Genomic DNA, 41,718 nt, shown 5'->3' with positions numbered 1-41,718 from the left:
TGGGAGCGTCAGTCCCCAAGACAGACGAGGGTGTTGTATACGCCTATGGACATCGTCCAGCTTCTGATGTCTTGGAGATCGACAAGAAACCCCTACCTCAAGAGCGAAGCAATAGGTGGGGGAGGTTCATCGAGGAGAATCTGTATATTTTTCACAAATTAACATAATGGTAAACTAAAAAGGAGTCCATCTTCGTTCGTGTAAGATAGGCTCCTTTTCTATGAATGAACAATAATTATTTAACAAGTCCATTTTGGAAGGCATAAATAACCGCTTGAGTTCGATCTTGAACTTCTAGCTTTGATAAAATGTTGCTGACATGTGTTTTTACTGTTTTCAAGGAAATAAACAGTTCATCTGCAATATCTTGATTGGCTTTGCCTTGAGCAACGAGCAATAGTACTTCTCGCTCCCGTTCTGTTAATTCTTCATGAAGAGCAACCTTGTGCCCCTGACGCATCCTCTTCATCATTTTCCCTGTCACTTCAGGTTCCAATACGGGCTCTCCTTCATACGTTTTGCGAATGGCTTCAGCAATGACGCCCGCTTTCGATGTCTTTAACAGATAGCTGATCGCCCCTGCTTCTAGGGCAGGATATACTTTTTCATCATCCAAAAAGCTTGTCACAATAATAATTTTTGCTTCTGGCCATTGTGTCATTATTTGCTTCGTTGCTTCAATGCCATCTAACTTTGGCATGACAAGATCCATTAAAATAATGTCTGGCTTGAATTGAAGAGCCTTCTCTACTGCTATTTCGCCATCTTCTGCTTCCGCTACTACTTCAATATCAGGCTGTGCCATTAAATAAGCAGACACACCGATACGTACCATTTCGTGATCATCTACAAGCAGTACCTTAATCATTTCTTCCTTCCCCCTCTATTCGCTTGAGTGGGACTTTTACTTCTAGTTTTGTCCCTTGAGCCGGCAGTGAAATAATTTTCAATGTTCCGCCTATTTCAATCGCTCGTTCGTACATATTTTGTAATCCATAAGAACCGACTTTGTTCGTTTCTACGTCGAAACCTACTCCGTCATCACTAATCCTTAAAATCACCACGCCATCTCGCCATACATTTAGTACATCCAGGCGGCTTGCTTTTGCATGACGCAACGTATTGGAGATAGACTCTTGAATAATTCGAAATAAGTGATCTTCCATGCCGCGGTCCATTGGGATTTCTTCCGTTGTCCAATGAATCGAGAGAGGGACCTTTTGGGACAATTCGAGCAATAGGCTATCGATCCCTTCTTTTAACGATTTCCCGTCTAAAGGAACTGGCCGCAAGTGTAAAAGTAAAGCCCTCATCTCTAGCTGTGATTGCTGAATCATTTCTTCCACCATCGCCAATTGCTTTGTCTCCATCGCATCATCAGCTTGACGGTTCTCATTCACAGCGGACATCATCATTGAAGCAGCAAATAACTGCTGGGAAACAGAGTCGTGCAATTCGCGAGCAAGCCGATGTCTTTCTTGAGAAACCATTTCTTCAATTAGACTCTCCTGGCTCTCTGTTTTCTCTCGAACGAGGCGTCTGGCCGCCTGCTTTTGCTCCGCTACTGCCTGCTCTAGCTGTTGAAACTTTTGTTCAATTGCCGCAAAATCTGCTGTTAGTTTTTTCTCTTCAGGTAAGTCTTCCTTTCCTGATACTAACCAATCGAGTCGTTCTTCTAACCTTTTCAACGAAGACCATTGTAGCCAACCATATAACATCCCGAAGAAAAAAGAGGTACTCACTGCCGCAGCCGCAACAAAAAAGATAAATGGTAAATCAAATAATTTTTTTTCAAGATACACTTCCCAGTTTGACTGAGGAAAACTAATCATGAAAGCAGAAATCACAATAGAAGTGATGACCAAGACGGCAAGAAACATTTGCCTAAACTGTTTGGCAAACACGCTCATACTCGGTTCACCTCCAGATCTCCCAATAAAGTGGAGACAAAAATGACAACGGCAGGATCGCCCCCTTCTTGATCTGCCAGTTGGTGGTCTTCGTAGTAAAACGTATCATTCCAAATCGTAACTGGAACGCGTTGAAACATATAGGCATTTCCAGCTAAAGCGGTATATCGAATACGCACTGGCGTTTCATAAGGAATATCAATTTTCACCTTTCCCATTACCTGCCGGATCGAAATAACAGCTGGCCCTTTCGGTAAAACCGTATTGCTCAAATTCACCGTAATGTCGCCAAGCCCTCCTTGAATATGGATATCTTTCCATTCGTAAGGCTGATCAGGTGTAGATTGAACAGAAAATAAACGGTTTTTCATAAAGGGATGCTGAATAGACTGACCAGATTCAATTTCGACCATAGGGATCTTTTCCGGCGTCAACGAAAATCCAGTCGGCTGTTTTTTTGATTGAATGACGCGATATAGCAAATAAACAACGCCAGCAATCACAAGCATTCGCAAACTATTCATGCTTAAAATTAACACGACAATCATAAAGCCCCCGAACCAAAACAGCAGGCGCCCAAACCAATTTCTTTTCCACTTCCGACCAAAATACATCATCGCCATTCCGAAGAAGAGAGGAAAAACAAAATCCGTTTGAAAAAACGTTGCCTCAATAAAAAAAATCAATAAACCAGTAAGTAGAAATATAGTGAGCAAATCTGTACGCTTAAGTGGTGACATCGCTCTTCCCCCTTCCTCGAAACACGAGTTATTTTAAGAATGAAACAAACCCGTCTATGCGGGTTTGTTTCATCTTCTTCAATTTTCAATCATAGCACATTTTATTATGACTGTGCGCTCTTTTCTGTTTGTCTTGCTTGACGTTCAAGATCAGCTAAGCGAGCATCCATTAAGGATGTTTCATAACGGCGATTCACTTTATTCTCTAAATTATCAATGTAAATCTCTAACTCTTCGAAACGACCAAATGGACGAGATGCTTCGTTCGTATCATCAATTAGTTTGTTCATGCTATATTGTGCTCGTGCCACGTTTTCACGCCCCATTAATTCTAGACGACGAACATTCATATCTTTCAATTTATGCTTCATCTCTTCCGCCTTACTTTCAAGCGTAATCAGCTGTTCATTCACAATATCAATCGACTCTTGCAGGCGTTCTGCACGTTCTTTATATACATCAGCTTCTCGTCTAGCAAATGCCGCCAGTTCCGTTTCCCCTGCTTCGGCCGCTACAGCAGCTTGTCTATTACGCTTTTCTTCCAAACGACGCGCTTCTCGCAATTCACGCTCAAATTCCTGTTTTAATAATTGCTGGCGTTCTAACAGTTTGACAGCCTTCTCTGTTTCTTTCTTCGCCTCGCGTAAGTATTGATTTAACATCGCAATTGGATTCTTTTTTTCCTTTTCCTCCACATACTCAAACAATCCGGCTTCCACTGTTCTGATCATTCTTTTAAAAATATTTTCCATTTTACTCTCTCCTTAACTATTCATTTATTTCATTAATTGCTTCCATTCTCTTTCAAAGTTCACAAATGGATCAGTCTCTTTCTCTACTTCTACTAACTCCTCTTCATTCCACTTTTTATAGACCATGTACAGCACAACTAGTGCTCCAACTCCTAGAAGTGCAGGAACATTCCCTACTGCCACAAAAAATGCGATGAGTCCAGCCATGCCCCAAAATGCTTTCGTCATTTTTGATGGAGACTTTTGAAACTGCGTCCATGCCACATACATAATTCCTGCACAGATCACTAGAGCAATGACAGGACCTAAACTGGCCGCAGCGATGATGGCAGCTAGTCCACCTATACAAAACAGCATCACCTTTTTCATTTTCTATCCTCTCTCCTTTCGTTATCTTGTTTATATCTTACCGTTGATTTCTTTATTTCATAACGAGCCTGGGATGGAACTTTCACTCGGACCTGAGACTGAGAAAAACAAAAGAGCTTGTTTAGTGGCGTATAGACTGGAATGATCCACACGGGATAGGAGCACCTTACACGAATTCCTTTCATACAAATAAAAAACCCCCTATCAAGATAGAGGAATAACTAATGCTCGATTTATTAAGTTTTTAGAATAATTCCCCTGTGTATTTCCCTTTAAATCCCTGTAGCTCCCCAAAAAGCTATAGTAATCCAAAACATTTTCACTATATTAGAGGACGGCTTCTGAAATTGTTCCCATGCGACATAAATGACAATGGCGGATACAATTAAACTAAGGATTGCTCCGAGGCTTGAAATTATCATTAATAAGGCTATTGTAAAGATATGAAACAACATCGCCGTATTCATTATTTCCTCTCCCCCTCTTCTGATCATTATCTATTTATTACGTTACTCTCATAAACCCATCACCATAACAATCCATAGATGGAACTTTCCCTCAGACTTGAGACCGAGAACACGCATTAGTAGTAACATCAGACAGGAAAGAGGAAAAATTAGGAATAAAAACAAAACTAGCAGTCGTCCGCTCCATATCCTCACAAAAAAAGTGCCCCAAATGAGGGACACTTCTGTTACTTTCTATGCATTTTAAATTCTAGAAACAATTCATTGTAATAAGCCAACATTTTGGGACCAAGATTTTCGTATACTTCAAGTCTTTCGGTCAATTCTGCCTCAGGATAAAAGCGTTGATCATTCACTACATCCTCCGGCATAAATTCCAACGCCTTTTTATTCGGTGTGGAGTAGCCAACATAATCCGCATTTTGTGCAGCGTTTTTCGGATCAAGCATAAAGTTGATAAATTGATGAGCCGCCTCAACGTTTTTCGACGTTTTCGGAATCACCATATTATCAAACCACAAATTTGACCCTTCTTCTGGTACAACATATTCCAAACTCTCATTTTCAGACATTACATCCGCAGCGGTACCAGACCAAACGACACCAATTTTTGCTTCATTATTTATCATGAGTAATTGGATTTCATCGCCAACAATTGCTTTCACGTTTGGTGTCAGTTCATCCAGCTTTTCCTTTGCTTCTATTAAATGTTCTTTATTCGTATCATTCAACGAATAGCCTAATGTATTTAAGCCCATACCGATGACTTCACGAGCGCCATCTACTAAAAATACATCATTTTTATAGCTTTCATCCCATAAATCATTCCAAGCAGTAATTTTCTTTCCACCCATTAAATCTTGATTATAAAGAATGCCCACCGTTCCCCAAAAATAGGGGATCGAATATTTATTTCCTTCATCAAATGCAAGATCCATAAAGCGCGGATCAATATTTTTCAAATTAGGCAATTGGCTATGATCCACCGGAATGAGCAAATCATTTTTTTTCATTTTATCGATGGCATATTCGGATGGAACAGCAATATCGTAAGCTGTTCCGCCTTGTTCAATTTTCGTCATCATCGCTTCATTTGAATCGAACGTTTCATAAATGACTTTAATGCCCGTTTCTTTTTCAAATTTCGTGATTAAATCTGGGTCAATGTAATCGCCCCAGTTATACACGGTTAGTGTATTACCCACTGTTTGCCCAGTAGAGGCATTTAGTCGAGAAGCGATATACATCAAGAGAAAGGCAAGCGCAAAAACAGCGATTAATCCGCGAAGTAATTTATTCATTTTCGTGCCCCCCATCCAGTTGGCCGGTTATTCTTTTTCGTAATAAAGTAGTAACCAATCACAAGAATAACTGTAAACAAGAATAATAATGTCGATAACGCATTAATATTTAATGAAATTCCTTGACGAGCAAGTGAATAAATCTCAACTGATAACGTACTAAAGCCATTTCCTGTCACGAAAAAGGTCACAGCAAAATCATCTAAAGAGTACGTTAACGCGAGAAAGAATCCGGCGAAAACCCCTGGTGAAATATAGGGCAGTATCACTTTTGAAAATACATCCCATTGGCTAGCCCCTAAATCACGAGCCGCATCAATTAACGACGTACTCATCTCTTGCAGCTTTGGCAACACCATAATGACGACAATTGGAATCGAAAAGGCAATATGCGATAACAACACTGACATAAAGCCAAGCTTAATGCCAAGCATCGTAAATAAAATTAAGAACGAGGCGCCGATAATCACATCTGGACTAACGATTAACACATTATTAAATGACAGCAATGTATTTTGAACGATTCGCTTTTTCATATATACGATCGCTATCGCGCCAAGCACGCCGATAATCGTAGAAATAGCGGCCGATAAAAGAGCGATAATAATCGTATTTAACACAATAATCAACAAGCGTGTATCTTGGAACAATTCCTTGTACCAATCTAATGTAAAGCTTTCAAAATCATTCATCGTACCCCCGCTATTAAACGAGTAGAACACTAAATAGAAAATCGGTGCGTAAAGAACGACGAACATAAACAGTAAATAAGCTTTTGACCAAGCGGTACTTTTTTTCATACTACATAGTCCCCCGCTTTCTTGTGCTAGTCATCAGCATGATAACCACCATCGTAATAATTAAGAATACAGCAATGGCTGAACCCATTCCCCAGTCTTGCGTGACAAGAAAATGCTGTTCAATCGCCGTTCCAAGTGTAATCACACGGTTTCCTGCGATTAAACGAGTGATCATAAACAAGGACAGCGCCGGGATAAAGACAGCCTGCACTCCTGATTTCACTCCATCGATCGTCAGCGGAAACACGACTTTGCGAAACGTGGTCCAAGCGGAAGCCCCCAGATCACGCGAAGCATCGATTAACGTCGGATTCATCTTATCTAACGCATTAAAAATCGGTAAAATCATAAACGGAATAAAAATATAAACAGACACAAAGATAAAGCTAAAGTCTGTAAACAAAATTTGCTGCGTGCCAATTCCGATCAATTCTAAGAAATTATTAGCCGCTCCATAAGTACCAAAGATGCCGATAAAAGCATAAGCCTTCAACAGCAAATTAATCCACGAAGGTAAAATAATTAGTAATAATAGCAATTGCTTATGCTTGGACTTCGTAATGATATAAGCAGCCGGATAAGCAATCAGCAAACAAAAAGCCGTAATTAAAAAGGCATACCAGAAAGAACTCGCGACCATTTTTAAATAAACCGGAGTGAAAAACTTCTCATAATTTCCAAAAGTGAAATTCCCATCAATATCAAAGAAAGAATAGTATACAACTAGCAGAATTGGAGCAACAACAAACAAGACAATCCAAAGAATATATGGAAACAAATACAAACTACGCGTCTTATTCCTCATGGCTAACCTCATCATAAGATTCTAATCGTTTATCAAATTCCTCTTCTGTTTCTCCAAGTCGCATAACATGAATCGCTTCTGAATCAAAATCCAAACCAATCGCATCGCCAACCGTTGCTTTCTTCGTTGAATGAACTAACCATTCATTTTGTTCATCATCATAGCAAAGCATTTCATAGTGAACGCCACGGAACAACTGAGACACAACTCTCGCTTGAATCTTCCCTTGTTCCCAAGTGGTAATTTCTAAATCCTCCGGTCGAATCACAATCTCGACTGGTTCATTGGCGTTTAATCCCTGATCGACACATTCAAATGTCTTTCCTGCAAACTCCACTTCAAAATCTCGAATCATTTTCCCGGGCACAATATTAGACTCTCCGATAAAATCAGCTACAAAGCGGTTAATCGGCTCATCATAAATATCTGTCGGCGTCCCGCTCTGCTGAATTTTCCCTTCATTTAAAACAAAAATCTCATCCGACATTGCTAATGCTTCCTCTTGATCGTGCGTCACAAAAATAAAGGTAATACCGAGACGTTGCTGTAAATCACGAAGCTCATATTGCATTTCTGTACGCAGTTTTAAGTCAAGTGCCGACAACGGTTCATCCAGCAAAATGACTTCCGGTTCATTCACAATCGCCCGTGCAATCGCTACCCGCTGACGTTGCCCTCCTGACATTTCCGTTATTTCACGATTTTCGTATCCGCTCAAGTTCACAAAACGCAACGCTTCTTTTACTTTTTGATCAATATCAGCTTTATTCATTTTTTTAATTCGTAAACCAAAGGCGACATTTTCGTATACATTTAAATGAGGAAATAGAGCATAATCTTGAAATACCGTATTCACTTGGCGTTTATTCGCTGGAACATGATTAATTCGCTCTCCATTAAAGAAAATATCTCCTTGTGATGCCTCAGTAAAACCGGCAATCAAGCGTAAAATCGTCGTCTTCCCGCATCCAGAAGGACCGAGAAGCGTATAGAACTTCCCTCTCTCAATTTCAAAACTCACATGATCAAGAACCACCGTATCATCGTCATATTGCTTTGTAACTTGATCAAAGCGAATAATTACATTTTCACTCATGATGTACCTCCCTATTGTTTACAAGTAAGATTCTGTGACAGTTAAAATGAGCTCCGATGGTCCATCAAAATCATTAATAATTTGATGGGCTTCCGAGGAATGAAAATAGATCGCCTCACCGGCTTTGGCAAAATAGGTTCTCTTTCCCAACTGGATAGCGATGCTTCCTTTCAGCACATAACCAAATGTTTCAGCTAAGGATGGCTCAAACTTCTTAAATTCTCCACCCTTTTCTAAAACGATTTTGACAGGCTCCATTTCTTTCTCATTCGATTCAGGCACTAACCATTGAATGTTATATCCCTTTTCTTCGTCATAGTAGTCCGTTTGATCATCTTCGGTATATACCACTTTTTGCTCTCTCGCTTGCTCATCAAAAAACTCCTTCGGCGAGCAGCCAAGCACTTCAAGAATGTGAAAGAATGTTTCGATGGACGGAGAGCTTAAATCTCGCTCAAGCTGAGAAATATATCCTTTGCTTAAATCCGTCCGTTCTCCAAGCTCCTCTTGCGTTAACCCCTTCTTTAAGCGTAAATTTTTTATTTTTTTCCCAATATCCATTTTATAACCTCTTGCTCTGTTTATAATTAATAAACTTATAGTCAATAAAGTTTACTATTTAATAACTTAATGTTTACCCACAGCATCTTATTATACTGATTTTATAGGTAACTTCAACCACTTCTTCATGTTTTTTATGTAAAATTTGACTATCTTGCGAACAAAAGCATCTTGTGGTAAAATGAATGACAATCAGTCATAAAAAAATAAGGAGGGAAATGATCATGTCATCAGTAAAAGACGGCAAGTATAACAAAATTCTTCAAGCCGCTATTAGCACCATTTCCCAAAAAGGACTTGATAAAACCTCAATATCCGATATTGTTAAAATGGCGGGCGTGGCCCAAGGAACATTTTATTTATATTTTCCGTCCAAAAAAGCCTTAATACCTGCCATTGCCGAAAACCTGTTAACAATGACTTTACATGAAATTAAAACTGGAACGGAAAATGCAGAAGATTTTTGGGAAATTGTTCGTATTATGATCGATGAAACCTTTAAGCTAACGAAGACACATAAAGAGGTGATTGTTCTTTGTTACTCCGGGTTAGCGATCGATCATTCCATGGAAAAGTGGGAAGCTATTTACCAGCCTTATTACCATTGGCTTGAATCTATTTTGGACAGAGCCGTTGCATCTGAAGATATCGTTGGAGAAATCAACATTAATTGGACAGCGAAAATTATTATTAATTTAATTGAAAGTGCCGCTGAAAGATTTTATATTTCAGAAGATGAAAGTAAGCTCGATGCTTTTAAAGAAGAAACGTATTCCTTTTTAAAACGTTCATTAACTTAGTGAAAGAGCAGCAAATGAGGCAGCTCTGTCTCTTTGGTAACAAATATGAATGACAGTCATTCATTAAAAAATAGGAGTGTTAACATTGAATTGGTTAATTGTTTTTGCTGCAGGTATTTTGGAAGTTGTTTGGGCTTCAGGTCTCAAGTATGCAGATTCGATACTTGATTGGATTATTGTATGCGCGCTTATCGCCATTAGCTTTATCATGCTAATCCATTCATACAAAACGATTCCATTGGCAGCAGCTTATACCGTTTTCGTCGGAATTGGAACGGTTGGCACCTACTTGATGGGGATTTATTTAGGAGAACCTTTCTCCATTGCTCAACTAATTTTTTTAGCGATGCTGCTGCTAGGCGTGATCGGAATGAAGTTGGGGACTGGGACAAATAATAAACAGACAGGAGGAGAATCGGCATGAGTTGGGCTTTGTTAATATTATCCGGAATTGAAGAAGTAATCGCGACCATTGCCATGAAATACGTTGATGGCAGAAAGAGAAAATGGCCGATTATTGTGATGGTTGTTGGATTTTTCTTCTCTTTCTTCTGTTTATCCAAAGCCATGCTCGAATTGCCAGCAGGTATCGCCTATGCTGTATGGACAGCGGTCGGCACGATCGGAATTACTCTCGTCAGTCTATTCTGGTTTAAAGAAAAATTAAACAAACTGCAAGTATTCTCATTAATATTTATTTTGCTAGGCGTCGCTGGATTGCGATTTACAGTTTAATCAGGAAAGCCCTCTTATTATGCGTAACAAGAGGGCTTTCTTTGTTATGTGAAAATAATTTCCGGGAAGCGAGCGACTAATTTTAAACAACTTTTGACTGATCGCTCCATTCCCTCCGATAAACAGGAAAAATCGACCACCCGCTAAAGCCAGTGGTCGATTTTGATCGATTATGCTTGAATTGTAGCTAGTACTTCTTTAAATGATTGAACAACTTTGTCCACTTCTTCGTAGCTGATTGTCAATGGCGGCTCGATGCGGATTGTTTTGGAGTTAACAAGTGTTCCAGCAACTAGTATGCCTTTATCAAACATGCCTTTTGATACTTCGTAGCCGATTTCGTCGTGGTGGAATTCAATTCCGATCATTAAGCCTTGGCCGCGGATTTCAAGTACTTTGTCTTCGTGGCCTTGTGCAGCTTCTTTTAAGCCTTTTAAGAAGTATTCCCCAACTTCAGCCGCTCTTTGCGGAAGGTTTTCTTCAAGTAATACACCAATTGTCGCGATCGCTGCCGCACAAGCTAGCGGGTTACCACCGAAAGTTGTTGTGTGCATGAACGGATTGTCGAATAGGTGTTGAAATACTTTTTCATTCGCTACAACGGCACCAGCTGGCATAACTCCGCCACCGAATGCTTTCGCTAGACAAAGGATATCCGGTTCTACCTCGAATAGATCCGCTGCGAACATTTTTCCTGTACGTCCCATACCTGTTTGTACTTCATCAAAAATTAATACAGCACCGTACTCATCGCAAAGCTCTCTTACTTCTTTCAAGTAGTTAGCTGGAGGAATGATGATTCCGCCTTCGCCTTGAATTGGCTCTAAAATAACTCCTGCTACATCTTCACCAACAAACGCACAAGCTTCAAATGTTTTTCTCATCATGTCGATATCACCAAATGCTACATGACGGAAGCCAGGGATCAATGGTAGAAATGGCTTACGGAATACTCCTTTAGCCGTTCCCGATAATGAACCTAAGCTTTTTCCATGGAAAGCTTTAGTTGTTGCAATGAATGTTGTACGGTCCGTCGACATTTTGGCAATCTTTAACGCCGCTTCCACACTTTCTGTTCCACTGTTTGTAAAGAACGCATATTTTAGATCTCCTGGTGTAATGTCAGCTAAAATTTTGGCTAACATTGCGCGCAATGGATCTAGTAAGTCTTGGCTATGAAGAGCTTGACGGTTTAGCTGATCTGTGACCGCTTTTACCACTTTCGGGTTACGGTGTCCGACGTTATAAATACCGAATCCGCCTAAACAATCAATATATGTTTTTCCATTAATATCTGTAAAGCAAGATCCACCATCAGACCATTCTACTGCCGCAAATTGACCGCCTTCTGTAACTGTTTTACGATAAGCCAGGAAGCCTGGATTGACGTGCTCACGGAAACCATCGACTGTTTCTTTTGTCACCCACTGTGCTTCTTCTTGTGTAACCTCTTCTTTTTCAATTAAGGATAAAACTTGTTCAATATACTCAGAAACTTGTTGCTCGTTATTTACATTATTTTTCAGTTCAGTTGTCATTGATTTGTCCACTCCTATTTTTTAAAGTTATTAGTTTTTAAACCAGCCTGTTTCTTCTACTTGCATATTGATATTGATTTGTTTAATTTCTTGGAATTCTTCTAGACCGAACGTTCCTAAGCTTCGGCCAATGCCGCTTTGTTTATATCCGCCCCATGGCGCTTCGTTATATGTTGGATGGTAAGAGTTGATCCATGTAATTCCTGCACGCAACTTTTTAATGACGCGCATTGCTTTCGCTCCATCGATCGTAAAGACCGCTCCAGCTAAACCATAATCCGTGCCATTTGCTAGACGGATAGCCTCTTCTTCACTGCTAAATTTTTGAATCGCTACGACTGGACCAAAAATTTCTTCCTGAACAATTCTCATATCTTGTGTTGTATCCACGAAAACAGTTGGAGCGACAAAGTAACCATTCTCCATTCCATTTTCAGTTAAACGCTCTCCACCGCAAACTAAGCGAGCGCCTTCTTCTTTGCCGATCTCGATATAACCTAATACTTTTTCCATATGTTGTTTGCTGACTAATGGACCCATTTCTGTTTCTTCATCTAACCCCGGTCCCACTTTAATTTGCTTCGCTCGTTCAACAAAACGTTCAACAAACTGATCATAAATACTGTCTTCTACTAAAATTCTCGAACCTGCTGAACATACTTGACCAGCACCGCAATAAATGCCAAATAGCGCATAGTCTACCGCTACTTCAAAGTCCGCATCAGCAAAAATAATATTTGGTGATTTCCCGCCAAGCTCCAATGAAATTTTCTTCATTGTATCTGCTGCTGTTTTCATAATATGCTTACCTGTTTTCGTTCCCCCAGTAAATGACACCATATCCACGTCTTTATGAGCCGCAATTTCATTACCTACGACAGGTCCTGCCCCATGAACCATATTCATAACACCTTTTGGCACTCCTGCTTCTTCGATAATTTCCATTAATTTCGTTGGTGTGACTGGTGTTACTTCAGATGGTTTAAAGACCACCGTGTTACCCGCCGCAAGAGCCGGAGCGATTTTCCATACACTCATTAAAAGAGGGAAATTCCAAGGAACGATTAATCCGCAAACACCAACAGGTTCTCTAACAACCATCGCTTGCATGGGATCAGCTACATGATATGTTTGACCATCAGGCTGTGTAATCATACCCGCATAATATCTAAAGCACGCTGCTGCATCAGCCATATCAAATCCAGCTTCACGTAGAGGTTTCCCGTTATTCATCGTTTCAAGTTGAGCTAGTTCTTCCGCTTTTTCATCAATTTTATCTGCAATTTTGTATAAATAAGCAGCGCGCTCTACAGTTGGAAGATCTGACCAGATACCGCTTTCAAAAGCTGCCTTAGCAACAGCAATTGCTTGTCTAGCATCTTCTACAGTTCCTTCCGCTGCGTAAGCTATCACTTCACCAGTCGCTGGATTGATTACTTCGCGCGTTTTGTTATCGCTTCCATCTTTCCACTCACCATTAATATACATTTTTAATTGAAGAGTTTTTTCTCCTTTAGTAATTCCTGCTTTTTGTGTCTCTAACATATACTCATCCCCTTTGTTTGTTTTCTTGTCTTATATATTGCAAATATCGTGCCAATTTTCTAAATTTGGTTTTTTTTTATAAAAACGTGATAGCTAAGAGATTTATTCACTTTTCATAGCTGACCTAGATAAATAAACATGGCTCATTTTATTCAAAAATGAATAATGTATGTTTTTATGCATAAAGCTACATCAGTATATCGTCACAAAAAAACGCACATCCCATTGTTAGTTATGTCTAACAATGGGATGTGCAGATCATTACAGTTTAAATTTTTCTTCAGCCTATGATGTTGCTATACTAGTTAACGTGGAGGTTATTTTTTTTCTCCATAATTTTTTGATACTTGCGACTCACCGATGATTGGCTGACTCCGAGAGCTTTTGCGGCCTTAGTTGTTGTTTTATATTGTTTCATCGCCAATGTAATCAATTGTTCTTCTACATCATCTAAAGCTTCCTGTAAAGGAATCACTCTTGTGATGATTGGCTTTGATTTCTTAAAGTCATAGCCTAAAGAGAGAAATTGGCTCACAAACTCAGCATCAATGGCGGATTCGTCGGCGGAAACGACTAGTCTTTCAATAATATTTTGTAATTCACGCACATTCCCCGGCCAAGAATAAAACTCTAACACATTCACCGCATCAGGTGTTAAGTGGAAGTGTTTGTTATATTTATCATTTAATTGTTGCAGAAAATGAAAAGCCAATACTGAAATGTCCTCAGTCCGCTCCCTTAACGGAGGGATATGCACAGGGATGACATTCAGCCGATAAAATAAATCTTCCCTAAAGGTCCCTTGCTCCACCATTTTTTCCAGCTTTTTATTGGTTGCCGCAATAATTTGAACGTCTACTTTTTCAGCAACTGTGCTTCCGACAGGAATAACCTCCTGCTCTTGAAGCACCCTCAATAATTTCACTTGCAAATGCAAGGGCATCTCACCAATCTCATCAAGAAATAATACGCCTTCATTTGCCATTTTAAAATAGCCGTCTTTTCCTTCTTTATCCGCCCCTGTGAAAGCCCCTTTCGCGTAGCCGAAAAGCTCGCTTTCTAGCAAATTCTCTGGAATAGCTCCACAGTTCAATTTCAAAAATGGCTTATGCGATCTTCTTCCAAGCTGATGAATCGCCTGAGCAATCACTTCTTTACCCGAACCTGATTCTCCAGTAATCAAGACGGTCGAAGAGAACTCCGCAATTTTCTTGACTTGTGTAACGATCTTTTCCATTTTTGGACTGCGATACATCAGCTTTTTCATTGTGCGATCTTGATTCTTAAAACTATCTAACTCTTTTTTATATTGTTCAGAGATTTTCTTTATTTCCTTCAATTCGCTTTTTAATCTCGTTGTTTCCGTAATGTCCCTTGAGGCGACGATAATCCGATCAATTTCTCCTTCTTCATTAAAGACTGGATTCCCTACCGCCAACACCTTTCTTCCATTTTTCGTTTCTTGAACAATCGACACTTTTTTCTTGCGCTCAAGCACTAGTCGCGTAACAGATGGGCTAAATAATCCCTGTTCTTCTAGCTGTGAAATATTCTTCCCAAGCAATTCTTTTAAATCCGTATCCCAAAAATCAGGAACGACATTTTCACTGTAGCGAATCAGTTCCCCTTTGTGATTTACTACTAATATTTCATCGTAAATGGTTGATAAAATGGCGTTTAAATCCGTGTTTAAATTTTTAATATCTTCTATTTCCATCGCCATTTCTTCAATTTTAGGGATATCTTGAACGACGATCAGCATTCCTTCGATCTCTTGATCTTGATTCAAGATAGGGCAATAATCTAGCAGTACGCCCATTTCATCTGTTAACTGCACTTGATTTAAAATCGTTTTTCCTGTAGCGAATACGCTTTCAATATGCGCCGAATGAAAAATCGATTGAGCTGGTTGATTCATTACTTTTTCGGCAGTAGACTTGATCATTTTCAACCCAGCATCATTACAATTAATAATAATCTTCTCTCGATCAACAACAAACATCCCCATTGGAATAGATGTGAGCAAAGTTTGAATTAAATTCACACTCTGGTCTTCTTGTTTAAACAATTCTGCTAATAATTCTTCTCGTTTTAAATACCCGATCGGTTTCCCCTGTTCATTAAGAATAATCGTTAATGGCTCACCGATCACTTGGAAAATAACCGGTAAGGAAATCGTTTGATTCACTTGGTATACTTTATCGATGGAAACAGCCTCAGTCATTAACGTCTGAAATTTAACTTGGCCTTTATCAGCTAAGCGATTGCTTTTTAAATGGAGATAGCTGATTAATTCATTTTGTTTCGTAATAAATACATAGGGCTCTTTTATTTTGCTAATATCAATGTCATTGTCCTTTGTTTGATCTTCCATAGCAAGAGTGATCAGCGGTTTTACCTTTTCTTCATTAATATTAAACATGTACCTTCCTCCCTTCCCTGTTTTCCCCACTTATTATTTTAACAAAATTTTATCATAATATTAATTGTTTCGAATATATAAATAATTACCCTAAAAAAAGAAGATGGCTCTCCATCTTCTTTTTTAAAAGATTTAATTTAATCGCATGCGCTAATAACAAGTTCTTCTCTTACGAAAGCGAGTACCATTCCAGGGATGACTGTATCTCCTTTTTCAACTTCTAATGATTGAATTTCACCGCTTACGCCCATTTTTACAGGAACCAGTTCACCAGTTTCGTCTTTAATTAAAAATAGCGGTTCCCATTCATAGATTCTTGCGTCCTTGCTGATCAAAACTTCCTGAACAACACCTTGATAAGGATATGTAATCATCTCCTCAAACATTTGTACTCAGCTCCTTCTTATATAAATGACCCTATCCCGCCCAAGGCCTCACACTTTGCCGCCAAACTTTCCGCTTTACCTTCAGCCTTCTTGCTATATGATTCCCCAATCACATTTTTCCCTTTTGCCTTCGAGTTTGCGACTATAACAGTGCAGGCCTTCTCCTTACTTCATACTTGCACCTTAAAAATTAATCCATCCTCTTAAACGAGAAGCTTCGGCCATCTTACGAATACCTTCCATATAAGCTGCGATTTTCATGGACACACCGAAGTTTTCAGACGTTTGCTGAATGTTTAAAAAGCTTGCGTGAATCTTTTCTTTTAAACGTTCTTCCACGACTTCTTTTGTCCAATAAAAGCCTTGGTTATTTTGACACCATTCAAAATAAGAAACAATGACGCCTCCAGAGTTAGCTAAGATGTCTGGAACAACTGGGATTCCACGCTGATCAAGAATTTGAATGGCTTCTTTCGTCGTTGGACCATTCGCTGCTTCTACAATAAATTTACAATTAATTCGATCGGCATTTTCTTCTGTAATAACCCCGCCAATCGCTGCTGGAATTAACACATCACACTCTTTTTCTAGTAGTTCTTCGTTGGTGATAATGTTGTCAAATAAACCTGTAACAATTCCAAATGAATCACGTCGTTCAAGTAAATAAGGAACATCAAGACCTTCCGGATCATAAATGGCTCCTAAAGCATCTGAAATACCTACTACCTTTACGCCTATTTCATGTAAAAAGTAAGCTAAATAACCGCCAACGTTACCAAATCCTTGAACGATCACCTTCAGCCCTTCAAGCGGCATATTTTTCATCTCACTCATAATTTGCAGTGTATACAATACGCCTTTGGAAGTAGCTGTTTCTCTCCCTTCTGAACCGCCCAACACTAACGGTTTTCCTGTAATGAAACCTGGTGAGTCAAATTCTCTAATATGGTCATATTCATCAAGCATCCAAGCCATCACTTGTGAGTTCGTATACATATCCGGAGCAGGAATATCTTTCGTCGGACCTACAAGCTGACTAACAGCACGCACATACCCGCGGCTTAAGCGTTCTAGTTCATTCATACTCATATTTCGCGGTTCACAAATAATCCCGCCTTTCGCTCCTCCATACGGTAAACCGTTCACGCCACATTTTAAACTCATCCAACCTGCAAGCGCTTTAACTTCATCTGGATTAACTTCCGGGTGAAAGCGAATGCCGCCCTTTGTTGGTCCGCAAGCATCATTATGCTGCGCTCTGTAGCCGCGAAAAATTTGCGTCACTCCATTATCCATTTTCACTGGAATGCTTACTTCTAAAAATCTCATTGGCTCTTTGAAGAACTCAAATACCTCATCTGAATATCCAAGAAAATCCGTTGCTTGCTTTAATATCGCTTGGAATTCTGATTGCGGATTTTTCTCCTCCTTCAACTTTTGTACTTTTGCTTCTGTAACCTGTGATTTTGTTTCCATCATGACACCTCATTTTTTTTATTACTTAGTAATAAGCAATTTCCGTGCCATCCTTTAGAAACCACAAAACATGGGGTTTTTGCTGAAATCATGAAGATAAAAGCCTTTATTTAAAGCATTTTCTCATAGAGTTTATGAAAAAAAGCATAGCCTATTATTTTTCGCATAAGTCAAAATGAATCTGTAATAAGTCATTATTGGTTTATTCGTGAAACATAAAAAAATTGTCTCTTGCCAACTATATACAGATGCTTTCACATCTATATACTTAGCAAGAGACAGCGTTACTTATCTTTATAATTCATGTACCTCTTCCATATGCATTTGTGGTACTGGAGAACGGAACATATTAGTGATATACATTAAGTAAATCATTCCAAAGATCGACCATAAGATTCCTAAAATTAATGAATGAACATTTAAATTCACCCACAACACCATCACAATGCTAGCTCCAATGATTGGAAAAATTAAGTTGCTAACCATATCTTTAAATGTTTTATATCGCTTTTCCTTCACTACATAATGAGCAATAACGGCTAAATTCACAAAGGTAAAGGCAATTAATGCCCCGAAGTTAATCAATGATGTCGCCGTTTCTAACGTTAGGAAAATAGCAATCAACGAAACCAAGCCTACTAAAATGACGTTAAATGCGGGAGTTCTCCATTTAGGGTGTATATATCCAAAAAACTTCGCAGAAATTACTTGATCTCTTCCCATTACATATAACAAACGAGAAACACTTGTATGGGAAGCTAATCCTGAAGCCAATGTTCCAGTTAATGTACCCGCTAAAAAGAATGCTTGGAATAGTTTCCCTCCAACAAACAATGCAATTTCCGGAGAAGCAGCCTCCGGATCTGAAAATCTCGACATATCTGGAAAATACATTTGTGTAAAGTACGTAACGGATGTAAACAACACACCGCCAATTAATGCCGTTAAAAAAATCGCTTTTGGAATCGTTTTCACAGCGTCCGGTGTTTCTTCCGCCAACGTGGTAACAGCATCAAACCCTAAGAAAGAAAAACAAAGAATGGTTGCTCCTGCCACAAGAGACCCCATTTCCATATCACTGCCCAGAAATGGCAAGAAAGAAAACACTTCACTATTTCCCTCACCACTTAATAATCCCCGAACGACTAAGAAAATAAAAATAGCAATAACTAAAAACTGAAACATCACAAGAAATGTATTAAAGTTTGCCGCTAAATTTACACTAAACAAGTTTAATAACGTCACAATCGCTACAAACCCAACAACCCAGATCCAATCCGGTACATTCGGAAACAAAGCTGATAAATATATTTTTGATAAAAGGGCATTCACCATAGGCAAAAATAAATAGTCGAGCAAAGCTGCCCAGCCAACAAGAAAACCAAGTTTTTTATTAATCGCCTTTTGAGTGTAGGTGTAAGCTGACCCCGCGACAGGAAATACTTTCACCATTTTGCCGTAACTCGCAGCGGTAAATAACATCCCTAGTAAAGCAATAATATAAGAAGTCGGTACATGTCCGTTTGTTTTTTCAGAAACAATACCAAACGTATCAAACGCGACCATTGGCGTCATATACCCTACCCCTAACATAACAATGGCCCATAAACTTAACGACCTTTTTAAACGAACAGAATCTTGCATATATCATTCCTCCTCATGTGCATTACACTTCCCCTTGATCGCTGTCACTTACTGTTTATCATTTGACTATGTTACAAAACAATGTTGTTGTTTGATTCATTCCAAGGAGTCAAACACTATTCAAATCAACATCATTTTTCAACTCAGCTTACAGTTTATTAAATATTCTTACAATTATTGTGCCAACTTTACAAAAAAAACATAAAAAATTTTCAAAAAAGAAAAAAAGACAAATATACCGCTAATTTAAAGGTATATTTGTCGAAAAAATAATTTTAATGCTTTGTTGCAGAACAATGGATCATCAACGATCTTTTTATAGATTATCCACCTAAAATGCAAAATTGCATAAGTTATTCTTACATACATATAGAATAGACAAAAAAAAGATGCAGACATAAAGTCCGCATCTTTCATCATTATTAAATTTCAGCGAAACGTCCACGTTGACGCATTAATTCGCGATTTAATTCAGTATTCACTTCAAAAGCTGCACGACCATGCAACCAGAATAAGTTATTTAACATGACTAGGTCACCAACAGGTAATTTTAATTCAATAACGCTTTCATCGCTTTCCATTGAATCAGAAAGTTCTTTCAGGTATTTTGCTTCTTCAATTGTGTCTGGATACACGAATTGATCAATGTAGCAAATACAAGGTTTATTGTTATCATTGAAGAATGTAGCACGTTGAACTTCTTGATCTACGTTTTTGCTGCTTGGTGCTCTATAAGTAAACTTATGAGTCGCTAATGGATGAGTAGAGAATTTATCTAACTCTTCCCAGTCGTCTAAATGTAGTAAACGAGATTCGCCACCCACTGCATTTTCTTCTGTCATCTTCATCATCAATAACCAGTCAGTTGGCTCATCGACAAATGTTCCATCTGTATGAAGAGTGAATAAACGATAAGCTTGACGAAGATAAGAGTCACTTGAATCTGTATGTGCAACAGTAAAGCGAGCATAGTATTTATTTGTCATAGCATCAAAGTTTGGTGTACCTACAATATGTGTTAAAGCTGTTGCAAAAATCACATACTCTTCTTTATCTACTGTTTCCCCTTGTAAACCGATTGTATAGCCACCTGTTTCACGGTCATGAAGGATACCTCTTAATACATCTTGGAACTCTTTTCCTGTTAATTGGAGCAAATAGTCGGCAACAATTCGTCTAGCATATGGTGTGTACTCTAAGTGTTGAACTGTTACACCCTCTTGTTTTGCTTTTTCGAGAAAAGCTCTAATTACCGTGCGATCTAATTCAATATGATACAGGCGATCGCTTTGCGGATGAGATGTTACCTCATAGTTAGGTGTTTTGGCAATAAATTTTTTAGCTTGTTTTTCCATAGTACTCATTAAAAATTCCTCCTAGGTTTTATCATTATTAGTTGGTCTCATGCAAGAAAATAAAAAAGCCAGTTTACCCCTTTTTATAAAAAAGATGAGTAAACTGGCTTATATTTACTTCACTGCTCCAGGGAAGTGGAGTCACAGTAAATAGTTCAGTTCATATTTTACATGCAATTAAAGGACCTGTTATATGATATTACCCACGTGATTGGAAAAGGCAATTTTCTCAAGGTGAGTATATATTTATTAACTATCGTTAGTATATGCCAAGGTCATAAAATTGTCAATATTTTTTGATTATTATTTTGCACTTTTCGAAACTTGTTGATAGTGTAAATGCAAATCATTTAAAGCAGCAGCCAAAGCATTAGCGGCTTTTCCTTTATAATACAACTGAAGTTGTTTAAGAGGTTCGTCAATACCGTCTTTTAAACTAACTCCTCTAAGTAATTGACCAATAAAGTTCCTGCCGTGTTCAGTCGCTAACGTACAAGAGGCTTCTAAAATTACCCCGTATTTAATATCCACTTCAGCGGTAATTGTTAACGTATCAAACACACTTTTAGCAGCCATTCCTTGCGGCAATCTTGCGTGGCCAGCGATAAACATTACTTTTGAATTAATCACTTTAATGGCTCCCCTCTAATAATATTAGGAATGAACAATTTGAGATACTTTTGGATGTTCAGCAATTTGTTTCACAACTTCTTTACCAATTTCGATCGAAGCTGTTGCTGCTGGTGATGGAGCATTACATACATGGATACTTCTTTCTCCAGGAATGATGTAGAAATCATCCACCATGCTACCATCGTTTTTCAATGCTTGCGCACGTACCCCAGCCGGTGCAGGAATTAAATCTTCTGATTGAATTTCTGGAATTAACTCTTGTAAGCTAGCTACGAATTTAGCTTTACTGAATGAACGAAGCATTTCTTCGATTCCTTCTCCCATAAATTTACTTGCAAGCTTCCAGAAACCAGGGTAACCCATTACTTCTGATAAATCTTTAATATTGAGGTCCGTTTTCTTATATCCTTCACGCTTAAAGCTTAGAACCGCATTCGGGCCTGCGTCTACTTCTCCGCCGATCATACGTGTGAAGTGAACTCCCAAGAATGGGAATTTAGGGTTTGGTACAGGGTAAATTAAGTTCTTAACTAAGTGTCTTTTTTCAGGTACTAATTTAAAGTATTCTCCACGGAACGGAACAATTTTTACATCTGTTTTATATCCTGTCATGTTTGTCACACGGTCACTATGTAATCCAGCACAGTTAATAAGAAACTTAGATTTAAATGTTCCTTTTGTTGTTTCAATTGTAATGCCATCTTGCAATTCAGAAATATTTTCAACCTTCGTTGCTAGACGGATGTCTCCACCTTTTTCACGAATGATTTCAGCGAACTTTTCACTGACTTGTTTGTAGTTAACAATACCTGCTGCTGCTACTTTAATAGCTGCTAGACCATTTACATGAGGCTCAATTTCCTTTAATTCTTCTTTGCCGATTTTTTTAACATCCAACTCATTTTCAAGTCCGCGGTTATATAAGTTATCAAGCAATGGCAACTGTTCATTTTTGGTTGCGACAATGACCTTCCCGCAAATGTCATGTTCGATATCGTGCTGCTGACAAAATTCTTTCATGGATTGACTTCCTTGACGAGCAAATCGAGCCTTATAGCTTCCTGGTTTATAATAAATTCCTGAGTGAATAACTCCACTGTTATGTCCTGTTTGATGCATCGCCAATTGCGGCTCTTTTTCTAATAAAAGCACCTTTGCATTTGGATAACGTTCACATAACGCCATGGCTGTGGAAAGCCCTACAATTCCCCCGCCCACTACACTAAAATCGTACATATCTACTTCCTCCTCTTACTCAATTAGTTTTTTGATTGATTCATTATATTTTCTTCAGACGGCTTTAAATGTTCCATATAGGAAATTAAGTTATTCTTCGTTCTCAATATATGGTATTCAATCGCCGCCCGCAGTTCAGCTGGGTCGTTTCTTTCTACTGCTTCATAAATAAATCTGTGTTCTCTCTGAGTCTCCTTGTAATAGTCTACTAGCAAACTCGGAGCAATTGGAGAAATTCCTAAGTTTTCTACTGTCTTCAAGACTCTAGTCCATGGACATCCCTTTCGCAAAAGCTTATGGAAGCTTTCATTTAACGAAATATAATAATCATTCGTTTCATCCGTTAACGTTAAGGATTCCATTTTCTCTAGAATGTTAGCTAACTCTTTTTTATCCTCATTTGTTAAAAAAGGTAGCGACTTTTCGACAGCTAACCCTTCTAAAGATGAGCGCAAATAATAAATTTCTTCTATATCTTCTTTCGTAATTGGTGTAACAATCGCTCCTTTATGTGGAACAATTCTCACTAGCCCTTCCGATTGAAGTTGTCTTAGCGCTTCTCTTATCGGCATGCGGCTCACATTTAAAATATTGGCCCAATCCTCTTGGATTAATCTTTCCCCCTCTTTAAATGTGCCGTTCAAAATCGCCTGTCTTAAGTTTTTCGTCACATAATTAACTACAGTAGTTTTATCCTTAGAAGGCTGAAAATTCATGATCGTACACCTCAATTAGGAAAAATCAATTCATCCAAGTGTCCTCTATTGGATATTGGATACAAAAACTTTATCATATAAAATACTGAATTGCAAGATTATTATAGCATAATCCGTAAATCTATTATTATAAAGGGCAAAAAGGCTCTCAAACCCTAGTATTCCATATTCATTCTACCTTTTTAATTGGATACAATCTTATTTTTTCAGGTTGTTTTGAATAATGGCTGACTCATTCGTGTAAAAGATCCGATGCTTTCTCGCTTCCCTTCAACTCTTCTACTATAAATGACATCGGATCATTCTTTCCTTCGCCATAACCTTTTCTTTTGCTCATGTTGGCTAAATCTCCTTCTCACCTTTCTGTTCTGGACCATGAAACAAAAAAGCCAGTGATATTCCTGTTCAGGAAAATATCACTAGCTTGACCTGCGTGCTGGTCTTTCGCTCTTAGGATAACAGTTTCTCTATATGTTTATAACAACAGAATCAACATTTCACTTGGTCTTTAAAAAAATGAATCTTTATGCTCAATATGATTGAACAATATACTACTCCAATTCTTCTGTCAATTGATCGTTATGAAGAACTAGTCGCGGAGGAAGGAGCAGTTGCTGCTGCAATGGCCGCAAACATCGCTGCTTGTTGCGCTTGTAAAATAGCTTCAATAGAAACCGCTAAACCAGCAGTTACTACACTGCTATCTTGCATTTTTTCTTTAATTACTAATTGAGCAGCAATCAGAAGGCTCATCTCCTGATACCATTTGAATAGTTTTTCCCCTTTAAAGACATGATACAATGTCATGATTTCATCCATCAGCTGATCGGGTGTGGCTAAAAGAGCGAGTATTCCTATTATTGGATAATGAATACCCTTGATCTTCACTCCCTCATCCCGCAAGCTTTCGAACCAATGAGTTGCTCGCTCAGCAAGAAGCGGCCGATTATGAAAAGAACCTTGAGCTAAAATGTGGGTCAAAAATTGCAAGTCATTTCCTGCACGAAAAGGCCCTTCACTCAATGCCCCATAGTAATATTCTATTTCATTCATTAAACCATGGTGATTGCCTTCGCATTTTGCCAGTAAAATGGCCAATGGATAATCTTCGTAAGAGGTTAAAAAGAAATGCTCTTTTTTCATTTGTTTGTATATAGCCATGGCTCGTGTGGCACATTTAGACATATCCATCGTACATTCAGCCGGAGTCAGAACAGCAACCGTTGCTGCGATATACGTGTAACTGGATTTGCGAAAACCTTTGTCTAGCAGTAAGCGGTAACAACTTTGTACCTCTTCAAAACTTTGATAAGGATCTTTGAAATTAGTTAATAGCATCGCTGTAAATGAATAATTAAAACTCGTTCTAAGTGGCGACATCCACGTTACTTGTTTTTTTATGTAATTTAACAGCTGCAGGTAGCTTTTCGGATCGAAACGCTGCCCGATCGAATGATATTGGCAAACAATAAACAACAATTGACGTTTATCTGCTCCCCAACTAACGGCATCGACCAATTTTTCATAATCCGCAACAAATGTAGTTGCTGTTTGTACATTCCCTGCTTGATTCAAGATTTATCATCCTTCCGCTCAACTTTTATCTATTTTGTTATACGGAAAAACGAAGAAAAGGTTTCAACATTTCTTCTGTATGATGAAAGCTGAAACTTGTTGTCGGTATTTCCCGGAAAATAAAAAAGAACGGCCGAAACCGTTCTTTTTTATTTTCAATTAGTAAGGTTGAGCTCCCTTAACTGACGCCTCGCATCATTTTTTGAATTTTTGGAGATAATAAGAATAGTAATAGCCCTAGCAAAATCGCTATTCCTCCGATGATCCCGAAGTAGGCGATTTCTGTTTTGTCTGTATAGTAGCCTACAATTTTCGCATTGATGGCTTGAGCTGAGGCGTTGGTTAAAAACCAAAGACTCATCGTTTGCGCCGAAAACGCAGATGGCGCTAGTTTCGTTGTCGCTGCTAATCCGACTGGAGATAAGCATAGCTCACCAAGAACGACTAAGAAAAAGCTAAGCACAAGCCACATTGGGTTAGCCAATGACTCTGTTCCATTGAAGTAAGCTGGGAAAATCATGACTAAGAAAGATAGACCAGCAAAAAATAAACCAAGTGAAAATTTCTTAGGAGTAGATGGCTGATGCTTCCCTAGCTTCACCCATAACCAAGCGAATACTGGTGCAAACGTAACAATAAACAGTGGATTTAATGTTTGAAACCATGAAGATTTCAATTCAATTCCAGCAAATTGCAATTGAACCCGTTTATCTGCATACACCGCTAAAATGTTCGATCCTTGTTCTTGAATTGCCCAAAACATCATCGCAGCAATAAATAATGGGATATAAGCAAGCAAACGGGAACGTTCCACTTCTGTTGTTTTTTTACTTCGATACATAACAATAAAATAAGTAGCAGGAATAATAATCCCCAAAATACTCACTAAAGTAACAAAACGATCAATGGTCAACGTACCAGTGACAATTCCTGTTGCTCCAAGCCCTACCATCAAAGCGATAGCAAGCCCTATTCGGACAAACACCTTTTTCTTTTCTTCTGGAGCTAACGGATTGGTCACATATGTACCGGCTAATCCAAGGTTTTTCTTCTTTGTTGTCACAAAAACAACTAATCCAATAAACATTCCGATCGCAGCGATTCCAAAACCAAGATGGAAATTGTACTGCTGCCCTACTGTCCCTACCACTAACGGCGCAATCAGGGCTCCTGCATTAATACCCATGTAAAAAATACTGAAGCCTGAATCGCGACGCGGATCTTCTTCACTGTATACATCTCCAACAACACTAGATACATTCGGTTTCAATAGACCCGTTCCGATAACGATTAACCCCATCGAGATGAATAATGCGGTTGCACCTGAAGGCAATGCTAACACGATATGCCCAAACATAATGAGAATACCACCATAAAAGACAGTTCGAGATGTCCCTAGCAAGCGGTCGGCAATCCAACCGCCAATAATCCCTGACATATAAACAAGCGAACCGTAAATCGACATGATCGCTAAAGCTGTACTTTGATCAAGCCCTAATCCCCCTTCAGAGACAGAGTAGTACATATAATAGATTAAAAGGGCTTTCATTCCATAATATGAAAATCGTTCCCAAAACTCAGTGAAAAATAACGTAAATAATCCTTTAGGATGACCAAAAAAACCTTTTTGCGGTACACTCTGGACAATCTTTTGCTTATAATTGTTGTCCATATTGCAGCTCCTTTCAAACGTTTCTGCACTTCTCTATATTTACAGTATTGTCTAAAAATTAAAAATAAAGAGAGTGCAATATAATAAATATAAACTATATTATTATAATTTTTTTAGATTAAATTGTCAATTTTTATAAATTTTTGTAACATTTAAATATTTTCAAATAATTAAAGATGGTAAAATCCACACAAATCTAAATTGATTTTCCGACATCATCACATCCTATCTAGTTAGAAAAATCAACAGCGTATCCAAATAAACATTCTTATGTCGATTGAACAAGTTGAACATATATGATTAAACCTACCTATTTAATTTAAAACATAAAAAAGCTCCTCCACATCCCATGGAGAAGCCTTACTTTCTTGTCATGCTTACATATCTTTTAACGTATCTGTCAATGGAGGAACGATCTGCTTTTTACGAGAAACAACGCCCTCCAGAAGAGCCGTGTTATCTTGTAATTGCACGTTAAATGCTTTTTCAACTGCAGCTTGATCTTTCCCCACTGCAAGTGCTACAGAATTACTGTTTAAGATATCCGTTACAACAAACAAGAATAAATCTAGTCCTTTTTCATCAACCGTGCGATTCAGCGCCGCTTCAATTTCGGCTTTGTGCACGAGTACATCCGCTGTATCCACCGCGTTAACTTGAGCAACTTCTACTTTACGGCTACCCATTGGAAACACTTTCGCATCAAGGGAAATTAGTTCCTCTACAGACTTGTCACTAAGGTCTGCACCAGCTTTCAACATCGCTAGGCCATACTCTTCTGCATCTACTCCAGCAATGTCAGCAAGTTCGCTCGCCGCTTTCACATCTTCCTCTGTGCAAGTGGGCGACTTAAATAATAAAGTATCAGAAATAATCGCAGACAGCATTAAACCCGCAATATCTTTTTGAATGGATACACCATTTTCTTTATACATTTTATTTAAAATCGTAGCCGTACACCCAACTGGCTCTGCACGATAATATAGAGGATCACTTGTTTCAAAGTTAGCGATACGATGATGATCGATCACTTCCAAAATACGCACTTCTTCGATATCATCAACGCTTTGCTGGCGCTCATTGTGATCCACTAAAATCACTTTATTTACTTCTGAAGCTGCTTTATCAATCAGACGCGGCACTTCTGCTCCAAATTTCTCTAAAGCATATTCCGTTTCACCGTTTGTATTGCCCAAACGAACAGGCTCTGCATCCATTCCTAATTCTTTTTTTAACGCCGCATAAGCAATTGCTGAACAAATTGAATCTGTGTCCGGATTTTTATGTCCGAAAATAAGTACTTTTTCCATTATTCTACTCCTCACTTACATAATATGATAGATAGTGGTCCCGCTCAGACGGTTCACTACATTTTCTATGTCTTTATTTTACCGCAAATGAACGAGCTTTTCCTTAATTGTTTTCAATTTAATAAAAACCAATCGAATTAATAGGTATATGTCTTGCCGAAAATATCTGTCATTTTGATTTCTTCACTATTATAATTGAATTATACCAAAAAAAAGGAGGTTTTTTATGAGTACGATTTGGCTAATTTTTTTTGTGGGTATTTTATTATTTATCGTTATTTCTGCACTTATCAAAGACAATAAAAGGAAGAAAACATTAGAACTGTATCGAATTCAAACACCTTCGTTAATTAATGAGTGTCATTCCGAGTTTTTATGGCTTGAACACAAGCTGAACAAGTCACTCTCTCCTGACTTTATTAAAAAAGTGAAAATTCGCGTCTTAACAAATCATCCAACATGGACAGACAATGATTTTGACTGGCGTCTTTTTGAATTAAAAAGATACTTCATTTTAGCGAAAATATTAAAAACCGTTCCGATGTTCAGTGAAGAAGTCGATGAAGTGTGGCATGAAATGTTAATGTTTACAAAAGAGTATGAGGCCTTTTCTCATAAGTTTTACGGGAGTTTTTTACACCATACCCCTAATATAGAGACCGTCCCGATTCCGAATGAACGAGCATTCTTTGATTGGATGTATCTACAATTATTTGAACCAACCGCCAACAGTCGATTATTGTGGGGACCTTTTTTTAGACACCCTCTTGAAGGTAAACTGTTAGAAAATTTCCGAACATTAGCTGAAACACGATTATTAGTACAATATTTCAAAGAAGATGAGGAAGCTGAAGAGACACAGAGAATGATTCTTCAGATGCTAAAGGAAGATATTCAACAAGCAGGAACCATCAGCAAAGAAACTTTCAGACGCCTGGATGCTGAAAACAACTATACGTATTTACTTCCGGCTATGGTGTATTTCTCTATGTATGAAGCGGAAAACTATCAAGATGAAATGAAGCAATTGCTGCCTAAAGAAGCAATACCTAAAGACGGATCTCATGGATCGTCGCATTGTAGCGGCTGTTCTAGCTTTGCCTGCGACTCAGGAAGCGGCTCTGATTCTTCCTGTTCCTCTTCCAGCTGTTCTTCAGGATGCGGAGGGGGATGCGGCAGCAGTTAATCCCATTTCTTCTTCATTCCCCCGTTTAATTATAGCTAAGCTGGGCAAGTTATAGTTGTAATGACTCACTGTATGAGGGGGCTGTTTAATGGACAAAAGATTATTTTGGGGGATTCAGCAACTATCAGGGCGCTGTTTTCTCATTGACCAATGGATGATTCTCATTTCAAAAAAAGCCCGTTACTTGTTTCTTTTTATTTTGTTGCTCAAGTGGGTATTAGACGGGCCAAAAAGAAGAACGGCTAATACAGCGATCTTATCCGCTACTGCAGGGTTACTCGTTAATTTCTTGTTGAAGCGCCTTTGCTTTAAGCCGCGGCCATTCATGAAGCATAAAGTCGGAATCTTAATGCCTACTAAGATTGATTCTTCTTTCCCAAGCAAGCATACACTCTTAGCATTTGCTGTATCTTCTGCTATATTCCTGCGTGACCGCATGTGGGGACGCATCCTCTCCTACCTTTCTGGACTTGTCGGGTTGTCACGGGTTTGGGTAGGCCATCATTACCCTTCTGATATTGTCTTTAGTGCACTAATCGGCACTATAACTGGAATCGTTATTCATAAAAACACCTCTCATTGTCAAGAAGCTGACTCATAAGTGCCTCGCACAAAAGTCAGCTTCTTTTTTGTAAATTTTCTGTTATTTTTTCTTTGTTCGACTTCTTTTGAAAGGTGGAAGCTTTATAATAGAGAAAAAGAGGTGAAACCGATGGCTCAGTTTCAAGGCAAAGAAAACATGATGCCTACCAAACAGTACACGTGGGGACTATTTCTGTCATTGCCTGTCCTTTCTTGGGCGCTTTACGACTTTGCTAATACTATTTTCTCTTCAAACATCATTACTATCTTCTTTCCTTTCTATTTACAAGAGGCAATTGGAGGAAGCGAGCAATTAAATCAAATTGCTAGCACATTCATTTCTTATGCCAATGCTATATCCAGCTTATTTCTCGTCTTATTCTCCCCTCTTTTCGGTGTAATGATTGACCGAACCGGACGAAAAAAACGTTACATCATTCCTTTTACATTCATTTGTGTACTATGTACAGTCGGCATGGGCATTTTTGCATCAACTGAGTTTGAACAGAAGCTATTTGGTCTTCCAGCGGCTTTAGTATTCGTTATCTTATTATTTGTCATTGCTAAGTTTTTTTACCACTCCAGCTTAATTTTTTATGATGCGATGCTCTCCGACTTAGGAACAAAGGAAGAAATTCCGCTTCTTTCTGGCTTCGGTGTAGCAGTGGGCTATATCGGCACGCTCGCCGGATTAGCGATTTACCCTTTCATTAAGGATGAACAGTTCCACCAGGCATTTATTCCAACAGCTGTGCTTTTCTTTTTATTTTCTTTGCCTTTAATGTTGACCGGAAAAGAAAAAACACCGCTACCTCCAGCTGAAAAAGGGGCTTTCCTTAAAGGATATAAAGAAATTTACACTACCTTTAAAGAGATGAAACAGCATCAATCGATCTTTTTATTTATGATTGTTTATTTCTTTATCAATGATGCCATTGCAACTGCCATTGCCATGATGGCCATCTATGCCAAAGCCATTGTCGGCTTTTCATCGGGGGAATTCATCATGCTTTACTTAGTATCAACGGTCACTAGCATTATTGGCTCTTTTATTTTTGGCTATGTGACAAAAGCAGTCGGAGCGAAAAAATCTGTTACCTTGGTTGGAATGATCTTATTAATCGCCTTGCTGATTGGCACATTTGCTGTGAATGGAACTATGTTCTGGGTGACGGGCAGTTTATTCGGGGTTTCATTAGGGGCTGTATGGGTCACTTCTAGAACCTTTATTATCGAGTTGACACCTGAAGAAAAACGCGGACAATTCTTTGGCTTGTTTGCTTTTTCAGGAAAAGTATCCGCCATTGTCGGACCACTTATTTATGGGACCATTACTTTACTTTTAGCGGATTACGGCAATCTCGCTAGCCGAACAGCTCTAGGTTCTCTCATGATTCTTGTGTTAATAGGTTTATTTGTCCATCGCCGCATACGGGTTTAACTGCATATCCACCATCCACATCAATCATACATACCAATGATTTCTTCCATTGGTGTGTATGATTCTTTTCTTATACCCAAACTTTTTCAGGAATCTTTTCTTCCCAAACAGAGACGCTAATAATACAGCTATTTTTGAAGAAAGCAGGTGTTTATATGGACCTATCCGAACAATACAAAGCAGGCGATATTGTCTATGTTATTTATCGCAACCCTCATACGTACACAGCCGCTAATGTACAGCAAGCAGCAGTTGTACATCATCCCGACCAGCCAGGAGAATTAGCACTATTTTTATATGAAACCTATTATCCCCTTAATCAGCAAATTGCCATTTATCCATCTGAAGCAGCAGCGGAGCAAGATTTCGCCCGTTACTTCGGAGCTGTAGAATAGGAGGCTAAACGTTGGTTAAACCATTTATTCCTCAGCTTGTATACATCGAGCCGCAAGCGCTAGAATATCCACTAGGACACGAATTAAAAAAGAAATTTACAGACATGGGAATTGAAATTAGACAAACGACTTCTCACAATCAAGTGCGAAATTTACCGGGCGATACTCATTTCCAACAATATCGGATCGCGAAATCAACACTTGTTGTCGGAGTTCGTAAAACGCTTAAATTTGATACATCAAAGCCTTCTGCTGAATATGCGATTCCACTTGCTACTGGCTGTATGGGGCATTGCCATTATTGTTATTTGCAAACAACAATGGGAAGCAAACCTTATATTCGGACATATGTAAATACCGAAGAGATATTAGCGGCTGCTGATAACTATATGGCTGAAAGAGCACCGGAAATTACAAGGTTTGAAGCCTCTTGTACATCGGACATTGTTGGCATTGATCATTTAACTCATTCACTAAAACGGACGATTGAATTTTTTGGCCAATCAACCTATGGCAAGCTCCGATTTGTCACAAAATTTGCTCATGTCGATCATTTGCTCGATGCTCAACATAACGGCCAAACACGGTTTCGTTTTAGCATGAATGCTGACTATGTCATTAAATATCTCGAGCCTGGAACCTCTAGACTGGCAGAACGGGTAGAAGCAGCAGCAAAAGTAGCAAAAGCAGGCTATCCGCTTGGTTTTATTATTGCACCGATTTATTTGTATGACGGGTGGAAGCAAGGTTATTTAGAACTCTTTCAAACATTGGCAGCAACATTGCCCGCCTACGCCACAAAAGACCTAACCTTTGAACTCATTCAGCATCGATTCACCAAACCAGCGAAACGGGTCATCGAAAAAAACTATCCGATGACTAAGCTAGAAATGGAAGAAGAAAAGCGGCAATACAAATGGGGACGATACGGAATTGGAAAATATATCTATAAAAAAGAAGAGCAAGAGGAAATCAAAACAACCTTTGGAAATTATATCGAACAATACTTTCCCGAAGCCAAGATTGAATATTTCACCTAATGGAAAACAGCTGTCAGGAAACTCCTAACAGCTGTTTTTATCATTAAATCGCATTTGAATCTTGTACTTTCGGTTGTCCTTTCGAACGAGATAAAATTTGCTGACCTAGAACAAAGGATAGTACGACAAATCCAGCAATATCTGTCCATAGACCAGGAACAATTAATGTGATAGAACCAATTAAACACAAAGCTGCAAGCGGCAATGGAAGATCCGTAATAAAGTATCTTTCTAGCGCTACACTCAAGCCTAGTATGCCGATAATCGCGGTAATTGTCACCCAAACAACTTCCCACGGACTAGTCACGTTCTGCATCAGCAACACCGGTGAAAAGACGAAAATATATGGAATAATAAAACCAGATAGCGCCAGTCGCAACGCTTCAAATCCGGTTTTATTCGGATTTGCCCCAGCAAGACCCGCTCCCGCAAAAGCAGCTAAAGCAACCGGTGGTGTGACATTCGCTAAAATTCCGAAGTAGAACACAAACATATGAGTAACAAATGGATCGACTCCTAATTCTAGCAAAGCAGGTGCTGCCATCGTCGCTGTAATAATATACGTTGGAATAGACGGAAGACCCATCCCCATAATGATACAAGCTACCATCGTAAAGAATAGCGTTAAGAACATTTCTCCTTGACCAAGCACGAGAATGGACTGAGTCAATTTAGGACCAAGACCTGTTAACGTACTGACACCAACAATTAAACCAACCATCGCACATGACATGGCTACACCAAGAGCAGCACGAACCCCTTCTTCCATTGCTGCAAGAATTTCTTTTATGCCCATGCGCGTTTCTTTATTAAACCAACTAACAACAACCGATAGAACAATCGCATAGAAAGCAGCATATAGCGGTGTTTTCCCTGCCATTAACAAACCGATTAAGACAAAGATTGGGATCAATAAGTGACCGCCGCTTTTTAACACTTTCCAGAAGTTCGGCAACTCCGCTTTAGACATCCCTCTTAAGCCTAATTTTTTTGCTCGGAAATGCACGATCAAAATAATGCCTAAATAATACAAGAAAGCAGGCAAAATCGCCGCAAGAGCAATCTGATTGTATGGCATGCCTAACGTTTCTGCCATAATAAAGGCTGTCGCTCCCATAACTGGTGGAATAATTTGTCCGCCTACTGAGGCTGTCGCTTCCACCGCTCCAGCAAATTCCGGTTTGTAGCCGACGCGTTTCATTAATGGAATCGTAAACGCCCCTGTTGTTACGACGTTTGCTAACGCGCTTCCGTTAATCGAACCAAGCAACCCGCTCGAAATAACCGATACTTTCGCTGGTCCACCTGACGTATGACCTGCTACACTCAGAGAAATATCCGTGAAAAATTTCCCCATCCCTGATTTATTTAAGAACGCTCCAAACAAAATAAAGAGAATGATGTAAGAAGCAGAAACAGAAATGGCAATGCCATAAATCCCTTCCGTTGATAAATACATATAGGTGACAATATCCTCTAAATCCTTACCTGAATGCTTGAGCAGATCCGGAAAGGAATGACCGAAAAAGGCATAAGCGATAAATAACACCGTCAAGATCGTCAAAGCATTCCCTGCTACTCGACGACCACCTTCAATCACAACGATAATGGTCAGAATCCCAAAAGCAATATCTACATTACTCGGCATATAGATGGACATTCTTGTAGCAATACCTTCATAATCGAAAATCATATAGCCACCTGTAGCAAGGGCTGCTACAGACCATAACATATCGACAATCGTCACTTTGTTGCTAGAACCCTTTTTATAAAACGCCGGATATAAAATAAAGACTAGAGCGGCAATGATCGCTGTATGCAATGACCGGTGGCGAAGAGCATCAAGCGGACCGAAGTAAGCCGTATATAAATGATAACTAGCAAGACCGATACTTAAAATGAAAACCGCCCAACGCCAAAAACCTGCGTCAATTTTTCGGAACCTTGATTCACTGTCATACTTTTGAAGAATTTCTTCTTCTCCTCCAACTGTCTCCGGTACAGTATTTTTGTTTTCTGTCATAAAATCATCCCCTCTCTATTTGATCATTCCTTTTTCTTTGTAGTACTTCTCTGCTCCTGGATGAAGAGGCAAAGGTAGTTCTTCCATCGCTTTTTCTAATTCAATTTGCTTCGCTGCATTGTGAGCATTACGAAGGTCATCTAAACTTTCGAACATTGTTTTTGTCAGCAAGTAGACTTTTTCCTCAGATAAGTCCTTATGAGTAATCATCAAGTTGTTGACTAAAACGGTTTCGCGATCCTTTTTGACACCTTTGTACGTATTGGCTGGAATCGCTCCTACTTTAAACGCCGGATATTTCTTTTGTAGCTTTTCTGTTAATTCTTTCGGTACTGGAATAATTTCTACTTCATCTGTCGCTGCTAACTCCATAATTCCGGAATTTGGATAACCTGAAGAAAGAAAGGCTGCATCAGTTGTCCCGTTTTTAATGCCTTCAATTCCCTCTGAGAAAGATAAAAAGTCCGCATTCATATCGTCATATGTGATACCTGCTTCTTGTAAAATACGTTTGGCCACGATCTCTGTTCCACTTCCGAGAGCACCAACCGCCACATCCTTGCCTTTTAAATCCTCCAATGTGCGAATGCCAGATTCTTTAGGAGCAACAATTTGCATGTAGTTCGGATATAGTGAAGCAATCGCTCTTACATTTGATAGAGCCCCAGAGCGAACAAAGTTACCTTCTCCCTTATACGCGTCTGACACCGTATCTGCCATGGCTAAACCAAGTTCTGCTTTTTGTTTGCTGATTTTCATCGTGTTCTCCGCAGATGCTCCTGTTGTTTGAGCACTAGCTTGCGCACCTAATTCATCACCATAAACTTTTGCTAAAGCATTTCCCAATTGAAAGTAAACTCCTGACGTTCCCCCTGTTAAAATCGTCACCGGTTCCCCTGACAAAGCTCCTTCTGCTTGAGTTTTGTTTTTGGAATCGTTTTCATTCTCTTGTTCACTAGAAGAAGAATTACCACAAGCTGTAGTAAACGTAAGAATGGAAATAATTAAAAGAATTAGTGCTGTATATTTTTTCATTTTCCCACCCCTGTTATAGTTATTTTTTATTAATAATGCAATTACCATACCGTTTTAAAAATTCAGACAATATAACCATTATCTGAATGGATGATTTATTGAAAAAACCTAGCATTTTCAAGGCTTGAAAGTCTTTTATCTATTTTTAATTACTTACTTAAATAAAGTAAGAGATCAATAGCTATCTAATAAAAGCGGCAAAAAATGCCGGGTTGGAACGGCAAAATGTTCCTACCCGGCATTTTTTTCACGCTATTTCAGTTCTTGACGATACAGCTGTAATTTATTGCGAAGATTTCTTTCACTAATCTCTAACGAACTGGCCGTCTGCCGACGATTCCCTCCATGATGTTCGAGCACCGCCTCAATGATTAACCGCTCCGCCTCCTTCATCGTTGCTGCGATAGGAACTTCAATCACCTCTCGGCTATTTGCTGAGCTCTCTAACGGATGGGAAAACTCCTTTGTTTTTGTCACTGTAATTGGTAAATCCTCCAGTTGAATCACTCTTTCCTTCGCCATTGCTGCCGCATATTCAAGAATGTTGCCTAGCTGCCGAACGTTCCCTGGATAATCGTAACTCATCAATTGTTCATAGACACTTGGCGAAAGCGTTAATGAAGGCCGGTTCATCTCCTCTGCATACTTCTTTAAAAAATAGGAAATCAACAGCCCAATATCCTCTTTTCGATCGCGTAACAGTGGCAGGTGAATAGGGATTACATTCAACCGAAAGAATAAATCTTCACGAAACGAGCCTTCAGTTACCATGCTAGCCAAATTTTTATTCGTCGCACTAAGGATCCGAACATTTACGCGCTTCGTTTCTGTTGATCCGAGTGGGGTAACCTCTTTTTCTTGTAAAACTCTTAACAATTTCGCTTGCAGCGAAGGGGGCATTTCACCTATTTCATCTAAAAATAGCGTCCCACCATTGGCGGCAGCCACCTTCCCCTCTTGGCTACGCACTGCTCCCGTAAAAGCGCCCTTTTCATAGCCAAACAATTCACTTTCAAGCAAAGCTTCAGGGATGGCTGCACAGTTAACCGAAATAAAAGGACCGTTTTTTCTTTTTCCTTGCCGATGAATAGCTCTTGCGACTAATTCTTTTCCTGTACCGCTTTCGCCAAATATTAACACACTCGAGTCAATGTCTTTCACACGATCAATGAGAGAAAACACTTGCTTCATGGCATCGCTTTCTCCAATCATTTGATCATATCCTTTAATTTTCTCGATCGTGTCACTTAACTCTCGAATTCGATCATGTAACTGCCGATGCTCGAGTGCCTTTTCAAGCAAAAGTTCTATTTCATCAAGATCTAACGGCTTCGTAATGTAATGATAAGCGCCACGTTTCATCGCTTCAACGGATGATTCAATCGTTCCGTAGGCTGTCATCATAATCACAGAAACATCTGGCTGAATCGTTTTAATCTCTGTCAACACTTCAAGCCCGTTATATTTCCCTAGGCGCCAATCGAGCAGTACGATATCCATACTTTTTTGCTTCAACAGCTCATATCCATCTGGAACATGGGTTACGGCGGTCACTTCGTATTCGTTTTCTAATGCAAAGCGAAGAGAAGAACCAATAGCTGATTCATCGTCAATAATTAGGATAACTGGCTTCATATCAATGTCCTCTCCCTTTTTCCTCCATCGGCAACTCTAGGAAAAATGTCGTTCCTTGTCCCTTTACAGATTCAATGTTCATCTCTCCATTGTTCTCTTTCACCCATTGATAGCAAAGAGTTAGTCCAAGTCCGACTCCATGCTCTTTCGTCGTGTAAAAAGGCTCTAAAATATGAGAAACTTCTTCTTTCCCCATACCGCATCCAGTGTCTGATACACGAATGATCCCTATTCCTTGATCTGTTTTGGATTCAATGAATAAAATTTTCTCTGAACGCTCTTCCATCGCATCCACTGCATTTAACATTAAATTTAACATCACTTGCTTCATTTGATCGGGATCGCTATATAACATCATGCCTGATTCAATTTTTAAATCGAGCTGAACACCTTTTTTTCTTAATGTTGGCTGAATGATTGCCTCTAACGAGTGAAAAAACGAATCGACAGCAAACATTTTCTTCTTCGGATATTTTGGCCGAGCGTAATCAAGCAATGTCTCCACAATACGATTCATCCGATGAAGCGCTTCCGGTACATGCTTAAGTAATTCTTCTCGGAACACAGGATCCTCATATTTACGCGGAAGCAAATCAATAAACATTTTCATTGATGTCAGCGGATTGCGAATTTCATGAGCCACTCCAGCGACAAGCTGTCCAAGCGCCCGCATTTTCTCTTGAGTCGCAAGCTTCTCCTCAAGCATTTTGGCTTCTGATCGGTCAGCAAGCGTCAATAAATAACCGTTCATTTGTCCGCCTTCTTTGTACAGCGGAATTAAGCGGTATAAGAAAAACTGCGTCTGTCCTTCCTGCTCAATTTCAATTTCTTCCTTTAATAACTTTATTTTGTTATCCCATGTTTGCTCATATGTATGAAGAATACGGCGAATGAGCGGCTGCTCTAAAACATCTGCTGTTTGAACAGATACCCGCTCAGATAAGCGAAGCATTTGGATAGCACGCTGATTGATACTAGTTAATTGAAACGATTGATCAAATGTCAAAATTCCATAATACATATGATTAATAATTTGCGTTTTGAACGCATTGGCATCAGAAATAGCACGCCTTTGCACCTCTAGCTTTTCATTCGCTATCGCTAACGCAGAGGTCCGCTTTTCTACTTCCTTTTGCAGCCGTTTATTCCATATATACGTCATATACAAAACAGCAAAGGACAATGTAATCATTAAAATAAGAAAAACGATCCAATTTTTTAATTCCTTCAGCCGTTCATCTGTACTGGAGGTAAACCATTCATTATACAATTGCTGATACTCTCCGCTCGCCTCCATCCGGTTTAACGATCGATTAATGAACGACAATAATTCCGTCTCGCCCGGGCGGACAGCTACGGCAAATTCGGAAGGCACACTTAAGTGATCTAACACTTCATATTCACTTTGTTTACCTGCCTGTCTTAAATAATATTCCGCTGTCCATTTATTCGAAAGATAGGCATCTGCCCGTCCCATAAATAAAAACTGCAAAGCGTCTTCAGGATTAAGAGCTAATAGAAAATCCACTCTTCTAACATTTAATAGCAGATCAAAAGAAACAGGCTCCTCCTGCATAACGATCGTTTTTTCGCGTAGATCCGTCAGCTTGTTCACTTCAGAAGCCAATTCATTTGGAACAATCACCGCATCAGCCATCGTGAAATACGATTCTGAAAAGGCAAATCGTTCACTTTGCTCTGCCGAATATTTCATTCCCATGATGGCATCCACCTCTCCTTTTTGAAGAGCTTCTGTTGCCTGATAAAGATCCATCGGAATGTATTCAAACTCTACTTTTTCATTTTTTGCAATGTTATCAAACAAGGCGACGCTAAAACCAGTAAACTCCCCTGTTTCATTGATGAAAGAGAAAGGAGCTAAATGTTGCTCACCAGCAATCTTATAGACTCTTTTTTCTTCCTTCACCTTTTTTTGCTTCACGTAACCAACAACACTGGCAGTTACAGGAAACGGCATAGATACAAGCAATAGACTTAGACAAAGGAAAAGATAAATCGGCCGAAAACGTATATACATAGAGGCTTCTTTCTCCTTTTTGAATATTGCTATTATTGTAGCATATTCCACTAACGAATAAAGGCTCTCTCTTGATCCGCAAGAGCATCCTTTAGCCAACATGGATGCATCGGCAATAAATCAGTAGGCAACTGATCTATCGTAAAAAATTGCACATCCAATGACTCGTTAGACTGCCAGCGAAGCTCTCCTCCAATGACCTCAGCCAAAAAACAAGTCGTAATAAAATGAACCGTTCGACCATCAGGATAGTGAAAAATTTGAGAAGTGGGCTCTGAATAAACGCCGATTAATTTTTTGATGCGAATTTGTAAATTTGTTTCCTCATGAACCTCCCGTATCGCCGCTTCTTCCACCGTTTCTCCCGGTTCCACATGGCCCGATGGCAATCCCCAAAGACCAACATCCGCCCGCTTTTGCAACAATACCTGCTTCTTCTCATTAAACACTACCATTGCCACACCTGGATACACTTGCAAGTTATTACTCATTATTTCTCCTCCATTTCAAAATAAAAAGGCCCGGAGGAAAGCATTCAGCGCATACGAAATACACTGAACCTTTCCCCTCGGACCTTTTATGTCAATAGGTGCCTTCTGCTATTGCAAAAGAGGTAGCCCTCGGTCACAGACCTTCTGCAAGAGAAGCGGAACCCTAGCTACAATTTTCCAGTTCTATTGTATTTTATATGGAAGATAGTTAAAAGACAAGGGGTTTTGATGTAAGCCGTAACCAAATAGAGCTGTATAACCAAAATCATCAACTTACGTTCTCACTCGTTTTGGCCAAATAAAATAACTGAAAATAGTCTTTCTCTAGTTAAGGGGAAGCGAATAATAGTTTACTATTATTCGCTTTTCTAAAGGTGTATATTACCAATGCCTATGTTAGACTAGTGTCATGCTTTAGAAATATAGATAGAAAGGGGATAAAAGATGAATTCATTAGAAAAACAAACCGAGCTGACGAGCTCATTAAACAAAGCTTGGATTGTGCTTATCCTCGGCTCCTTAACCGCTTTCGGTCCATTATCGATGGATATGTACCTCCCCGCTCTTCCAATAGTAGCAGAGGACTTACATACAACGACTTCACTCGCTCAATTAAGTTTGACAGCTTGTTTAATGGGACTAGCCATCGGACAATTAATTTTCGGACCTTTAAGTGATATACAAGGCAGACGCAAACCACTCACTTCTACTTTAATCATTTATTCCCTAGTCTCTGTGCTATGTGCTTTCAGCTCAAATATTTGGATACTCGTCTTCCTTCGCTTCATTCAAGGATTGACTGGAGCGGCCGGGATTGTGATCGCTCGTGCCTCTGCTCGCGATTTATATTCTGGGAAAGACTTAACGAAATTTATTTCTTTGCTTGCTCTTGTCAATGGAGCTGCTCCGATCCTTGCTCCTATTTCTGGAGGAGCTGTTTTAAATTTCTCTTCCTGGCCTACCGTCTTTATCGTTTTAGGTGTCATCGGACTCATCATGTTTTTAGCGGTGTTTTTTTTCTTACCAGAAACATTACCTACGAACTATCGCTCAGAAAGCAGTTTAAAAGCGACGTTGAAAACATTTGGAACTCTATTAAAAAACCGTTCATTTATGGGGTTAGCGAGCACACAGGCGTTTATTATGGCCAGTATGTTTGCCTACATTGCAGGATCACCTTTCGTCCTGCAAAATATTTATGGCGTCACTCCACAACAATTTTCCATGTTGTTTGCTCTTAATGGACTGGGCATTATCATTTCAGCCCAAGTTGCAGGAAGATTATCTAGTACAGTCAGTGAGATAAAGCTACTTTTAACTGGTATTTTAATAGCTTTTACCGGAAGTCTATTACTTATCCTTGTTGTCATCACCAAGCTCTCATTATTCGCTATGATTATTGCACTCTTTCTGATTGTTTCTAGTGTTGGTATGGTCTCCACTACCGCTTTCTCTTTAAGTATGCAGAATCAAGGGAAAGCGGCAGGAAGCGCTTCTGCTCTATTAGGATTGCTTCCATTTATCGGTGGAGCCATCGTATCTCCACTCGTTGGGATTGCAGGTGACGCAAATGCTTGGCCAATGGGAATAATCATTTTCACTTGTAATACGATCGCATTACTTGCTTACTTCTTCCTTATTCGCAACCGTGTACAAGCTAATTGAAAGAGAAAAACCGTCAGCTTCGATTCAACAAGCTGACGGTTTCCTTTATTAGCACATTAAACTGCTATTAATGAATTGAAATTAAAAAAATGCGCAAAGGAATAAACTTTACACATTTTTAAGGANTGAATTGAAATTAAAAAAATGCGCAAAGGAATAAACTTTACACATTTTTAAGGACGGTCCGGACGGGACTCGAACCCGCGACCTCCTGCGTGACAGGCAGGCATTCTAACCAACTGAACTACCGGACCATTTATGAAATTTGAATGATGGAGGATGACGGGATCGAACCGCCGACCCCCTGCTTGTAAGGCAGGTGCTCTCCCAGCTGAGCTAATCC

General features: G+C 39.2%; 38 protein-coding genes and 2 tRNA genes. 9 read left to right on the top strand and 31 right to left on the bottom strand.

Features of this window, described 5'->3' with window-relative positions; genetic code table 11:
* Positions 1 to 235: 235 nt before the first annotated feature.
* The 11 genes from IRB43_RS16270 to IRB43_RS16220 form a co-directional block, all read right to left on the bottom strand.
* Positions 236 to 868, bottom strand: coding sequence for a response regulator transcription factor (locus IRB43_RS16270; RefSeq protein ID WP_203364528.1), 633 nt, complete (start codon positions 866 to 868; stop codon positions 236 to 238).
* Positions 861 to 1,910, bottom strand: a complete 1,050-nt coding sequence (locus IRB43_RS16265) for a sensor histidine kinase (RefSeq protein ID WP_203364527.1) — start codon at positions 1,908 to 1,910, stop codon at positions 861 to 863. The genes IRB43_RS16270 and IRB43_RS16265 overlap by 8 nt, the downstream gene beginning before the upstream one ends.
* The gene (gene liaF, locus IRB43_RS16260) at positions 1,907 to 2,650 is read right to left on the bottom strand and encodes a cell wall-active antibiotics response protein LiaF (RefSeq protein ID WP_203364526.1); all 744 of its coding nucleotides are present in this window, start codon (positions 2,648 to 2,650) and stop codon (positions 1,907 to 1,909) included. Before liaF ends, IRB43_RS16265 begins: the two co-directional genes overlap by 4 nt.
* Positions 2,651 to 2,754: 104 nt before the next feature.
* Positions 2,755 to 3,402: a PspA/IM30 family protein gene (locus IRB43_RS16255; protein WP_203364525.1), complete on the bottom strand. Its 648-nt coding sequence runs from the start codon at positions 3,400 to 3,402 to the stop codon at positions 2,755 to 2,757.
* A 24-nt stretch (positions 3,403 to 3,426) separates the two neighbouring features.
* Entirely contained in the window at positions 3,427 to 3,771 is a 345-nt protein-coding gene (locus IRB43_RS16250) for a lmo0954 family membrane protein (protein ID WP_203364524.1), read from the bottom strand.
* A gap of 272 nt (positions 3,772 to 4,043) precedes the next feature.
* Positions 4,044 to 4,238 carry a lmo0954 family membrane protein gene (locus IRB43_RS16245; protein WP_203364523.1) on the bottom strand — a complete coding sequence of 65 codons (195 nt, stop codon included), beginning with the start codon at positions 4,236 to 4,238 and terminating at the stop codon, positions 4,044 to 4,046.
* 227 nt (positions 4,239 to 4,465) lie between these two features.
* Positions 4,466 to 5,539, bottom strand: a complete 1,074-nt coding sequence (locus IRB43_RS16240; RefSeq protein WP_203364522.1) for an ABC transporter substrate-binding protein — start codon at positions 5,537 to 5,539, stop codon at positions 4,466 to 4,468.
* Entirely contained in the window at positions 5,536 to 6,339 is an 804-nt protein-coding gene (locus IRB43_RS16235) for an ABC transporter permease (protein ID WP_203364521.1), read from the bottom strand. Before IRB43_RS16235 ends, IRB43_RS16240 begins: the two co-directional genes overlap by 4 nt.
* Position 6,340: 1 nt before the next feature.
* Positions 6,341 to 7,144: an ABC transporter permease gene (locus IRB43_RS16230; RefSeq protein ID WP_203364520.1), complete on the bottom strand. Its 804-nt coding sequence runs from the start codon at positions 7,142 to 7,144 to the stop codon at positions 6,341 to 6,343.
* Positions 7,134 to 8,240: an ABC transporter ATP-binding protein gene (locus IRB43_RS16225; protein WP_203364519.1), complete on the bottom strand. Its 1,107-nt coding sequence runs from the start codon at positions 8,238 to 8,240 to the stop codon at positions 7,134 to 7,136. Before IRB43_RS16225 ends, IRB43_RS16230 begins: the two co-directional genes overlap by 11 nt.
* 18 nt (positions 8,241 to 8,258) lie before the next feature.
* Positions 8,259 to 8,801, bottom strand: coding sequence for a helix-turn-helix domain-containing protein (locus tag IRB43_RS16220; RefSeq protein ID WP_203364518.1), 543 nt, complete (start codon positions 8,799 to 8,801; stop codon positions 8,259 to 8,261).
* A 224-nt stretch (positions 8,802 to 9,025) separates the two neighbouring features.
* Between IRB43_RS16220 and IRB43_RS16215 the strand changes: the two genes are divergently transcribed.
* From IRB43_RS16215 to IRB43_RS16205, 3 genes are all read left to right on the top strand, one after another.
* On the top strand, positions 9,026 to 9,601 hold the full coding sequence (locus IRB43_RS16215; protein WP_203364517.1) for a TetR/AcrR family transcriptional regulator: 576 nt from the start codon (positions 9,026 to 9,028) through the stop codon (positions 9,599 to 9,601).
* A gap of 85 nt (positions 9,602 to 9,686) precedes the next feature.
* The gene (locus tag IRB43_RS16210; protein ID WP_203364516.1) at positions 9,687 to 10,025 is read left to right on the top strand and encodes a DMT family transporter; all 339 of its coding nucleotides are present in this window, start codon (positions 9,687 to 9,689) and stop codon (positions 10,023 to 10,025) included.
* Entirely contained in the window at positions 10,022 to 10,336 is a 315-nt protein-coding gene (locus tag IRB43_RS16205; protein WP_203364515.1) for a DMT family transporter, read from the top strand. The genes IRB43_RS16210 and IRB43_RS16205 overlap by 4 nt, the downstream gene beginning before the upstream one ends.
* Positions 10,337 to 10,506: 170 nt before the next feature.
* On the opposite strand, the gene IRB43_RS16200 is transcribed toward IRB43_RS16205, so the two are convergent.
* The 13 genes from IRB43_RS16200 to IRB43_RS16140 all read right to left on the bottom strand — a co-directional run bounded on the left by IRB43_RS16200 (position 10,507) and on the right by IRB43_RS16140 (position 27,844).
* Positions 10,507 to 11,874, bottom strand: a complete 1,368-nt coding sequence (locus tag IRB43_RS16200; RefSeq protein ID WP_203364514.1) for a putrescine aminotransferase — start codon at positions 11,872 to 11,874, stop codon at positions 10,507 to 10,509.
* Positions 11,875 to 11,904: 30 nt separating this feature from the next.
* Positions 11,905 to 13,419, bottom strand: coding sequence for an aldehyde dehydrogenase family protein (locus IRB43_RS16195; RefSeq protein WP_238942065.1), 1,515 nt, complete (start codon positions 13,417 to 13,419; stop codon positions 11,905 to 11,907).
* A gap of 301 nt (positions 13,420 to 13,720) precedes the next feature.
* Positions 13,721 to 15,841 (bottom strand): sigma 54-interacting transcriptional regulator, encoded by a 2,121-nt coding sequence (locus IRB43_RS16190; RefSeq protein WP_203364513.1) that lies wholly within the window; start codon positions 15,839 to 15,841, stop codon positions 13,721 to 13,723.
* 137 nt (positions 15,842 to 15,978) lie between these two features.
* On the bottom strand, positions 15,979 to 16,227 hold the full coding sequence (locus IRB43_RS16185) for a biotin/lipoyl attachment domain-containing protein (protein ID WP_203364512.1): 249 nt from the start codon (positions 16,225 to 16,227) through the stop codon (positions 15,979 to 15,981).
* 183 nt (positions 16,228 to 16,410) lie between these two features.
* Positions 16,411 to 17,703: a Glu/Leu/Phe/Val family dehydrogenase gene (locus IRB43_RS16180; RefSeq protein ID WP_275296790.1), complete on the bottom strand. Its 1,293-nt coding sequence runs from the start codon at positions 17,701 to 17,703 to the stop codon at positions 16,411 to 16,413.
* A 294-nt stretch (positions 17,704 to 17,997) separates the two neighbouring features.
* Positions 17,998 to 19,347, bottom strand: a complete 1,350-nt coding sequence (locus tag IRB43_RS16175) for an APC family permease (RefSeq protein ID WP_203364510.1) — start codon at positions 19,345 to 19,347, stop codon at positions 17,998 to 18,000.
* Positions 19,348 to 19,769: 422 nt separating this feature from the next.
* Entirely contained in the window at positions 19,770 to 20,711 is a 942-nt protein-coding gene (gene glaH / locus IRB43_RS16170) for a glutarate dioxygenase GlaH (protein WP_203364509.1), read from the bottom strand.
* Positions 20,712 to 21,005: 294 nt separating this feature from the next.
* On the bottom strand, positions 21,006 to 21,314 hold the full coding sequence (locus IRB43_RS16165; protein WP_203364530.1) for a DUF3870 domain-containing protein: 309 nt from the start codon (positions 21,312 to 21,314) through the stop codon (positions 21,006 to 21,008).
* 42 nt (positions 21,315 to 21,356) lie between these two features.
* A complete protein-coding gene (lhgO, locus tag IRB43_RS16160; RefSeq protein ID WP_203364508.1) occupies positions 21,357 to 22,571 on the bottom strand; it encodes an L-2-hydroxyglutarate oxidase in 1,215 nt (404 codons plus the stop codon).
* A 23-nt stretch (positions 22,572 to 22,594) separates the two neighbouring features.
* The gene (locus IRB43_RS16155) at positions 22,595 to 23,287 is read right to left on the bottom strand and encodes a GntR family transcriptional regulator (RefSeq protein ID WP_203364507.1); all 693 of its coding nucleotides are present in this window, start codon (positions 23,285 to 23,287) and stop codon (positions 22,595 to 22,597) included.
* Positions 23,288 to 23,866: 579 nt separating this feature from the next.
* Positions 23,867 to 24,862 (bottom strand): DUF4003 family protein, encoded by a 996-nt coding sequence (locus IRB43_RS16150; protein WP_203364506.1) that lies wholly within the window; start codon positions 24,860 to 24,862, stop codon positions 23,867 to 23,869.
* Positions 24,863 to 25,040: 178 nt separating this feature from the next.
* A complete protein-coding gene (locus IRB43_RS16145; RefSeq protein WP_203364505.1) occupies positions 25,041 to 26,534 on the bottom strand; it encodes a peptide MFS transporter in 1,494 nt (497 codons plus the stop codon).
* Positions 26,535 to 26,911: 377 nt separating this feature from the next.
* Entirely contained in the window at positions 26,912 to 27,844 is a 933-nt protein-coding gene (locus tag IRB43_RS16140) for a manganese-dependent inorganic pyrophosphatase (protein ID WP_203364504.1), read from the bottom strand.
* A gap of 226 nt (positions 27,845 to 28,070) precedes the next feature.
* Here IRB43_RS16140 and IRB43_RS16135 point away from each other — a divergent pair, with 226 nt between their 5' ends.
* The 5 genes from IRB43_RS16135 to splB all read left to right on the top strand — a co-directional run bounded on the left by IRB43_RS16135 (position 28,071) and on the right by splB (position 32,488).
* A complete protein-coding gene (locus tag IRB43_RS16135) occupies positions 28,071 to 29,030 on the top strand; it encodes a glycine-rich domain-containing protein (protein ID WP_203364503.1) in 960 nt (319 codons plus the stop codon).
* Positions 29,031 to 29,118: 88 nt separating this feature from the next.
* Complete coding sequence (locus IRB43_RS16130) at positions 29,119 to 29,631, top strand: phosphatase PAP2 family protein (RefSeq protein ID WP_203364502.1); 513 nt, start codon at positions 29,119 to 29,121, stop codon at positions 29,629 to 29,631.
* A gap of 111 nt (positions 29,632 to 29,742) precedes the next feature.
* Positions 29,743 to 31,053, top strand: a complete 1,311-nt coding sequence (locus IRB43_RS16125; RefSeq protein ID WP_238942064.1) for an MFS transporter — start codon at positions 29,743 to 29,745, stop codon at positions 31,051 to 31,053.
* Positions 31,054 to 31,208: 155 nt separating this feature from the next.
* Positions 31,209 to 31,448 carry a transcriptional regulator SplA domain-containing protein gene (locus IRB43_RS16120; RefSeq protein WP_203364501.1) on the top strand — a complete coding sequence of 80 codons (240 nt, stop codon included), beginning with the start codon at positions 31,209 to 31,211 and terminating at the stop codon, positions 31,446 to 31,448.
* 11 nt (positions 31,449 to 31,459) lie between these two features.
* The gene (gene splB, locus IRB43_RS16115) at positions 31,460 to 32,488 is read left to right on the top strand and encodes a spore photoproduct lyase (RefSeq protein WP_203364500.1); all 1,029 of its coding nucleotides are present in this window, start codon (positions 31,460 to 31,462) and stop codon (positions 32,486 to 32,488) included.
* Between the two features lie 43 nt (positions 32,489 to 32,531).
* On the opposite strand, the gene IRB43_RS16110 is transcribed toward splB, so the two are convergent.
* The 5 genes from IRB43_RS16110 to IRB43_RS16090 form a co-directional block, all read right to left on the bottom strand.
* Positions 32,532 to 34,511, bottom strand: coding sequence for a TRAP transporter permease (locus IRB43_RS16110; protein WP_203364499.1), 1,980 nt, complete (start codon positions 34,509 to 34,511; stop codon positions 32,532 to 32,534).
* A 15-nt stretch (positions 34,512 to 34,526) separates the two neighbouring features.
* Complete coding sequence (locus IRB43_RS16105; protein WP_203364498.1) at positions 34,527 to 35,546, bottom strand: TAXI family TRAP transporter solute-binding subunit; 1,020 nt, start codon at positions 35,544 to 35,546, stop codon at positions 34,527 to 34,529.
* A gap of 252 nt (positions 35,547 to 35,798) precedes the next feature.
* On the bottom strand, positions 35,799 to 37,181 hold the full coding sequence (locus tag IRB43_RS16100; protein ID WP_203364497.1) for a sigma-54-dependent transcriptional regulator: 1,383 nt from the start codon (positions 37,179 to 37,181) through the stop codon (positions 35,799 to 35,801).
* A gap of 1 nt (position 37,182) precedes the next feature.
* Positions 37,183 to 39,219 (bottom strand): transporter substrate-binding domain-containing protein, encoded by a 2,037-nt coding sequence (locus IRB43_RS16095; protein WP_203364496.1) that lies wholly within the window; start codon positions 39,217 to 39,219, stop codon positions 37,183 to 37,185.
* A gap of 50 nt (positions 39,220 to 39,269) precedes the next feature.
* Entirely contained in the window at positions 39,270 to 39,710 is a 441-nt protein-coding gene (locus IRB43_RS16090) for an NUDIX domain-containing protein (RefSeq protein ID WP_203364495.1), read from the bottom strand.
* Positions 39,711 to 40,154: 444 nt separating this feature from the next.
* On the opposite strand from IRB43_RS16090, the gene IRB43_RS16085 reads away from it, so the two are divergent.
* Positions 40,155 to 41,375, top strand: coding sequence for a multidrug effflux MFS transporter (locus IRB43_RS16085; RefSeq protein ID WP_203364494.1), 1,221 nt, complete (start codon positions 40,155 to 40,157; stop codon positions 41,373 to 41,375).
* Between the two features lie 180 nt (positions 41,376 to 41,555).
* On the opposite strand, the gene IRB43_RS16080 is transcribed toward IRB43_RS16085, so the two are convergent.
* Positions 41,556 to 41,629 (bottom strand) — tRNA-Asp (locus IRB43_RS16080).
* Positions 41,630 to 41,648: 19 nt separating this feature from the next.
* A tRNA-Val gene (locus IRB43_RS16075) sits at positions 41,649 to 41,718 on the bottom strand.

The organism is Bacillus sp. REN10 (assembly GCF_016820555.1).
Taxonomy (GTDB): domain Bacteria; phylum Bacillota; class Bacilli; order Bacillales; family Domibacillaceae; genus Bacillus_CE.
Note: the sequence above shows the minus strand (reverse complement) of the source record. Positions and strands in the feature narration are given on the sequence as shown.

Coding starts and splice junctions, on each gene's coding strand:
- IRB43_RS16270 (WP_203364528.1), bottom strand. CDS start 868: ATGATTAAGGTACTGCTTGTAGATGATCACGAAATGGTACGTATCGGT.
- IRB43_RS16265 (WP_203364527.1), bottom strand. CDS start 1,910: ATGAGCGTGTTTGCCAAACAGTTTAGGCAAATGTTTCTTGCCGTCTTG.
- liaF (WP_203364526.1), bottom strand. CDS start 2,650: ATGTCACCACTTAAGCGTACAGATTTGCTCACTATATTTCTACTTACT.
- IRB43_RS16255 (WP_203364525.1), bottom strand. CDS start 3,402: ATGGAAAATATTTTTAAAAGAATGATCAGAACAGTGGAAGCCGGATTG.
- IRB43_RS16250 (WP_203364524.1), bottom strand. CDS start 3,771: ATGAAAAAGGTGATGCTGTTTTGTATAGGTGGACTAGCTGCCATCATC.
- IRB43_RS16245 (WP_203364523.1), bottom strand. CDS start 4,238: ATGAATACGGCGATGTTGTTTCATATCTTTACAATAGCCTTATTAATG.
- IRB43_RS16240 (WP_203364522.1), bottom strand. CDS start 5,539: ATGAATAAATTACTTCGCGGATTAATCGCTGTTTTTGCGCTTGCCTTT.
- IRB43_RS16235 (WP_203364521.1), bottom strand. CDS start 6,339: ATGAAAAAAAGTACCGCTTGGTCAAAAGCTTATTTACTGTTTATGTTC.
- IRB43_RS16230 (WP_203364520.1), bottom strand. CDS start 7,144: ATGAGGAATAAGACGCGTAGTTTGTATTTGTTTCCATATATTCTTTGG.
- IRB43_RS16225 (WP_203364519.1), bottom strand. CDS start 8,240: ATGAGTGAAAATGTAATTATTCGCTTTGATCAAGTTACAAAGCAATAT.
- IRB43_RS16220 (WP_203364518.1), bottom strand. CDS start 8,801: ATGGATATTGGGAAAAAAATAAAAAATTTACGCTTAAAGAAGGGGTTA.
- IRB43_RS16215 (WP_203364517.1), top strand. CDS start 9,026: ATGTCATCAGTAAAAGACGGCAAGTATAACAAAATTCTTCAAGCCGCT.
- IRB43_RS16205 (WP_203364515.1), top strand. CDS start 10,022: ATGAGTTGGGCTTTGTTAATATTATCCGGAATTGAAGAAGTAATCGCG.
- IRB43_RS16200 (WP_203364514.1), bottom strand. CDS start 11,874: ATGACAACTGAACTGAAAAATAATGTAAATAACGAGCAACAAGTTTCT.
- IRB43_RS16195 (WP_238942065.1), bottom strand. CDS start 13,419: ATGTTAGAGACACAAAAAGCAGGAATTACTAAAGGAGAAAAAACTCTT.
- IRB43_RS16190 (WP_203364513.1), bottom strand. CDS start 15,841: ATGTTTAATATTAATGAAGAAAAGGTAAAACCGCTGATCACTCTTGCT.
- IRB43_RS16185 (WP_203364512.1), bottom strand. CDS start 16,227: ATGTTTGAGGAGATGATTACATATCCTTATCAAGGTGTTGTTCAGGAA.
- IRB43_RS16180 (WP_275296790.1), bottom strand. CDS start 17,703: ATGGAAACAAAATCACAGGTTACAGAAGCAAAAGTACAAAAGTTGAAG.
- IRB43_RS16175 (WP_203364510.1), bottom strand. CDS start 19,347: ATGCAAGATTCTGTTCGTTTAAAAAGGTCGTTAAGTTTATGGGCCATT.
- glaH (WP_203364509.1), bottom strand. CDS start 20,711: ATGAGTACTATGGAAAAACAAGCTAAAAAATTTATTGCCAAAACACCT.
- IRB43_RS16165 (WP_203364530.1), bottom strand. CDS start 21,314: ATGTTTATCGCTGGCCACGCAAGATTGCCGCAAGGAATGGCTGCTAAA.
- lhgO (WP_203364508.1), bottom strand. CDS start 22,571: ATGTACGATTTTAGTGTAGTGGGCGGGGGAATTGTAGGGCTTTCCACA.
- IRB43_RS16155 (WP_203364507.1), bottom strand. CDS start 23,287: ATGAATTTTCAGCCTTCTAAGGATAAAACTACTGTAGTTAATTATGTG.
- IRB43_RS16145 (WP_203364505.1), bottom strand. CDS start 26,534: ATGGACAACAATTATAAGCAAAAGATTGTCCAGAGTGTACCGCAAAAA.
- IRB43_RS16140 (WP_203364504.1), bottom strand. CDS start 27,844: ATGGAAAAAGTACTTATTTTCGGACATAAAAATCCGGACACAGATTCA.
- IRB43_RS16135 (WP_203364503.1), top strand. CDS start 28,071: ATGAGTACGATTTGGCTAATTTTTTTTGTGGGTATTTTATTATTTATC.
- IRB43_RS16130 (WP_203364502.1), top strand. CDS start 29,119: ATGGACAAAAGATTATTTTGGGGGATTCAGCAACTATCAGGGCGCTGT.
- IRB43_RS16125 (WP_238942064.1), top strand. CDS start 29,743: ATGGCTCAGTTTCAAGGCAAAGAAAACATGATGCCTACCAAACAGTAC.
- IRB43_RS16120 (WP_203364501.1), top strand. CDS start 31,209: ATGGACCTATCCGAACAATACAAAGCAGGCGATATTGTCTATGTTATT.
- IRB43_RS16110 (WP_203364499.1), bottom strand. CDS start 34,511: ATGACAGAAAACAAAAATACTGTACCGGAGACAGTTGGAGGAGAAGAA.
- IRB43_RS16105 (WP_203364498.1), bottom strand. CDS start 35,546: ATGAAAAAATATACAGCACTAATTCTTTTAATTATTTCCATTCTTACG.
- IRB43_RS16100 (WP_203364497.1), bottom strand. CDS start 37,181: ATGAAGCCAGTTATCCTAATTATTGACGATGAATCAGCTATTGGTTCT.
- IRB43_RS16095 (WP_203364496.1), bottom strand. CDS start 39,219: ATGTATATACGTTTTCGGCCGATTTATCTTTTCCTTTGTCTAAGTCTA.
- IRB43_RS16090 (WP_203364495.1), bottom strand. CDS start 39,710: ATGAGTAATAACTTGCAAGTGTATCCAGGTGTGGCAATGGTAGTGTTT.
- IRB43_RS16085 (WP_203364494.1), top strand. CDS start 40,155: ATGAATTCATTAGAAAAACAAACCGAGCTGACGAGCTCATTAAACAAA.